This window comes from Neisseria sp. P0021.S006 (assembly GCF_051956895.1).
Genome location: NZ_JBQCWZ010000003.1, coordinates 1 through 55,449, shown reverse-complemented (window position 1 = coordinate 55,449; position 55,449 = coordinate 1). Strand labels below are relative to the sequence as shown.

The following is a 55,449-nucleotide window of genomic DNA, read 5'->3' as shown; positions in this document are numbered from 1 at the left end:
GAATCAGATATGGTTCAATCACATCTTCGATGGTATCGGTTGATTCGCCAATCGCAGCAGCCACGTTTTCCAAACCGACAGGACCGCCGCTGAACTTGTGCAGAATCGCCTCAAGGAATTTCCTGTCCATCACATCCAAACCCTGACCGTCCACATCCAGCATACTCAAGGCAGCATCGGCAATTTCCGCATCAATGACGCCGTTGTTTTTCACATCGGCATAATCGCGTACACGTCGCAAAAGGCGGTTGGCAATACGCGGCGTACCGCGGCTGCGCTTGGCCACTTCCATCGCACCCTCGTCGCCCATATCCAACTGCAACAACTGGGCAGAACGAGCAACAATAGTCGCCAAATCTTTATTCTGATAAAACTCTAATCGGGACACGATACCGAAACGGTCGCGCAAAGGATTGGTCAGCATACCGGCACGGGTCGTCGCGCCTACCAATGTAAACGGCGGCAAATCGATTTTGACCGAACGCGCGGCCGGCCCCTCGCCTATCATGATGTCCAACTGATAATCTTCAAGCGCAGGATAAAGGATTTCTTCAACCACAGGGCTTAAGCGGTGGATTTCATCAATAAACAGCACATCATGCGGCTCGAGGTTGGTCAACAAGGCTGCAAGGTCGCCGGCACGTTCCAAAACCGGGCCGCTGGTTTGGCGCAAATTAACGCCTAACTCTTTGGCGATAATGTGTGCCAAAGTAGTTTTGCCCAAACCCGGAGGACCAAACAGCAAAGTGTGGTCAAGCGCTTCGCCACGTTTTTTCGCTGCCTGAATAAAAATAGCCAACTGCTCTTTTGCTTTATCCTGTCCGATATAGTCGTCTAAAGTTTTCGGACGTAAAGCGCGTTCAAGCAATTCTTCCTGAGCGGAAATATTTTGAGCAGTGATAATGCGCTGAGGTTGTGCAGAAGTAAGATTATCGGTTTGTAACATAATGTTTCTAAATTCTAAGACCATTCCCGACCCGTTATTTCAGATGGCCCGAACAATCAGATAAAGCGGTTAAATTATGATTTTGGCCATTATACCCGATAAGGCCGAGCCACTTTTCCTTCAAATTTAAATCACACAAAAATTTTCGTTTTCAGACGGCCAAAGCAACGTATAATAAACGGTTAATTCAAATACCTATCGCATTCAGGAGAACACATGAGCCTCAAGCAAAAAGTCATCGCCATCGACGGCCCCAGCGCATCCGGCAAAGGGACGGTTGCCTCACGCGTAGCCGAAGCCTTGGGTTTTCTTTACCTCGATTCCGGTGCGCTTTACCGCCTGACCGCGCTTTACGCACAAAAACAAAATGTTGCCTGGACAGATGAAGACGCCGTCAGCACACTGGCAGAAACTTTGCCCGCACAATTTGAAGGCAGCGTCGTGTTATTAAACGGCGAAGATGTATCCGAGCAAATCCGTACCGAAGCCATCGGCATGGGTGCATCTGCCGTCGCGCAGTTGCCTAAAGTGCGTACCGCCCTTTTGCAGCGCCAACGCGATTTCCTGACCGAAAAAGGTTTGGTCGCCGACGGCCGCGATATCGGCTCGGTTATTTTCCCTGATGCCGCATTAAAAATCTTCCTGACTGCAAGTGCCAATGTTCGTGCCCAACGTCGTGCCAAACAACTCGGTATCCCATGCGAAGGCGTGGCATTCGAGCGTATCTTGTCGGACATTGAAGCGCGCGACGAAGCAGACCGCCGCCGCCCTGTTGCCCCATTGAAACAGCTGCCCGACGCCCTGCTTTTAGACACTGACAACCTTTCTATCGAAGAAGCTGTAAAAAAAGTGCTTGATTGGTATCATAAAGTTTAAAATTTGGAGTATAATCGCGAAGTTTTCATTTCAGACGGCCTGTTAACCCTATAACAAGGCCGTCTGAAAACATTTCCCAACCTGCCGCGCCAAGGACGGCAGGTCATTTCAAACCTAACCCGCACCCCTTGGCGGTGTACCGAAAAGAGTATATATGACTATGGAAAATTTTGCCCAGCTGCTGGAAGAAAGCTTTACCCTGCAAGAGATGAACCCAGGTGAAGTGATTACTGCCGAAGTAGTCGGCATCGATCAAAACTTCGTTACCGTTAACGCAGGTCTGAAATCAGAATCTCTGATTGATGTTGCTGAATTCAAAAACGCTCAGGGCGAGATTGAAGTTAAAGTTGGCGATTTCGTTACCGTTACCATCGAATCTGTTGAAAACGGCTTCGGCGAAACCAAACTGTCCCGCGAAAAAGCCAAACGCGCTGCCGACTGGATCGCTTTGGAAGAAGCTATGGAAAACGGCGACATCCTGTCCGGCGTTATCAATGGCAAAGTCAAAGGCGGTCTGACTGTTATGATCAACAGCATCCGCGCATTCCTGCCGGGTTCTTTGGTTGACGTACGTCCCGTAAAAGACACTTCTCACTTCGAAGGCAAAGAAATTGAATTCAAAGTGATCAAACTGGACAAAAAACGCAACAACGTCGTTGTGTCCCGCCGCGCTGTTCTGGAAGCTACTTTGGGCGAAGAACGCAAAGCCTTGCTGGAAAACCTGCAAGAAGGTTCAGTTATCAAAGGTATCGTTAAAAACATCACCGATTACGGTGCATTCGTTGACTTGGGCGGCATCGACGGTCTGTTGCACATCACCGACTTGGCATGGCGCCGTGTGAAACACCCAAGCGAAGTTTTGGAAGTTGGTCAAGAAGTAGAAGCCAAAGTCCTGAAATTCGACCAAGACAAACAACGCGTTTCCCTGGGCATGAAACAACTGGGCGAAGATCCTTGGAGCGGTCTGACCCGTCGTTACCCACAAGGTACCCGCCTGTTCGGTAAAGTATCCAACCTGACCGACTACGGTGCATTCGTTGAAATCGAACAAGGCATCGAAGGTTTGGTACACGTTTCCGAAATGGATTGGACCAACAAAAACGTACACCCAAGCAAAGTTGTTCAACTGGGTGACGAAGTTGAAGTCATGATCCTGGAAATCGACGAAGACCGCCGCCGTATCTCTTTGGGCATGAAACAATGTCAAGCTAACCCTTGGGAAGAGTTTGCCGCCAACCACAACAAAGGCGACAAAATCTCCGGCGCAGTTAAATCTATCACTGACTTCGGCGTATTCGTAGGTCTGCCTGGCGGTATCGACGGTCTGGTTCACTTGTCTGACCTGTCTTGGACTGAAGCCGGCGAAGAAGCTGTACGCAAATACAAAAAAGGCGAAGAAGTTGAAGCCGTTGTATTGGCCATCGACGTTGAAAAAGAACGTATCTCTTTGGGTATCAAACAACTTGAAGGCGATCCGTTCGGTAACTTCATCAGCGTAAACGACAAAGGTTCTTTGGTTAAAGGTTCTGTGAAATCTGTTGACGCCAAAGGTGCCGTAGTCGCTCTGTCTGAAGAAGTTGAAGGCTACCTGCCTGCTTCTGAATTCGCCGCTGACCGCGTTGAAGACCTGACTACCAAACTGAAAGAAGGCGACGAAGTTGAAGCCGTTATCGTTACCGTTGACCGCAAAAACCGCAGCATCCGTCTGTCTGTTAAAGCGAAAGACGCTAAAGAAAACCGCGAAGCGCTGAATTCAGTTAACGCCGCTGCAACTGCCAATGCCGGTACTACCAGCCTGGGCGACTTGCTGAAAGCCAAACTGTCCGGCGACCAAGAATAAGGTTGCAGACATGACGAAGTCTGAATTGATGGTTCGCCTCGCAGAAGTGTTTGCCGAAAAAAATGGCAACCAACTGCTGGCTAAAGATGTCGAATACAGTGTAAAAGTCTTGGTTGATACCATGACCCGCTCACTGGCTCGTGGACAACGTATCGAAATCCGCGGCTTCGGCAGCTTCGACTTGAACCACCGCCCTGCCCGTATCGGGCGCAACCCTAAAACCGGCGAACGTGTGGAAGTGCCTGAAAAACATGTTCCCCACTTCAAACCGGGTAAAGAGTTGCGTGAGCGTGTAGACTTGGCATTGCAAGAAAGTGCTCATTAATACTTAGTAGCAAAACGCCGCAGAAATGCGGCGTTTTTTTGTTTTTTCAAAAAATACTAAAGCCAACCTTTTTGCTTGCACCTTAATCGCACACTTTTCCAACTATATTGACAACAAAGCCTTTGCAAAAAACGCAGGCCGTCTGAAATCATTTATAATAGACCGACTATTCCATAATGAGAACATCATTCCGACTACTGTCCAAATTATTGCGGATGATGTTTCGACTATCGCCAGCAAAACATAATAAAGGTTATACATGAGCAATAGAGACCAACTATTTACGCCACCGCCATTTGAAAACCACAGCCCGTTGACTTGGTATCAGGCCGCCGCCGAACAACCCAACTTCATCCGTGACGAAGCACAAGCACGAGCCATTGAATATTTGGATCGCTTATGGACCGAGCTGATGATGTTCAAACGCAAACGCAACCGTTTTCTCGGCCGCAGCCTGCGTTCCCCTCAAGTACCTAAAGGACTCTATTTTTATGGCGGCGTAGGACGCGGTAAAAGTTTCCTGATGGACGCTTTTTTTGGCTGCCTCCCTTATCGCCGTAAGCGCCGCGTGCATTTCCATGCCTTTATGGCCGAAATTCATCAACGGCTGAAAGCTTTAAAGAGTGAAGCGAATCCTTTAAAAGCCGTTGCAGCAGAAATTGCCAAAGAAACACGCGTATTATGCTTTGATGAATTTCACGTCAGCGACATTGCCGATGCAATGATTTTAGGCCGTTTGTTGGAAAACCTGCTGAGCGAAGGTGTTGTTTTGGTGGCCACTTCCAACTACGCCCCATCCGAACTCTATCCTCAAGGCCAAAACCGCAGCAGCTTTCTGCCAACCATCGCCCTTATCGAATCTAACCTGACCGTTTTAAATGTAGATGGCGGAGAAGATTACCGATTGCGCACATTGCGCCCTGCCGAAATTTTCTTTGTGCCCAATAATGAAGAAAACGAGCAAAAACTGGCTACTTTATTTAAAGAAATGAGCGGAATCTCTGAATTGAATCCAGGAATCAGCATTATTCATGGACGGGAAATTCCTCATAAAGCCCAGTCGGAACGCGCCATCTGGTTTGATTTCCGCGCATTATGTTTTGGCCCGCGTTCACAAGCTGACTATCTGTATTTAGCCGAACATTATGAGATGGTTTTCCTTTCAGGATTAGAACGTCTAACCCCGCAAGAAAAAGCAGAAGCACGCCGTCTGACATGGTTAATTGACGTTTTATATGATTTCCGTGTGAAATTGTGCGCCACCAGTGCAGTTGGCGTAAACGATATTTATGTCGAAGGCGATTTCGCCGAGGAATTTACCCGTACAGCCAGCCGTATGATCGAAATGCAATCCGAAGTCTATTTGGAACAACCACACCTGACTTTAAGCAAATAATGCCTTTCCCAAAAAGGGGCGAAATTTGGTAGAATACACTTCCCTCGCCTCTTGGCTACGGCAACTCACCTATTAATAAAAACAAGGACATAACATGGCCATCGAACGTACGATTTCCATCATCAAACCCGATGCAGTAGAAAAAAACGTCATCGGCAAGATTTACAGCCGCTTTGAAGAAAACGGCTTGCGCATTATTGCGGCGAAAATGAAACATCTGTCTGAGCGCGAAGCAAAAGAGTTTTATGCTGTACACAAAGACCGCCCTTTTTATGAAGACTTGGTTAAATTCATGACTCGCAATCCTGTTATGATTCAAGTATTGGAAGGTGAAAACGCCGTTGCCAAAAATCGCGAATTGATGGGCGCAACCAATCCAGCCGATGCAGCTCCGGGCACAATCCGTGCCGACTTTGCAGAATCTGTCAGTGTTAATGCTGTACACGGTTCTGACAGCGTGGAAAATGCTGCGATTGAAATCGCCTACTTTTTCAGCCAAAGCGAAATCTGCCCACGATAAAAGCAAAAAGCCTGTAGCCGCTTTACGGCCGTCCGATTCCATATCGGACGGCAAAAGTGCTTTGTATGCCCTGCAAATGACAGGCCGTCTGAAACCCTAAAGGCTTTTAAAGCAAAGCTGACCGATAAGCCTCTTTACTTTAAAAGCTTTATTGAGAAACATAAAAATACATGAAAACCAATCTACTGAATTACGATTTAAATGGACTGACGCAACACTTTGCCGAAATGGGTGAGAAACCTTTCCGCGCCAAACAAGTCATGCGTTGGATGCATCAAGCCGGTGCACAAAACTTTGAAGAAATGACTGACTTGGCCAAATCATTGCGTGCCAAGTTGAATGAACAAGCCACAATCGAAGTGCCTAAATTAATGATGGCACAAGAATCTACTGATGGCACACGCAAATGGTTGCTGGATGTCGGCACGGGCAACGGTGTAGAAACCGTCTTTATTCCCGAAGCCGAACGCGGTACTTTGTGCATCTCTTCCCAAGTAGGTTGCGCATTGGAATGCACTTTCTGCTCTACCGGACGACAGGGTTTCAACCGCAACCTGACTGCCGCTGAAATTATCGGTCAGCTTTGGTGGGCCAATAAAGCCATGGGTGTTACCCCTAAAAACGAACGCGTTATCTCCAACGTGGTGATGATGGGTATGGGCGAGCCTATGGCAAACTTTGACAATGTTGTTACTGCCTTGAGTATTATGTTGGATGATCATGGCTACGGCTTGAGCCGCCGTCGCGTGACCGTTTCCACTTCGGGCATGGTTCCACAAATGGACAGACTGCGTGATGCAATGCCTGTTGCTTTGGCTGTATCTTTACACGCATCCAACGATGAAGTGCGCGATCAGATTGTTCCTCTCAACAAAAAATACCCGCTCAAAGAATTGATGGCGGCCTGTCAACGTTATCTGGTCAAAGCCCCCCGTGACTTTATTACCTTTGAATACGTTATGCTCGACGGTATCAATGATAAAGCACAACATGCGCGCGAATTGATTGAATTGGTTAAAGACGTACCATGCAAATTCAATCTGATTCCGTTCAATCCTTTCCCAAATTCCGGCTACGAACGTTCTACCAATGAAAATATCCGTGTCTTCCGCGATATTCTGCAACAAGCCGGCTTTGTCGTTACTGTCCGCAAAACCCGCGGCGACGATATCGATGCCGCTTGCGGACAATTGGCCGGACAAGTACAAGATAAAACACGCCGCCAACAAAAATGGCAACAGATTTTGGTCGAACAATAAGGTTAATTATGAAAATCAAGTTCGGATTCGCTTTACTTACCGCACTGACTCTTTCTGCCTGCGCTTCCTCTTCCGGCCCAAGCCCTAAAGAACGTGCCATTCAAGTTTCTAATATCAAAACCCAACTGGCTGTGGAATATATGCGCGGCCAAAACTACCGCCAAGCTACTGAAAGTATCGAAGAGGCGCTTAAGTCCAATTCCAAAAATGACCTTGCTTGGTTGGTACGCGCCGAGATTTATCAGTATTTGAAAGTCAAAGACAAAGCTCAAGAAAGCTTTCTTAAAGCATTGTCTTTAAAACCTGATAGTGCGGAAGTCAACAACAACTACGGTTGGTTCTTGTGCAATCAAATGAATGCACCGGCCGAATCTTTGGCTTATTTTGACAAAGCACTGGCCGACCCAACCTACCCAAGCCCCTTTATTGCCAATATGAATAAAGGCATTTGCAGCGCAAGGTTAGGTCAATACTCTTTAGCCCAAGCCTATTTGGAAAGGTCTTTAGCAGCAAATCCGCAATTCTTCCCTGCTTTCAAAGAACTTGCCCGAACCAAAATGATGGCAGGCAATCTGAACGATGCCGACTATTATTTCCGCCAATACCAAAGCAAAGTTGATGTCCTGCAGGCTGACGATTTGCTTTTAGGCTGGCGTTTGGCTACCGCCTTGGGTAATAAACACGCCGCATACGAATACGAAGCCCAACTTAGGGCAAACTTCCCTTATTCAGACGAACTACAAACCGTCACAACAGGCCAATAAATGGAAAATAACGATAAAATCAACTACGACACACAAGCCGCCAAAACATTGGGGGATGAATTACGCAAACACAGAACTGATGCCAAAATCGATATTCAAGATGTTGCTTCACGTTTGAAACTGTCTACCGAACAAATTGATGCTTTGGAAAAAGGGGAATATTCCGGCTTTCCCGGTTTAGTCTTTGTTTCAGGTTATCTGCGTTCATATGCACGATTTCTGAAAATCGACGAACAAATCATCGCCAAACATTTGCGCTCCATTACTCCGCAACTTGAAGACCATGTATACGCGGTAACACGCAGCACCAACTCCGGCTTAAGCTTCACAGATACTGAAAAGCAGGGCTTCCCAAAATGGATATTGGGGATAGCCGCATTGGCTTTGGCTGTAGGCGGCGTTTACTTTTGGCAAAGCAAATCCAGTTTTGAAAACGAACAGGCAAATATTCAAAACAGCAAAGATGTTGCTGATACGATGAAAACGCCTGCCTTAAAAACGGATAATGTTGCCGTTAGCGAAATGACGGAAGACGGCAAAAAAGAAATCACCAATAAGCCTGAAGTGGCCAATGATCAAGCAGCCTCAGCAGCTTCCGCCGCCGTACAAGAAGAGAAACCTGCTGTCAAAGTTGAGAAAGACGAACTTTGGATTAAAGTCCAATACCGAAGCAATCTGATTATTGCAGACAAAGATGGAAAAGTTGTATTCAGCCGTATCGTTCCAGCCGGAAGCGAACAACGTCTGAGAGGCGGCGCACCTTACAATGTTTGGATCGGTATTGCAGCCGGCTCGGAAGCCAATTACGGCGGCACACCTATCGAACCTTTGAAATACCGTGTTGCCGGTGAAAAATCCGCCTCTTTTGTTGCAGGAAAAAACTAAAATGACCACACCTAAACGCCGTCAGACACATCAAGTCAAAATTGACCATCTCATCATCGGCTCCGATGCGCCCGTTGTTGTGCAATCTATGACCAATACCGACACCGCAGATGCAGAAGCAACAGCCCGACAGGTCAAAGAGTTGAGCGATGCCGGCTCAGAAATGGTCCGTATCACGGTTAATACTCCTGAAGCGGCTTCCAAAGTAGCCGAAATCCGCAGCCGCTTAGACGATATGGGCTACACCACGCCCCTGATCGGCGACTTCCATTTCAATGGCGAACGCTTATTGGCCGAATTTCCTGAGTGCGGCAAGGCCCTGTCTAAATACCGCATCAACCCAGGCAATGTCGGTAAAGGCGCAAAAGGCGATGAGAAATTTGCCTTTATGATTCGTACAGCGGCAGAAAACAATAAAGCCGTACGCATCGGTGTGAACTGGGGTTCGCTTGATCAAAGCCTTGCCAAACGTATGATGGATGCCAACCTAGCTTCTGCCACACCGAAGCCGCCTGAAGAAATCATGAAAGAGGCTTTGATTGTTTCGGCGCTGGAATCGGCAGAAAAAGCCGTGGCTTTGGGCTTGCCTGAAGACAAAATCATTTTGTCGTGCAAGGTCAGCGCCGTACAAGACTTGATTCAGGTTTACCGCGAATTAGGCAGCCGTTGCCGTTACCCGCTCCATCTCGGCCTGACCGAGGCGGGCATGGGTAGCAAAGGCATTGTGGCTTCCACCGCAGCTTTGTCCGTATTGTTGCAAGAAGGTATCGGCGACACCATTCGAATTTCCCTTACGCCCGAACCTGGCTCCCCACGTACACAAGAAGTCATTGTCGGTCAGGAAATCCTGCAAACCATGGGCTTACGCTCCTTTACGCCAATGGTTACAGCCTGCCCGGGTTGCGGCCGTACCACCAGTACCGTATTCCAAGAATTGGCGCAAGACGTACAAAACTATTTACGTCAAAAAATGACTATTTGGCGCACTGAGTATCCAGGCGTTGAATCATTGAACGTTGCCGTAATGGGTTGCGTAGTCAATGGCCCGGGCGAAAGCAAACTTGCCGATATCGGTATCAGCCTGCCAGGTACAGGCGAAACACCGGTTGCGCCGGTTTATGTAGACGGCGAACGGAAAGTTACCCTCAAAGGCGACAATATCGCTGCCGAGTTTTTACAAATCGTTGAAGATTATGTCAAAACCAACTATTGCGAAGGTGGCGCAAAACGTAAGCAAAACCGCGTTATTCCGATTCAATCTGCCTAAAACATTTTCAAGATAAAGAGGCCGTCTGAAAATATGTTGGGCAAACTGGATACTTGGCTGACTGAACATCCCAAACGCAAGGATTTGCATGGTTGGCGACGCTTTATCGTTGAATTTTGGTTTTTCGGTTTGAAAGAAGCACGAGCCTGCTTATTTGCAGGCTTGTTTTTCATTGCCATGTTCCTCGTTCCGAAAACAGGCTTGTTGGGAATTTCGCGCTACGACCTGCTGCTGATTTTTGCCATCTCCATACAAGCAGCCATGCTGTATTTCAAGCTAGAAACTTGGGATGAAGTGAAATCGATTACGCTGTTTCACTTGGTGGGCTTTGCTTTAGAGTGGTTCAAGACATCAGGCGATATCCAATCATGGAGCTATCCGGATGAGGCTTATACCAAAATCGGCGGCGTACCGCTGTTTGCAGGCTTTATGTATGCCGCAGTCGGCAGCTATATCATTCAAGCATGGCGGCTGTTTGACTTAAAAATCAAAAGCCATCCGCCGTATTGGTTGGGTACTTTGTGCGCACTGGCGATTTATATCAATTTCTTCACCCATCACTATATCGGCGACTATCGCTGGTATCTTGCTGCTTTCGCTCTCGGCCTATATGCCCGGACAACGGTCTTATACACGCCCTATGACACCACTCGCAAAATGCCGCTCCTGCTCGCTTTCGTCCTGATCGGATTTTTTATTTGGCTGGCGGAAAATTTGGGAACCCTATTCGGCGTTTGGCGCTATCCCAACCAAATCGGCGCGTGGGCATCGGTACACATCAGCAAATGGAGTTCATGGGCTTTACTGGTGATGATGACTTTTACCATCGTTGCGAATTTAAAACACATCAAACATACCATCAGCGTATCAAAAGATTAGTTGCTTAATATTTTAAAAGGCCGTCTGAAACTTTCAGACGGCCTCTAATTTTCAACAATCAATTAAACAAACTTAAGGCTTTAACAAACACCATAATGACGCCATAGCCCAAAGGAATGCAGACCAAAGCCCAACGCCACCATACGCCGATACCGCCCGCTGATACTTTCTTGCTGATCAGATAAGCATCGGATACAGCGGTTTCATCATCGGGATTGCCACTATGTGCCGCGACCTTAATGTCTTTCTCGTGATGCTTTTCATGAACAGAACGGACACTCAAATTACACAACAAACCAACAATCAACAAACCTGCCATGATGTACATGGTAATGCTATAAGCTTCAGCAGCCGGAACGCCACTTTCAATTTGGCTTTGGCGGATATAGTTGACCAACACCGGGCCAATAACAGCCGCAGTTGACCATGCCAGCAAAATCCTGCCGTGTATTGCCCCGACTTGATAAGTGCCGAACAAATCCTTCAAATACGCCGGAATGGCTGCAAAACCGCCGCCATACATGGAAATGATGACGCAGAAACCAATGACAAACAAAGCCTTGTTACCGCTCTCGCCAATCGACGGAATGGCAAAATACAACAGCGAGCCGAGCACAAAGAAAATAGTATAAGTATTTTTACGGCCAATTTTGTCGGACACGCTGGACCACAAAAAGCGGCCGCCCATATTAAACAGACTCAACAGACTCACAAAACCTGCCGCCGCACCCGCACCAATTGCCGCTTGTTTTCCTACAGATGCCTCGGAAAAAAGCTCCTGAATCATGACGGAAGCCTGACCTAGAACGCCGATACCCGCTGTCACGTTCAAGCACAACACCCAAAACAAGAGCCAGAATTGCGGCGTTTTCATGGCTTGTGAGACATTGACATGATTACTGCTGACCAATTTGCTTTTGTTTTTCGGCGCAACATAACCTTTAGGTTTCCAGCCATCGGCAGGTACACGGATCGTAAACGCGCCGAACATCATCAACACCAAATAAAACAATCCTAAAACGACAAAAGCCTGCGCTACGCCAACTGAAGTTTCACTGGAGAAAAAATTCATCAGCGACACGGATAAAGGCGAGGCCAGCATCGCGCCACCACCAAAACCCATAATCGCCAAGCCTGTCGCCATACCCGGTTTATCGGGAAACCATTTCATCAAAGTCGATACAGGCCCGATATAGCCCAAGCCCAAACCAACCCCACCAATCACACCGTTACCCAAATAAAGCAAAAACAGATTGTGCGTATGAACGCCAATAGCCGACACAAAAAAGCCCAAACTAAAACAGCAGGCGGCAACAAACATCGCCTTACGCGGCCCAACGCGCTCCATCCATGTACCGAACATGGCCGCAGACGCGCCCAACATCGCCAAGGCAATACTGAAAATCCAACCGACCGTGGTCAGCTTCCAATCTCCTGCAGCCGACTCAGTAATACCGATAAGCTTGGTCAGCGGCGCATTAAACACGGAATAAGCGTATATCTGCCCGATGGCAAGATGCACGGCCAAAGCGGCAGGCGGTACCAGCCAACGATTAAAGCCGGGTTTGGCAATGGTCGCCTCACGGTCTAGAAATTTCATAAAATCCTCTTGTCTATGTGTGTCAAACGCTGATTCCATATCATGCGGAATCAGAAAATTGTTGACAATATTTTAGCATAATCTCCCGTTTATCCTTTTTTCTGCTCCATGATAATTTTGCGCATCAGACAGAAAAAACATTCATCTAAACCATTTCTTCACGCCAATATCGACAAAAAGGCCGAGACCTTTGCAAAAGTCTCAAGTTGACCGTATTGGCGGAAAAAATTCAAACGCGTAGTAAGGGCATTTTCAGGGAGTTGTTGAACAGTATGCATAAAATTCGGCAAATAATCGCAGTTCGGGGAAAGGATATTTGGGTGGCGCACCAAAATTACTACAAAATGACTTGCGTCTATTGGTAGGTGAATGCACTTTTATAAGAAATTTCCCCATCATAATAAATAATCCATGTAGAAATAAAATTTAAAGATTCTGGCTCATGCATAGATGTAATAAGTACTGAATGTTACTTTTTTTCTATCCCATCAGCTATAGATGTAGCCCAGCTATTTTTATATTCTTCAATACCCCAATAGTCTATTGGAATATGTAATTCTTCTACATATTCACCTAAAGAGATTGAAGCCAAAATATGCATCCCATATCCATTATCAAAAGATGTACCTTTATCTTTAAAGAAAATACCAAACATTATTAATCCTTAATTCTTTTTAAATCCTTGTCATAAATAAATAGTTCCAATCTTATTCATATTTTTCATGGCGCTTATATACACATATATAATTATCAAAAGATAAATATTTAGGGTAATCAATCCTAACTAAATTCTCATCAATAGTATAATCCTCACCAAAATTAGAAATAATATCTGTACCAATTTTATAAATCTCTTCATTCCAATAGGTAGAGATATCTCCATCAATAACGATATAAATACTTATACAATTTTCATTGATTCTTACATAAACACCTCTAACCTCTTTGGTAATTTTACCTATCAAGGCATTTTGGGTAACAATTCTTAATCTTATAATGTCATTATTCATAGACTATTATTCCTTTGGTTTAGCCGGAACTACATGATATCCATTTTTACTATAATGAATAATCCCCATAGTTGTTGGGGTTTGATTTCCTGTAACAGGATCGATATAAATACCGATATTTTTATTGAAGTTCACCCTTTCTTTAAAACCAGGAAGCCCAATTTCAGTTTTTCCCACCTGCTGTCCAGTTCCTACATAACCTTTTAAAGAATCTAAACTTACAGTGATAAAGATGCAGTAAAAAGGCATAATGATAGCCCCATTTTTATAATTATTTATTTTAGGGGCAAAAAGATGAATATTTTATTACTAGACGGTAGAAAAGAGTTTGGTCATTCGCATGGTGAGTTGAACCATACGCTTCACAAAAAAGCGAAAGAAGTTTTGACCGCACTTGGACACAATGTACAAGAAACCGTGATTAATGCGGGCTATGATGTTGAAGCAGAAATCGAAAAATTCTTGTGGATGGATGCCGTGATTTGGCAAATGCCAGGCTGGTGGATGCACGAACCTTGGACAGTGAAAAAATACATAGACGAAGTATTAACTGCCGGACACGGCAAGCTTTACCACAGTGATGGCCGCCATCGTGTCAATCCGATAGAAGGCTACGGCACAGGTGGTTTGTTGCAAGGCAAAAAAACATGCTCTCGCTTACTTGGAATGCGCCGATTGAGGCCTTCACCCGAGAAGGCGATTTTTTCGAAGGCAAAGGCGTGGATGCGTTGTATATGCACTTCCACAAACTCAATGAGTTCATCGGTTTGACCCGTCTGCCGACATTCTTATGTAACGATGTGATTAAAAATCCACAAGTGGAACAATACTTAGCAGACTACCAAGCACACTTAGAAAAAGTATTCGGCTAATGGCAAAAAAGGTGGGTAAAATGCCCACTTTTTTATTATTGATGAATGGGTGTGATCATTGTAAATGAGCCACATCGTTAAGCTGCTCAATATGAAAACCGCTTTCACTATCATATTTCACAATACTGATTGAAGTATGCAACAATGACACGGATTTACCCTCATCACGATGGTTTTCCCAAGTCGCTCCGCCTAGTAAGGACAATAAAAGCCGCAGGGTATGACCATGCGATACCACTAAAATATTAGCGCCCGATTGATGTATCGTAAAGGGCGGCCATTGCACGTACTGCTAATTGTTCAAAGGTTTCAGGCCGTCTGAAAAATTTTCAGACGGCCTTTTCACTCATATCGTTTTATGCGGCGAAGCGTTTGGCAACTTCATCCCAGTTAACAATTTCCCAGAAACCTTTCAGGTAGTTAGGACGGCTGTTGCGGTAGTCGATGTAGTAGGCGTGTTCCCATACGTCGCAAGTCAACAGCGGAGTGTTTTCAGTAGTCAGCGGAGTACCTGCATTGGAAGTAGAAACCAGATCCAATTCACCGGCAGGTGTTTTCACCAACCATGCCCAACCGGAGCCGAAAGTACCGGCCGCGCAAGCATTGAACGCTTCTTGAAATTTCTCGAAGCTGCCCCATTTGGCGTCGATGGCTGCAGCCAATTCGCCGGCAGGTTTGCCTTGGCCTTTAGGGGTAAAGCCCAGCCAGTAGAAAGTGTGGTTCCAAGTTTGGGCAGCGTTGTTGAACATACCGCCGGAAGATTTTTTCACGATTTCTTCCAAAGGCATTTCTTCAAACTCAGTGCCTTTGATTTGATTGTTCAAATTGGTGATGTAAGTTTGATGGTGTTTGCCGTAGTGAAACTCCAAAGTTTCTTTGGTCAGATGGGGAGATAACGCATCCAGTTCATAAGGCAATTGTGGCAGCTTGTGTTCCATTTTTATGCTCCTAATTATTGATATTTATATTTTGGTAGTGTACGTCGTCATATTGACAACATAGCTATTTTACCTGCTTTAGCCTAAACAAACCAATTGAACTTACACTGCGTTATAATAGCGGATTACAATTTTCCAGCCAGAGATGCCCGTCATGAGCAATTATTCCGATATGCCGTCTGAAGACCGTGAAATCAGCGCATTATCACTGCCGCCACATTCCACAGAAGCGGAGCAATCCGTATTGGGCGGCCTGATGCTGGAAAATTCTGCTTGGGACCGTATTGCCGATGTCGTTTCCGGCGAGGATTTCTACCGCCACGAACACCGCCTGATTTTTCGTGCCATTGCCAACCTGATTAACGAAAGCCGCCCTGCCGACGTCATTACCGTTCAAGAAAGTTTGGAACGCAATGAAGAATTGGAAGCAGCAGGCGGATTCAACTATCTGATTACACTGGCGCAAAACACGCCATCCGCTGCCAATATCCGCCGCTACGCCGAAATCGTGCGAGAACGTTCCATCATGCGCCAGCTTGCCGAAGTCGGCACGGAAATTGCGCGTAGCGCATACAATCCACAAGGGCGCGATGCAGGTCAGCTTTTGGACGAGGCGGAAAACAAAGTATTCCAAATTGCCGAAAGTACCGCCAAATCCAAACAAGGCTTCCTTGAGATGCCCGACCTTTTGAAAGAAGTGGTCGAGCGCATCGATATGCTTTATTCGCGCGACAATCCTGATGAAGTAACCGGTATATCGACAGGCTTTATCGACCTCGATAAAAAAACATCAGGCCTCCAACCGGGCGATTTGATCATCGTCGCAGGCCGTCCTTCCATGGGTAAAACCGCCTTTTCGATCAACATCGCAGAACACGTTGCCGTAGAGGGCAAGCTGCCTGTTGCCGTATTCTCGATGGAAATGGGCGGTGCGCAGCTGGTTATGCGTATGCTGGGTTCTGTCGGACGTTTGGATCAAAGCGTTTTAAAAACCGGCAGATTACAAGACGAACACTGGGGCCGTCTGAACGAGGCGGTCGTTAAACTCTCCGATGCACCCATGTATATCGATGAAACGCCGGGTTTGACTGCACTCGAACTGCGCGCCCGCGCCCGTCGTCTTGCCCGCCAGTTCAACGGTAAATTGGGCTTGATCGTCATCGACTACCTGCAATTAATGTCAGGCTCCGGCCGTTCTGACAACCGCGCTTCCGAGCTTGGCGAAATTTCCCGCTCACTCAAAGCATTAGCCAAAGAATTGCAAGTTCCCGTCATTGCACTGTCGCAGTTAAGCCGTACCGTTGAGCAGCGTACCGACAAACGCCCGATGATGTCCGACTTGCGTGAATCCGGCGCAATCGAACAAGATGCCGACTTGATTATGTTTATGTATCGTGATGAATACTACAACTCAGAATCACCCGCAAAAGGCTTGGCGGAATGTATTATCGGTAAACACCGTAACGGTCCCGTCGGGAAAGTATTCCTCACTTGGATGGGTCAATTTACCAAATTTGATAATGCCGCCTATGTTCCAGAATCCATGTTGATGGAAGATTGAGACAGATTGTCTGAAAAACTAACCGAATTTCATATTTCATTAGTCACGCATTACAAAATCGTTTAAAATAAATCTAATAAAAGCAAAAGCATTGCCACAGGCAAATGCAAAAGAGAAAACGTCAGTTACCCAACACATTACTACCAAAAATCACTCATGTATCAGACACAAAAAGGCTTCACCCTAATTGAGTTGCTGATCGTCATTACTATTGCAGCAGTAATGGCCGTCATCGCACTTCCCAATATGAATCAATGGATTGCCTCCAGACGTGCAGCATCGCAAGCAGAGCAAATTGCCAATCTGCTGCGCTTCGCGCGAAATGAGGCCGTCCGTCTCAATCTTCCCGTTTACATCTGCCCGGTCAAAATCAAATCCGATGGCTCGCCCAATAATGGTTGCGATTCCAAATATGCCGGTAATGGTATGTTGGCCTACGCCGATAAAAACGAAGACTTACGCTATCAAAACGATACTGTCGATTTATCCATCCGCTCCATTATCCTTAATGGAGATACTGACAAAGTGGAATACAGCTTTAACTATATCCCTATCGGCAATGACCGTTCTGCCCTCTCTGCTTCAGCTCCAAAAGAAGTCTGGTGGAGATTTCTTCCCAATGGTACATTTGGCCATTCAATCGATGGAAAGAATTATCAATTTTCAGACGGCCACATCAAAATCAGCCTGACGGATAAATCCGCCACCGATGCTGAAACCAAGAAAGCCCGTGCTACCGTACTTTTAATCAATGGCAATGGGCATGTCGAAATCTGTGCTAAAAACGATGAGCGCAAAATGTGTGAATACACTTCCAAAGAATAACAACGGTATCTTATGAACATTACTAATCCTACTCATCTCAGATCATTTAAAGGCCGTCTGAAAACGAGCTCATCAAGCTTTACCCCAAAACTTCAATCAGGCATGACCCTGATTGAAGTTTTGATTGCCATGTTTGTCCTTGCTATCGGCGTACTGGCCCTTCTGGCTGTTCAATTACGTACCGTATCCAACGTGCGTGAGTCTGAAAATCAAACCACAGTCGCCCAAATTACGCAAAATTTGATTGAAGGCATGCTCATTAATCCGACGCTCTCTGAAGAAACCGATACTGCAGGCGAAAAAACTACTCGTTATAAAAAATCCTACGATGCCTACCTCAAATCAGACTCTAAACAAACTGCAAAATTTGAAGCCAAAATGACCAAAGCGCAACTTGCGCAGGCGCAAATTGCCCAGTTTAAGGCCGACTTAGCCAAAGCCCTTCCCGAAGCCCAAGTCTTCTCGACCATCTGTAAAGATTCTTCCGGTGCAGAGCCGACTTACGAAAATGGGTTTAACGCAAAATGCGATGGCAAAGGCGACACGACCATCGTGAAAGTTTTATGGTTGCAAGATGTCGAAGAAGAAAATAGCGCAAAAAATCTCAATAAATCGGGGCATCACGTTGTCTATACCTACCAATCACGCGTAAGAGACTAACAATGAACAATAAACGCTTACTCAACCATATTCCCAATAAAACCGCGATGCGCGGTTTCAGCATCCTTGAATTTCTGGTTGCCAGTCTGCTCAGTATGATCGTCTTAATGGCTGTCAGCTCCACCTACTTCACTGCACGCGGATTAAACAAATCTGCCAACTCCCGCATCGGTATCCAGCAAGATTTGCGCAACACCGCCAATATGATCGTCCGCGATGCGCGTATGGCAGGCAATTTCGGTTGCTTCAATATGTCGAATTCTCCCGCCTCTGCAGTAATAGAAGACAAAAGCTCAGATGAATATGCCTTGAAAACAGCCGGTGTTAATAAGCTGTTACCTGTTAAAGAAATCAATAAATTAAGCTATACCGGCTTTGCTCAAACCGGCAAAGCCCTGCTGTTCCAATACGGTATCGACAAAGCAGACTCAACTGAAAAAACTGCCATTGCCAGCAGCTGCTACGGTATTGCCAAACCTCACACAGAAATTAAAGATTTGGCTGCGGCAAAATCGGCTTTAAAAATTACCAACTCTGATCAAGACGGCAGTATCGCCATCATGAAACATGAAATAATTGCCTACGCTGTCGGCAAACTTGGCGAAGAGAGCGGTTTGTTCCGTTTCCAATTATCAAATGATGGCTCATGGAGTAATCCGCAGCTGTTGATTAAAGGCATTACAACCATGGATATCCACTATATCTATGCAGAATGTCCTAATTCTGAAAATGCATCTGCCAGCGGAGTAAATACAGAATCATTTGATTACAAAAACGCATTGGATATCTCAGCTGAGGCTAAGTCTCCGGCTTCTATCCAAATCGTACTGAATAACGGCAGTATTGACCCATCAAAAGAACAAGACAATAAAGTCGATATCTATAATATTAATGCCACTATCCGCGGAGGAAACGTATGCGCCGACCGATCACTCTAATCAAACCTGACCGGCAGCAGGGCTATGCTTTGTTTATCGTTTTAATGATGATGGTCGTCATCGCCCTGCTCGTGGTCACAGCTACCCAGTCCTACAATACTGAACAGCGTATCAGCGCCAACGATGCCGACCGCAAACTGACAACCACTTTGGCCGAAGCGGCATTGCGTGAAGGTGAAAATCAAATTTTTGATATTGAAGGGAAAAAGACTACTTTTACCGCAAAATGTGAAAAAGGTTTATGTTCCACACCAAATGTCAAATCCAATGGCGATTTTACTGAAGAAGGTAGCCCAACCGTAGATGCTTGGAAGCGTAAATGCGACAAAAGCCTGTGTATTGACACCAATGGTACGGAATATCCTTTAGATAAAAAAAGCGGCATCGCAAACAATCCACGCTACATCATCGAATATTTAGGCAAAACTACCGAGGGTCGAATTACCTACCGCGTTACTGCCAAAGCATGGGGTAAGAATGCCAATACCCAAGTCGTCCTTCAGTCTTACGTTGCCAGCGAATAATAAAATGAATACTACCTCTACCCAACAACTAGGCTTTACGCTGGTTGAGATGATGATTGCCGTCGCCATCTTAGCCATTCTGAGCATCATTGCCATTCCCTCTTACAACCGCTACATTGAACGCGGCTACCAATCACAAGCGCATGCCGAGTTAGTTGCCATCAATTCTGCTTTTAAAACCCAGATGGTTAAAAATCCAAAGTGGAAAACTGATGAGATTAAAACCAAGTTGGATGACTTTATTTCCTCATATAAAGGCCATAAAGATTTGGCAGACAAATACCAATACTCTGCCGAAATGATTGATACCAATAAAAGCCGAGCCTATCGTTTGAAAGCCATTCCCACAAAAACTGGCTACACCCTTTCCGTTTGGATGGATAGTTTGGGCAATGCTTACAAATGCACTGATATGGATTCTGCCAAAGATTTCAAAACCACAATGACCAATGGAAAAGGTTGCGAATCGGTTTCCAAAAAGAAATCTTCTTAGTCTGACAACCATAAAAAAGCAGTGTCATTTTATCGACACTGCTTTTTATATTTTACTGTTTCCAATCATCGTCTCGGCGTTGGCGTTTCAACAAGATCCTGACTGCGCCATCATTGCCTTGTCGAGGCTCGACATAAGCCAATACATCAGGATGCTGCATCAACCAGCGACGCGTCATATTTTTCAAAACCGGTTTATAGCCTGCAGAACCCAAGCCGCTGCCGTGGACAATCTCGCCGCAAACACCGCGTTTTTTCGTAAACTCAATAAATTCGTTCAATACCTGCTGCGCTTCTTCCTGCGTATAGCCGTGCAAATCTACATCCGCCACCACGGGATAATGGCCGTTTCGCAAACGCATCAAATCATTTTTACCCTGCCCGTTTTTACTGAACGAAGCCGGCGGTTCTTCCCAGCCGCCGCTGCCTACATAAAAATAATCTTCCTGCTCCAAAGTCGCCATTTCTTTAGGTCGCGGCTTGATAGGTGATTTATCACGAGGCTGTTCATAATAGTTGCCGGCATTTTTCAACGGCGTAACCTTGCCAACCGCCTTGCTGAAATCTACATCCTCTACCAGCTTTTTAGCCTTCGCTTCGGCTTCCCGCTCCGCGGCTTCCTTTTTCACCTGTTTGCCCAAAGCCTTCAGCGTTTCTTGAAAGTTTGCCGTCATGGTTTGTCCTTTCCAAAAAATTGATTGCGCACATTATAGCAAACCCGATTACAAGACCGTCTGAAAGACTCTTATCATCGCTTCTTGTTTAGGGTATAGTATTAACGTATTGCCAGTCTTACAAAAGAGAGAAAATATGTTTAAACGCCCGGAAGAAATCATCGTCTTGGTACTTGCCCTATTATGGGTCGCACTCAGCTACTACTTCGCCGCCATCCTGATTTCAGATGCCTACACCATCCTCCTGATTACCGTATTGACCTTTATTTGGGCGATTGCATGCTTCCTCTTGTGGCAACGCAACCTAAGCCGTCATATTTGGCCGCTGTTCCTCGGCAGCCTGGTTGCCTGCTGGTGGCCGTACTTCACTTGGCTTGCAAGCGACGTTCCCGAAGGCACATGGTATTCAGGCTGGACATTCAAATCCATTATCTCCCTGATTCCCGTTGTAGCCGCTTATGTCTTCAAGTGGAAACGAAGCCGGAAAAACAAAATTTCCGATACCCTCGCCTGATACCTTACGCCGTCTTTTTCAGACGGCGTTTTCCATATCTGACATAGCGCTCAGACTGTCAACAATCCTAATAAAATGCTATACTCTTCACACGATTTAACACCCTAAAACAGGCCGTCTGAAAGACTTATCAAGATGATCAGCAAACAAGAATACCAAGCCCAAGCCGCACAAGGTTACAACCGCATTCCACTCGTTCAAGAGCTGCTTGCCGATTTGGATACACCGCTCTCAATCTATCTCAAACTTGCCAACAAGCCTTTCACCTACCTGCTCGAATCCGTTGTCGGTGGCGAACGCTTTGGCCGCTATTCCTTCATCGGCCTGCCTTGCAGCCACTATCTCAAAACCAGCGGCAAACATGTCGATGTATATCAAAACGGCGAAATCATCGAACAACATGACGGCAATCCCCTGCCCTTTATCGAAGCTTTCCACAACCGCTTCAAAACGCCCGAAATCCCAAGCCTGCCGCGCTTTACCGGCGGCCTGGTCGGCTACTTTGGTTATGAAACCATCTACAATTTCGAACATTTTGCGCACCGCCTGAAACATACGGCCAAAGCCGATCCACTCGGTACGCCCGACATCCTCCTGATGCTCTCGCAAGAGCTTGCCGTAGTGGATAACCTAAGCGGCAAAATCTACCTGATTGTTTATGCCGATCCGTCTCAAGCCAACGGCTACGAACGCGCACGCGAACGTCTTGAAGACATCCGTACCCAGTTACGCCAAAGTTGTGCCATCCCGCTTTCCCTCGGCAGCAAGCAGACGCAAGCAGTCAGCGAATTTGGAGAAGAACCTTTCAAAGCCTGCGTCAATAAAATCAAAGACTACATCTTTGCAGGCGACTGCATGCAGGTTGTCCCCAGCCAACGCATGAGCATGGAATTTACCGACAATCCGCTTGCCCTCTACCGCGCCCTGCGTACGCTGAACCCATCGCCGTATATGTTCTACTACGATTTCGGCGATTTCCATATTGTCGGCTCTTCGCCCGAAATCCTCGTCCGCCGCGAACGCGACGATGTCATCGTCCGTCCTATCGCCGGTACACGCCTGCGCGGCAAAACACCAGCCGAAGACCTCGCCAACGAGCAAGATCTGCTGAGCGATGCCAAAGAGATTGCCGAACACGTCATGTTGATTGACTTAGGACGCAACGACGTCGGCCGCATCAGTAAAACCGGCGAAGTCAAAGTTACCGACAAAATGGTGATTGAAAAATACTCCCATGTGATGCACATCGTCTCCAACGTCGAAGGCCGTCTGAAAGACGGTATGACCAACATGGACATCCTCGCCGCCACCTTCCCCGCAGGCACACTTTCCGGAGCCCCCAAAGTCCGCGCCATGGAAATCATCGAAGAAGTCGAGCCGAGCAAACGCGGCATCTACGGCGGCGCAGTCGGCGTATGGAGTTTCAACAACGACATGGACTTGGCCATTGCCATTCGTACTGCCGTGATTAAAAACAATACACTCTTCGTCCAAAGCGGCGCAGGCGTAGTTGCCGACTCAGACCCAACATCCGAATGGCAGGAAACCCAAAACAAAGCCCGTGCAATAATCCGTGCAGCGCAAATGGTGCAAGAAGGGCTGGATAAATAATTTTCAGACGGCCTGCGCTCTGAAATGACTAAACAACAAGATTATGATACTAAACGAAAAACAACTAAAATCCATCAGCAAATTCCTCAGCTTTATCTTGCGCCATCATCCCGAGCAAATCGGCATTACTTTGGATAAAGACGGCTGGGTGGATATTGATACCTTACTGACGCAGGTAAACCATCCCGAGCGCGGCTTTACGGGCAATCCGCTGACCTACGAAGTATTGTTGGAAGTGGTCGAAAACAACGATAAAAAACGATTTACGATTTCCGAAGACGGCAATCGCATCCGCGCTGCGCAAGGTCATTCGACGGCACAAGTTCAGGTCGAACACAAAGTGGCAACACCTCCTCAGATTTTGTATCACGGTACGGCTGAACGCTCTGTTCCGTCTATTTTGGAGCAAGGCCTGCATTCTGCCTCGCGCCATTTTGTTCATCTATCTGCCGATGCCGCAACAGCCGTTAAAGTCGGCTCCCGCCACGGCAAGCCGGTTGGATTGGCCATCGACACTGTCGCCATGCTTGCGGCAGGGCATCAATTTTATTTGGCGGACAACGGCGTATGGTTAACTGAAAACGTTCCGCCGCAATTTATCGGCAAACTTTAAAACACCAGGCCGTCTAAAGCCGTAAAACCATTTTCAGACGGCCTGCAAACACCCTACACAATTTCTTCATAAAGCGATTATCCATGAACACATCCCCCATCCTCCCTCCTGCTATGCTCGGCATTCTTGGCGGCGGACAATTAGGCAGAATGTTTACTGTTGCTGCCAAAACCATGGGCTACAAAGTAACCGTACTCGATCCCGACCCGAATGCGCCGGCAGCGGAATTTGCCGACCGCCATTTGTGTGCGCCGTTTGATGACCCGACCGCTTTGGAAGAATTGGCAAAATGCGCGGCTGTTACGACCGAGTTTGAAAACGTCAATGCCGACGCGATGCGTTTTCTCGCCAAACACACCAATGTTTCCCCTAGTGGCGACTGCGTTGCCATCGCGCAAAACCGCATTCAGGAAAAGGCATGGATACGCAAAGCAGGCCTGCAAACCGCGCCGTATCAAGCAGTTTGCAAAGCCGAAGACATCACTGAAGAAAGCGTGCAATTTTTGCCCGGCATCCTGAAAACTGCCACTTTGGGCTATGACGGCAAAGGCCAAATCCGCGTAAAAACATTGGATGAACTCAAAGCCGCATTTGCCGAACACGGCGGCGTGGATTGCGTTTTAGAAAAAATGGTGGACTTGCGCGGCGAGATTTCCGTTATCGTATGCCGTCTGAACAATGACAAAGTGCTAACTTTCGACCCTGCCGAAAATATTCACGAAAACGGTATCCTCGCCTACTCTATCGTCCCTGCACGACTGAGTGCCGACGTGCAGCAACAGGCGCGACAAATGGCGCAGCGTTTGGCCGATGAATTGAACTACGTCGGCGTATTGGCAGTAGAAATGTTTGTTGTCGGCGACACGCATGAATTGGTCGTCAACGAAATCGCCCCGCGTCCGCACAATTCCGGCCACCATACCATCGACGCCTGCGCGACAGACCAATTCCAGCAACAGGTCCGCCTGATGTGCAACCTGCCTCCGGCTGACACTAAATTACTGAGTTCTTGCTGTATGGCGAATATTTTGGGTGACGTTTGGAAGGAAGACGGCGGCGAACCCGAATGGCTGCCGCTGCAAAGCAACCCGAACGCACATCTGCATCTTTACGGTAAAAAAGCCGCGCGCAAAGGCCGAAAAATGGGCCACTTTACCGTCTTGGCCAACGATGCGGACAACGCGTTCCAAACTGCACAAACCTTACATCAAAGCCTGTAACCTTACCCACTTTTTTCAGACGGCCTTTGATTGCCAAAGGCCGTCTGAAATCAATTTTTCCGACCATCCGCCATGAGCCTTCTGACCATCCTCCGTCCGGCAACCGAAAAAGACTGCCAAGCCATACACAACGCCCATCTGCATGCCGTTCAATACGCCTGCATCCGCAGTTACGATGAAACCATTATGCACGCATGGGAAAGTCTGCTCGACATCAACAGCTATTTGGAAACCATCTCCGATAAAAACAAAGCATTGTGGGTGGTCGAATACAAAGGGCTGATTCAAGGCTTCTTCCAAGTCGATTTCAAAGAAGCGCAATTGGACGCCTTATACGTCCATCCGCTCTTCCACAATCTCGGCTTGGGTACGGCCCTGCTCAGCCGTGCCGAAGAAATGGCACGAAATGCAGGCCTCAGCTTTCTCAAACTGTATGCCTCGCTCAATTCCGTACCTTTTTATCGACTTAACCGCTACGAATCGCTCGGTACTGCCGTGTTGCAGCTGAACAAAACCGTCCGCGTCGAATGCGAATTGATGCGCAAATACCTGTAATTTTCTCTTCTGCCGTTGCTTTTTTGAAAGAAACCGATGTCCCGAATTGCCGCCCTGCCCGACCATCTCGTCAACCAAATCGCCGCCGGAGAAGTGGTCGAACGCCCTGCCAACGCCTTGAAAGAAATCGTTGAAAACAGTATCGATGCAGGCGCGACAGTGATTGATGTCGAGCTGGCAGGCGGCGGCATCCGCCTGATTCGCGTCAGCGACAACGGCAGCGGTATCCATCCGGACGACATCGAGCTTGCGCTCCACCGCCATGCCACCAGCAAAATCAAAACCTTAAACGATTTGGAACACGTTGCCAGCATGGGCTTTCGCGGCGAAGGCTTGGCAAGCATCGCCTCCGTCAGCCGCCTGACCCTGACCAGCCGCCAAGAAGACAGTTCGCACGCGACCCAAGTCAAAGCAGAAGACGGCAAACTCAGCAGCCCTACGGTAGCCGCCCACCCCGTCGGCACCACCATCGAAGCTGCCGAACTCTTCTTCAATACCCCCGCGCGGCGCAAGTTCCTCAAATCTGAAAACACCGAATACGCCCACTGCGCCACCATGCTCGAACGCCTCGCTCTGGCGCATCCGCACATTGCCTTCTCACTCAAACGCGACAGCAAACAAGTATTCAAACTTCCTGCACAAAGCCTGCATGAACGGATTGCCGCCATTGTCGGCGATGATTTTCAGACGGCCTCATTGGAAATTGACAGCGGCAATGGCGCGCTGCGGCTTTATGGCGCGATTGCCAAGCCGACCTTTGCCAAAGGCAAAACCGACAAACAATACTGCTTCGTCAACCATCGTTTTGTCCGCGACAAAGTCATGCTCCATGCCGTCAAGCAGGCATACCGCGACGTATTGCACAACGCGCTGACGCCTGCTTTCGTCCTCTTCCTCGACCTGCCGCCCGAAGCCGTGGATGTCAACGTCCACCCGACCAAAACAGAGATCCGCTTCCACGACAGCCAGCAGGTGCACCAACTCGTGTTCCACACGCTCAACAAAGCCCTTGCCGATACACGCGCCGACCTGACCGAAAGCGTCAGCAATGCAGGCGAAGTGTTGCATGACATTACCGGCGTTACTCCTGCACCAATGCCGTCTGAAAACAACAGCGAAAATCTGTTTGATAGCGCATCCAACTACCCAACAGGCAACAAACCCGATACACGCAATGCCTTTGGTCCATCAGGCAAAACCGCGCCCATGCCCTACCAAGCCTCGCGTGCGCCGCAACAACGCAGCCTGTCTCTGCGCGAAAGCCGCGCGGCCATGAATACTTACGCCGAGCTCTACAAAAAAACCGACGACATCGACCTTGAGTTGAGCCAATTCGAGCAGGCATGTTTCGGTAATATGCCGTCTGAAACGCCTACTCCCCAAACAGATACGCCGCTTTCAGACGGCCTTCCCTCCCAATCCGAACTGCCGCCACTAGGCTTCGCCATCGCCCAACTCTTAGGCATCTACATCCTTGCCCAAGCCGAAGACAGCCTGTTGCTCATCGATATGCACGCTGCCGCCGAACGCGTCAACTACGAGAAAATGAAACTCCAACGTCAGGAAAACGGCAACCTGCAAAGCCAACGCTTGCTCATCCCCGTTACCTTCGCCGCGTCCCACGAAGAATGCGCCTCCCTTGCCGATCACGCCGAAACGCTGGCAGGCTTTGGCCTGGAATTGTCCGACATGGGCGGCAATACCCTTGCCGTCCGCGCAGTTCCCGCCATGCTCGGCAAAGCCGACGTCGTTTCACTGGCCAAAGATGTATTGGGCGAACTCGCCCAAGTCGGCAGCAGCCAAACCATCGAGGAACACGAAAACCACATCCTCGCCACCATGTCCTGCCACGGCTCAGTCCGCGCCGGCCGCCAACTGACTTTGCCCGAAATGAACGCACTCCTGCGCGATATGGAAAACACACCGCGTAGCAACCAGTGCAATCACGGCCGTCCGACATGGGTCAAACTGACTTTAAAAGAATTGGATGCGTTGTTTTTACGCGGACAGTAATACAGTAATAAAGAGCAGTCAAAAGCTTTAAAGCTCCCTGAAAACATCAATATGTGTTTTTAGATAGCTTATTTGCAAAATCTCGTCTATGAATAAAACCCTATTTTTCATACTGATCACCTTATTGATACAACCTGTTTATGCAGAAAAAATAAGATATGACAAACCTGAATATTGGCAATTAATCCATTCTTATCCCGATAAAAGTAAATCGATCTACGGTAATACTCTTATCCGATCGCTTTCACCCCAAAGTTTATTGATGGAGATACGTCATAAGAAAGCTAAGCCACTGCCTAAAAATAACTCAATAAATAGTCAAAAGAATATGATAGGAAAGGACTATATTAAAGCTCGTTTTAAACTCCAAATTGACTGTGAAAATCAAAAAATGGCATATGAAGACTTTGCATTTTTTGACAGTAAGGATCAATTGAGTGCATATGGAGTCCTATCTTCCGAAGAACTGCAATGGTTTGAAATAAAAAACAATTTAATTGCTGAAAAACTCTATCGCTTTACTTGTGAGTTTTGAATAAATGCAATAAAAAATACAAAAGGCCGTCTGAAAAAATGTTCAGACGGCCTTTTAACTTATTTGCCTTTAACGAATATCCATAGGCGCAAACGATTTCACGGTTTCATCGATTGCTTTAACACGGGTCAGGAAATCTTCCAATTGCGCAAGCGGCAATGCGCTTGGGCCATCACATTTGGCTTGGTCGGGATTGGCATGGGATTCAAGGAACAAACCGGCCAAGTGGGTTGCCATACCGGCAAGCGCCAAGTCCAATACTTGGGTGCGACGGCCGCCTGATGCTGCGGCACCGGATTCGCGTGTTTGCAGGGAATGGGTTACGTCAAAAATAACGGGCAGGTTGTTACACGTTTTTTTCATCACGCCAAAGCCGAGCATATCGACCACCAAATTGTCGTAGCCGAAGTTTGCGCCGCGTTCGCACAAAATGATTTGATCGTTGCCTGCTTCTTGGAATTTCTCCACAATGTTTTTCATTTGAGAAGGGCTGAGGAATTGCGGCTTTTTGATGTTAATGACATTGCCGGTTTTCGCCATTGCCACCACCAAATCGGTTTGGCGTGCCAAGAAGGCAGGCAACTGGATGACATCGCAGACTTCGGCAACCGGCTGGCATTGGTAAGGCTCGTGAACATCGGTAATCACGGGAACGTTAAACTCGCGCTTCACCGCTTGAAAAATCTTCATGCCTTCGTCCAGACCTACACCGCGGAAAGAGTGGATGGAAGAGCGGTTTGCCTTGTCGAAAGAGGCTTTAAAAACGTAAGGGATGCCGAGTTTATCGGTTACTTTAACGTATTGCTCACAGGCTTTCAGCGTAGAGTCGAGGTCTTCAAGGACATTGATGCCGCCGAAAAGGGTAAAGGGCGCATCGTTGCTGACAGTGATGTTGTTGATTTGGATATTCACGGCGAAGCCTTTCAGATAAGTTGAATTTGGGAAACAGGCCGTCTGAAACGTTTCAGACGGCCTTTGTTTGAATATTACAACACGGTGTGCGGCGGCTCATAAGAAATCACGTCGCGGATTTTATTGTTCTCATCGACGAGGACGACTTTCGGCTCATGCGCTGCAATTTCGGGTTCGGACAACATGACGTAAGACATGATAATTACGATGTCGCCTTTTTGAACCAAACGCGCGGCCGCGCCATTCAAGCAAACGACGCCGCTACCGCGTTCGCCGGGAATGGTGTAGGTTTCAAGACGTTCGCCGTTGTTATTGTTGACGATGGCGACTTTTTCGTTCACGCAAATACCTGCCGCATCCAGCAGGTCTTGGTCAACGGTAATGCTGCCGACGTAGTTGAGGTCGGCTTCGGTAACGGTGGCACGGTGGATTTTGCCGCCGAGCATGGTACGGAACATGGGTTTCCTTTTTGATTGTGGGTTGATTTGCGGTTTTAACTTCAGAGAAGTTAAAACCGCTGTTTGTGTGATTGAGGATTAGTTATTGGGAAAGTCTGATTCGTCGAACTCAGGTTCCGGGTCGCTTTGAAGAACTTTTCCGTTTAATTTCAACTCGCTGTTTTGCAGAGTCAGATGGGTTTTGACATTATCGTCTTCTAAGGTCAAATATTTTTCTCTTGCCATACTTTTGATGGTGCTGTCTACCATCAGGCGCAAGGTCTCGTTGATATCATCGATGCTGGCGCGGCCTGCGGCTTCATCTTCGGCATTGACGCTAAACAGGCTGCTTGCTTGGTTGACGGCGAGCTGCTCCAACAATTTTTGCGGTACGCTCATGTTGAAGTCGGCTTCGGTTTTCTTCAGCATATCGCCCAAATTGTTGAGGTCTTTAGCTGCCAAACCTTTAAACGCGAGTTTGCCGCTGACATCGACATCACCATGAGGCATGGTGAATTTGAAGGTTTTGACGTTTAAAACTGGATTGTTGGTAAACAGGCCCGAAGCCTCGTTTTTGGCCGTCTGAATCAAGGAAGCCTGAATTTCTTCTTCGCTCATTTTCTTCACGGACACTTCGGCAATTTTGTTTTTCAATGCCAAAAGTGATGCCGCATCCAAATGCTCGGCAGCGACATTGATGTCCAGAGGGCCGTATTTGTCTTCGCCATAAGTCAGACTTTCAAATTGGAAGCGGCCTTCACTGTTGATGAATTTATCGACTTCGCCGGTCTGCGTATCGAAACGCAGTTTGCTGACTTCGATTTTAGACGGAGCAATCGTGCCGGTCGGATTGATGAATGCACCGATTTGCAGGTTGGTCACAAGGTTGACCAACTCATTCAACTTAACGTTGTAATCGATGTTTTCTTTCCATTGCAGCAGGAATTTATCCAGCGTAATGCTGCTCTTGCCCAAAGCAAGCTTGGTCAGGCCGTCTTCCGTTTCGGATTGGAAGCGCAGGTTTTCCAAAGATACATCGCCTTTGTCGGCCAATTTGACTTGTAAAGACGGCGCGAGGTAATCGTGGCGATAGCTTTTGAAGCCTTGGCTGTAATCGGTATTGCCGCCAAAGCCTTTCCAGTTGAGCTTGATACCGGAGAGCTCTTCATAGTCGAAGGCGGGGATATTGAGGCTGAGTTTGCCGTCGCCGGAAAGATAAACCGTATTGGTCATGGTCAACGGCGTTTGCTGGCCGAAGAAGCGATCCAAAACTTTTTTGGTTTCCGGATGGTATTGGAACTCGGTTTCCACGTGCGCACGCGTACCGAAGCCGCCGGCAAACGGGCCGTGGGTCACGTGGTTGATGACCGTAATCGGCTCTTGCAGGACGGTTTTCAAATTGTCCGGCAGATATTTTTGCGTATTTTGAAGCAGGGTCGGCTTGAGGCGGATGACGGTCGTCTCGGTTGAACTGAACCAGCCGCGATCGTATTGGTGGGACTCAACGGTCAGGAAACCGGATTCCTGCAACAGCTTTTGCTGCTCGGTCAGGCTTTCTTCCGCTTTGACACCAAGATAATAAGGCGTGCCGAGCGCAGCGGCGACAACAACGGCGGCAGTCGGGATAAGATACTTTTTCATCACTTCAAACAGATTAGGTTCAAAGCGTAAAGCATAGCATTTTTTAGCTGTTTTGTCTTATCCGCCGTTTCAGACGGCCTTTAGGTAAAGATTGTGATATTATGCAAACATAAACGGTTTTTACACTTTTGGCAGGCCTTACCCTGTCTGCCAAGATGTCATTAAAGGTTTGCAAATGCTTTTATTTATCGACAATTACGACAGCTTCACCTACAACATCGTCCAATACTTTGCCGAATTGGGGCAGGAAGTTTTGGTTCGCTGCAACGATGAAATCACCATCGAAGAAATCGAAGCCGTGAAACCTCAATATCTGGTCATCGGCCCCGGCCCTTGTTCCCCGAAAGAAGCAGGCATTTCTGTTGCGGCCATGCAGCACTTTGCCGGCAGGCTGCCCGTCATGGGCGTGTGCCTCGGCCATCAAACCATGGGCGAAGCGTTCGGCGGCAATGTCGTGCGCGCGCAAACAATGATGCACGGCAAAGTCTCCCCTGTTTTCCATCACGGCACAGGCATGTTTAAAGACCTGCCCAATCCGGTCAACTGCACGCGCTACCACAGCCTCGCCATCGACCGCGCCACCCTGCCCGACTGCCTCGAAATTACCGCATGGACGGAAGACGGCGAAATCATGGGCGTACGCCATAAAGAATATGCCGTCGAAGGCGTACAGTTCCACCCCGAAGCCCTGCTGACCGAACACGGCCACGATATGCTGAAAAACTTCTTGGAAGAATTCAAAAACTATCGCCCGCAAAAATCTTAATGAAAGGCCGTCTGAAAGGTGTTTGACAGTGTTCAAACCGCATTTTCAGACGGCCTGAATCACACCGGACACGAACAAAGGAAAATCATGATTACCCCTCAACAAGCGATTGAACGCCTCATCAGCAACAACGAACTTTTCTACGATGAAATGACCGACCTCATGCGCCAAATCATGAGCGGCCAAGTTCCGCCCGAGCAAATCGCCGCTATCCTGACCGGCCTGCGGATTAAAGTTGAAACCGTTTCCGAGATTACCGCTGCAGCCAGCGTGATGCGCGAATTTGCCACCAAAGTGCCGCTAGAAAACGCCGATGACTTGGTCGATATTGTCGGCACAGGCGGCGACGGTGCCAAAACCTTCAATATTTCCACGACTTCCATGTTTGTCGCGGCTGCGGCAGGCGCGAAAGTCGCCAAACACGGCGGCCGCTCCGTTTCTTCATCCAGCGGCGCTGCCGATGTCATGGAACAAATGGGCGCCAACCTCAACCTCAACCCCGAACAGGTTGCCCAAAGCATTCAGCAAACCGGCATCGGCTTTATGTTCGCGCCCAACCACCACAGCGCTATGCGCTATGTTGCCCCAGTCCGCCGTTCGCTCGGCTTCCGCAGCATCTTCAATATCTTGGGCCCGCTGACCAATCCTGCCGGCGCGGCAAACCAACTCTTGGGCGTGTTCCACATCGACTTGTGCGGCATTCTTTCCCGCGTATTGCAACAGCTTGGTTCCAAGCATGTTTTGGTTGTGTGCGGCGAAGGCGGTTTGGATGAAATCACGCTGACCGGCAAAACCCGCGTTGCCGAACTGAAAGACGGCAAAATCACCGAATACGATATCAGCCCGGCCGATTTCGGCATGGAAATCCGCCGCAATTTGGACGAAATCAAAGTCGAAAACGCGCAAGAATCCCTGCAAAAAATGAACGAAGTGCTGGATGGCAAAGTCGGTGCCGCACGCGACATCGTCGTCCTCAATGCAGCCGCCGCGCTCTACGCAGGAAATGTGGTCGCATCGCTGGCGGACGGTGTCAAAGCCGCGCAAGAAGCCATCGACTCCGGCAAAGCCAAAGCCAAAAAAGACGAGTTTATCGAATTTGGCAAACAGTTTGCCTAAACTTTAAAACCATAAACAAAGGCCGTCTGAAAAATCTTTCAGACGGCCTTTTATTCTTTAAATATTAAAATTTGCTTTTAATATCATTAATCAAGCCTTCAGCTTTTTCTTTGGCTTCTTCAGCCAAGTGTGCTACTTTCTCTTTGGCTTCACCGGCTAAATGAGCTGCTTTTTCTTTAGCTTCACCTGCAAAGTTTTCTACTTTTTCTTTAGCCTCGCCTGCGAAGTGCGCCGCTTTTTCTTTGGCTTCACCTGCAAAGTTTTCTGCTTTTTCTTTAGCATCCGCAGCAACTTCTTTTGTCTTACCGACGCCTTGTTGAACTACGCCTTCAGCTTTGAGTTTGGAATCGTCAAGAACTTCGCCGGCTTTCTCTTTTACTTCACCGCTGATTTGATCTAATTTGCCAGTCATCATTTATTCCTTCTTAGTTTCATGTTGATAAGAGTAATCACTATACCCCAATAGATATTGGGTTGCAACTTAAAGTCTGTCTCAATATTAAAAACATAATAAAAATGGATTACGTCAAGTTAGCACAACTGTTTCAATATCGCTTCGGCTACTGCCTCGCCTATCATCTTGCTGCCGAACTCATTGAAATGAAGTCCATCGCACAGCATCACATCGGTCAAATCCTGCTCAAACATCAGACTGTATAAATCATTGACGGTAAAACCATATTGCCTTGCCAAATCCTCCGCCACACGGTTATAGGCCTTCAAGTCGGCCAGATAGCGGCGCGAGGGTTTGACGATATTGTGTACGCTTTCCAAAAACGGCGTACTGCTCGCCCAAATAATTTTTGCCCCTGTCTGTTTCAGATAATCGAAAATTTGAATCAGGTTGCTGCGATAGGTTTTTATATCGGCCACCGGCTCATTACAGCCTTGATTATGGCGGATGTCGTGCAAACCGCAATTGATGTGGATAATGTCTCCCACAGTCGCACCCTCTGTCCATTGCCTGATATGCTCTAACACATCATGCGACGAACGGCAGTTTTCCGATGGAGAAACAATATCCACCTCAGGCAAAGCGGCGCGCGTGTAAGGCTCCGAAGCAAGCCGAACGGAGTCGCCGATTAAGTAAACGGTCATTTTTGTTCTCCTCCCTTTATTTGAATCAACAGCAAGGCCGTCTGAAATATCACTTATATTATTATAAGAGTGCTATTTCAGACGGCCTTAACTTCAGTCAAGTTCTATCGTTAAATCATCAATTAGAGCTGACTGTTTTTATAAAAATCAATTAATTGCTTGGCCTGCAACATGGGCAGCCCAAAACGGTCGCTCACGGCTTTCAAATCCTTCCATTCCTGACCAGTCAGATTCTGCCCAACCCATTTGAGGTTTTCCGGATTGCTTTTGATTTTCTCAAAATACGCCTGCTTGCGTTTCCAGTTGCGCGACCACACCAGCAACATGGTAAAAATACATAAAACAATCAATACAATATTGGTAAACAACATCATGTCCATACAACATACTCCCGCTTGGGCCTCAAAATCAGAAAATATGGATTAAAGGCCGTCTGAAAAAACAGTCTTCAAACGGCCTCGGCGTGACGCTCAACGTTGCATTTCCATCATTAACGCCTGACAAGCAGCTTCGTTTTCCAAAGCACAAGATTCGCTCAGTTGGTTTAAACGGCTGTCGCGGTCTGATGTAGTGCCTTGCGCCATCTCCGTTTTAGTTTCTTCAAGATTGGTACAGGCATTTTCATAACCGCCTTTACAAGCCCGTTCGTAGAGCTTGACCGCTGCGGCATAATCCATGCCCAAACCGCTGGACGGATTAAGATACAGATTACCCAAAACATTGCAGCCGCGCATATTACCGCCATCGCAGGCTTTTTTCAGAAACGGATACGCATGAGCAGGCGCTTCAAGATAATCGCGCATCCAAATGGCCGCAGTGACGCAACTCTCCAGATTGTTCCGATTGCATTCCCGTATCAGCTTATCGTGCTGCTTCTCGCTGTAATCCTCAGCCTGCACGCTAAATGCAGTGGCAACCAATGCTAAACCAAACAATAAACGAAGTGTTTTCATCTGATTATTTCTCCAAAAATATTTGATGACAGGCCGTCTGAAAAAACAATCTTCAGACGGCCTTTATATTATCACTCAATGTTCACCCGTTTCAGGCGCAAGGCATTGCTCAACACGGAAACCGAGCTTGCCGCCATTGCCGCGCCTGCGATAACGGGGTTTAAAAAGCCGAGCGCGGCGAGCGGAATGCCCAAAATATTGTAGAAGAAGGCGAAAAACAGGTTTTGCTTGATGTTTTTCAAAGTTGCCTGCGACACCAGCAGGGCATCGGCGAGCTGGTTGACCGAATGCTGCATCAGTGTGGCGGATGCGGTGTGTTCGGCAACGTCCGCACCGCCTTTCATGGCGAAGCTGACGTTGGCGGCGGCGAGCGCGGGTGCGTCGTTGATGCCGTCGCCGACCATCGCCACGGTTTTGCCGGCGGCTTTGAGTTTCTGCACTTCGGCGGCTTTATCGCGCGGACTCATATTACCAAAGGCGTGTGCGATGCCCAGTTGTTTGGCGACATATTCGACCGTGCCTTGGTTGTCGCCGCTCATAATATAGACATCGATATTGTGTTTTTTCAGACGGCCTATGGCTTCGGCGGTATCGGCTTTCAACGCGTCTGCAAGTGCGAATGCGCCGATGGGTTTGTTATCGACCGAGACTGCAACAATGCTTGCAATGTCCCAAACGCCGTCTGAAAACTTCGGCAAGGTCAGTTCGGCAAATTCTGCTTTGCCTGCTTTCACCAAACCCACGCCTTCCACTTCGGCGGTAATGCCTGCGCCAACAACGGTTTGGGCGTTTTGTGCTGCGGGGATTTCCAAACCGCGCGCTTGGGCGGCGGAAACGATGGCTCGGGCGAGCGGATGAGCGGCGTTTTGTTCGACGGTGGCGGCGATTCGGTACAAAGCATCTTCGTCAAAGCCGCTGTCGGGAACGCAATAAACGGCGGCAACCTGCGGCCTGCCTTCGGTCAGCGTGCCGGTTTTGTCCAACACGACAGCATCGACGTGAGCAGCTTCTTCCATCGCCGCCGCGTCTTTGAACCAAATACCGTGTTTCACCGCCTTGCCCATGCCGACCATAATCGCGGCGGGCGTCGCCAGACCGAGCGCGCACGGGCAGGCAATCACCAAAACGGCAACGGCGTGCATCAGCGCCACCGTCCAATCGCCTTTCACCAGCCAAGTGGCGATAAAAGTCAGAAGCGCGATGCCCACGACGGCAGGCACGAACACCGCCGCCGCCTTGTCTGCCACGCGTGCAATCGGTGCCTTGCTGCCTTGCGCTTCGGACAGCGCGTTCATCATGTCGCCGAGCAGGGTTTGGCTGCCGAGCTGCGTAGCGCGGTATACCACGCTGCCTTCGGTCATCAGCGCACCTGCCAACACTTTGCCGCCCACCTTTTTCTCTTCGGGGTTGGATTCGCCGGTAAGATGGCTCTCGTCCGCCCAACCGCTGCCGCTCTCGATGATGCCGTCGGCGGCAATGCGTTCGCCGTGGTTGGCGCGGATAAGGTCGCCGATTTGCACTTGGTCGATGGGCAGTTGTTTCCATTCGCCATCGCGTTGCACGTTGACTTGGGTCGGCGTGAGTTTGAGCAGCAAGCCCAAGCTGTTGAGGCTAGATTTTTTGGTGCGGTGTTCCAAAAATTTGCCCAGCGACACAAAACCGATCACCATCACGCCTACTTCAAAATACACGTGTGCCATGCCGTGCGCCGCGTGCGGGCTGAAAAACAGCATATAAACGGAATACAGGTAAATCGATACCGTGCCGATGGTAACCAGCACGTCCATATTCGCCAACCCGCCCTTAATGCTTGCCCACGCGCTTTTGTAAAACGGCACCGCCAGCCAAAGCTGCACCACGCTTGCCAGCACAAATTGCCATACAGGCGGAATCATCCAATCGTGCCGCCCGATCATCATCCCTGCCATGCCGATAAGGAACGGAATATTGATGGCCAACAAAAGCCACAGCCTCCAGCTTACATGCGCTGCTTCTTCGGGCTGCGGCAGCGCGTCTTCCGTTTTTTCCTTTGCGCCGTAACCGGTTTTCTCAATGATTTTGGCGATGTCGGCTGCGGAGGTTTTGCTGTCGTCAAACGTAACCTGCGCTTCCTCGCTGGCAAAGTTCACCCCTGCCGATTCGACAAAATCTTTTTTGTTCAACACTTTTTCAATACGCGAAGCGCAGGCCTGACAGGTCATGCCTTCGATTTGAAAACGGACTTTTTGTTGCATGGTTTCTTCCTTCTGAATGTGGTTGGGCTACCTGAAAAAAGCGGAGCAGGGTTTTCAGGTAGCCTTTGGGGTGTTGCAGTCGATTTGTTGCGATTCGATTTACAAAGCCGCATCAAAGCCGCCGTCTTCCACCGCTTCTATCAGCGCGGCGGGGTTGGTTTGGGCGGGGTCGAATTCCACGACGGCATTCTTGTTTTCCAGGCTCACTTCGGCCTTGTCCACGCCGTTTACGCCTTCGAGGATGCTGGTAACGCTTTTCACGCAGCCGCCGCAGGTCATGCCTTCGATGTTTAATGTGATGGTTTGCATAGGGTTTCCTTTCTGTTGGAATGAGGCTGAGGTTTTAAAGCCCGTTGCAGCCAAAGCTTTCAGGTAACCTGAAATGATGGGTCTGCTCTTGCTTTCCCGCTAAGTGCCGCCACTATAAAGCTTTACCCGAAGTAAAGGTCAAGCATCATGATGAACATCAGCCAGGCCGCGGCCGAGAGCGGCCTTTCCGCCAAACAAATCCGCGACTACGAAAAGCACGGCCTAATCGCCCCGGCCGCGCGCAGCGAAGCGGGCTACCGCCGCTACGGACAGGCCGACCTTGTCCGGCTGTGCTTTATCCGCCATGCGCGGGAAGTGGGCTTTTCGCTGCCGCAGATCGGGCAGCTTTTGAGCCTGCAACACAACCCGCAGCGTACCAGCCGCGAAGTGAAAACGCTCACCGCGCGGCACATCGCCGAGCTGGAAGCCAAAATCGAACACTTGCAGGGCATGGTGGCCGAGCTGCAACGTTGGCACGATGCCTGCGCGGGAGACGACTGCCCGGATTGTGCGATTTTGGCCGGGCTGGAGGAGCGTTAGGCGGCTTGGGCAGAATAGAAACAGTCTACCTGAAAAGTTTCAGGTAGCCTTAGTCGGCCGCTAACGGTTTGGTACAGGCCTCGTTGTAATACGGCAGCCACTTGCCGCCGCTTTGCTTCAGATATGCGCGAAAACTTTTGTTTACCCGTGTGGCGGTGTAATCCAAATAATGGCAAAAAGTAAGTTATCAAGAGACAAAGGCCGTCTGAAGCGTTTCAGACGGCCTTTTCAAAATACGCTTATCGGTTACAAAGCCACATCGTAGCCGCCGTCTTCTACGGCATCAATCAGCGCGTCGGTATCTGTCTTGCTTTCATCAAAAGTAATCACTGCATTTTTGTTTTCCAAGCTGACTTCTGCTTTTTCCACGCCTTCTACGCCTTCCAAAAGACGGGTTACGCTTTTAACACAGCCGCCACAGGTCATGCCATCGATGTTGAGGGTAACAGTTTGCATTTGTATTTCCTTTCATTCACACAAATCAAATATGGTTGCCGAACACTTTACTCCTTACACAAACAGCTTGCAAATTCTTCATTAAGGCCGTCTGAAAAAATGCAGATAGGTGTACAATAACGCCTTTTGCTTCATCAAACGGACATAATAATGACTTCAACATTCAAACAATGGGTTAGTGTATGCGCGCTGGCGGTGGGAGCGTTTATTTTCAATACCACCGAATTCATTCCGATTGCGCTTTTGAGCGACATCGGTCAAAGCTTTGGCAAACCGGCAACGGAAGTGGGCATGATGATCACGGTGTATGCGTGGATTGTTGCGCTCCTATCGCTACCGCTGATGCTGATGACGAAAAACATCGAACGGCGCAAATTATTGCTGATGCTGTTTGCACTGTTCGCGCTGTTTCACGCGCTGTCGTTCTTTTCTTGGAACTTCACCATCCTCTTGGTCAGCCGTGTCGGGATTGCGCTGACACACGCGATCTTTTGGTCGATTACGGCTTCTTTGGCGGTACGGCTTGCCCCCGCCGGCAAAACCAATCAGGCTCTGGGCTTGCTCAGTACGGGTTCGGTTTTGGCGATGGTTTTGGGTATTCCGCTGGGGCGCGTGGTCGGGCAATACTTCGGCTGGCAGCTCAGCTTCCTGCTGATCGGGGTCTGCGCTGCCGGCGTAATGCTGGTGTTGGCCAAAAATCTGCCTGCTTTACCCAGCCAAAATACCGGCTCTTTAAGCAGCCTGCCGAGTTTGTTCAAACGCCGCAACCTGATGCTACTCTATGCAATGACGGTGTTGATTATTACAGCCCATTTCACGGCATACAGCTATATCGAGCCTTTTGTGTTGCAAGTTGGCGGATTTAAGGCAGAACAAGTTACCATCGTTTTGAGCCTGTACGGTTTGGCAGGATTTGCCGCATCTTATCTGTTCGGCAAATGGTTTGCCAAAGCGCAACGTTTGTTTATGCTCGGCGCAGTGGCGGTCATCCTGCTCTCCGCCCTGCTGCTTCTGCCGCTTGCCTCTTTCCCGTATGCGGTATATGCGCTGGTGTTTATTTGGGGCGTGGCCATCGTCATCGTCAGCTTGGGCATGGTCTCCAAAGTATTGACGTTTGCTTCCGATGCGACAGATGTAGCCAACTCGATTTATTCAGGTTTGTACAATGTCGGTATCGGCGGCGGTGCGCTTTTGGGGCATTACGTGACCACTTGGTTCGGTCTTTCCAATATCGGCATTGCAGGCGCGCTCTTAGCTGCGACAGGTTTTGCCGTTTGCGGTTTGTTGTTTAAGGAACAAGACAATCTGACGCAAAACGTTTAAATCCATATAAATCAGGATGGTATTACTGACCCGGCCGTAATTTTGGCAGTTTTACCGATTTGTCCTGATGCTTATTAACCCACGATGGGTCTTCATTCCGCCGGATAAGCAGTTTTCTTGCTGCTTATCCGGTTTTCATTTCATTTTTAAAAAATAATTTACAATTTGTTTACACTACATCAAATTACAAATATACTGTCGCCTATTAGGCCGTCTGAACGTTCGGCTGAAAAGAAAAACCAATCATGTTTCAGAGGAATACATCATGGACTTAAACGCCAAGGATAAGACTCAGCATCCTGAGAACGTCGAGCTTCTCAGTGCGCAGAAGCCGATTACCGACTTTAAAGGACTGCTGACGACCATTATCTCTGCTGTTGTCTGCTTCGGCATTTATTACATCCTTCCCTACAGCCCCGATGCCAACAAAGGTATCGCGCTGTTGATTTTTGTTGCGGCACTTTGGTTTACCGAAGCCGTACACATTACCGTTACCGCGTTGATGATCCCTATCCTTGCCGTTGTACTCGGCTTCCCGGATATGGACATCAAAAAAGCGATGGCCGGTTTCTCCGACCCGACGATTTACATCTTCTTCGGCGGCTTCGCGCTTGCAACCGCCCTGCACATGCAGCGTCTCGACCGTAAAATCGCCGTCAGCCTGTTGCGCCTGTCCCGCGGCAATATGAAAGTTGCCGTGTTGATGCTGTTTGCCGTTACCGCCTTCCTGTCTATGTGGATCAGTAACACTGCGACTGCCGCGATGATGCTGCCTTTGGCAATGGGTATGATGAGCCACCTCGACCAAGAAAAAGAACGCAAAACCTATGTTTTCGTCCTGCTCGGTATCGCCTACTGCGCCAGTATCGGCGGCTTGGGTACCGTGGTCGGTTCTCCGCCGAACATGATTGCCGCCAAAGCGCTGAACTTGGACTTCGTCGGCTGGATGAAACTCGGCCTGCCGATGATGCTGTTGATTCTGCCGCTGATGCTGTTCTCCATGTACGTCATCCTCAAACCTAATTTGAATGAGCGCGTGGAAGTTAAAGCTGAATCTATCCCTTGGACTTTGCACCGCGTTATCGCGCTGTTGATTTTCTTGGCCGCAGCCATCGCTTGGGTATTCAGCTCCAAAATCAAAGCCGCATTCGGTATTTCCAACCCTGATACCGTTATTGCCCTGATTGCCGCCGTTGCCGTCGTCGTATTCGGCGTGGCGCAATGGAAAGAAGTTGCCCGCAATACCGACTGGGGTGTATTGATGCTCTTCGGTGGCGGTATCAGCTTGAGCGCGTTGCTGCAATCTTCCGGCGCATCTGAAGCATTGGGTCAGCAAGTTGCTTCCACGTTCTCCCACTCTCCTGCATTGCTGGTGATTTTCGTGGTTGCCACTTTCATCATCTTCCTTACCGAGTTCACCAGTAACACGGCTTCCGCCGCCCTGCTTGTGCCTATTTTCGCCAGCATTGCCGCGCAAATGGGTCTGCCGGAACAAGTCTTGGTATTCGTCATCGGTGTCGGCGCATCTTGTGCCTTCATGTTGCCGGTTGCCACACCGCCTAACGCGATTGTGTTCGGTACAGGCTTAATCAAACAACGCGAAATGATGAATGTCGGCTTATTGCTGAACATCCTCTGCGTGGTATTGGTTGCTCTGTGGGCTTATGCTGTACTGATGTAAACCATCGACCTAAACAACAAGGCCGTCTGAAAGAATATTTTTCAGACGGCCTTGAAGTTTGTCATTCAGACACAATTTAACGAATGATTAAAACCGGATTCTAACGAAAGGAAACCCATGATTATCCTGCACACCAACAAAGGCGACATCAAAATCGAACTCGATTTCGACAAAGCCCCCGTTACTGCTAAAAACTTCGAGCAATACGTTAAAGATGGCTTCTACGACGGCGTAATCTTCCACCGCGTCATCAAAGGCTTTATGATTCAAGGCGGCGGCATGGATGAAAACATGAACGAAAAAGAAACCCGCGATCCGATTCAAAACGAAGCGTCCAACGGTTTACCTAACGAAAAATACACCATCGCCATGGCGCGTACTTCCGATCCGCACTCTGCCAGCGCGCAATTCTTCATCAACACTGCCGACAACGCTTTCCTGAACTTCCGTTCTAAAGAGTTGTACGGCAAAACTGTCGTCCAAGACTGGGGCTATGCCGTATTCGGTAAAGTCGTTGACGGTTTTGACGTTGTCGATGCCATCGAAGGCGTTTCTACCAAACGTCACGGCTACCACGACGACGTACCGAGCGAACCTGTCATCATCACTAAAGCCGAAGTGGTTTAATCGATTTGATTTCCCATAAAAACAGCCTGTCCGAATTGCAAACGGACAGGCTGTTTTTCAATAATGACACATACCGTCACACATCATAAGTACCGACCACGCATGCCGAATCCAAAACATGGCCTTGCATGGCAAAATGCAGCTCATTAAAGCGGAAACCGCGCGGCAAATCCAAAACGGTATCCAGCGCGTACACAATCAGTTCATAACGATGACGGTTGTTCGGTGGTGCCATACCGCCGTAAAATGAGGCCTCTTCGATTTCAAATTTACCCAACGCGCTCGCCCAAGTGTTCGCGCCCTGTGTGAAATCTGTTGCAGAAATACTTTCATTTTCTGCCACGGAAGTGCGTTTCAAATCCGAAATCAACCAATGCGTCCATACGAAACCCGATGCTGAAATGGCATCTTTGTCTTCCAACACCACAGCAAACGATTTTGTTCCTTCAGGTGCATCTTTGATCTCAAAAGGAATCGAATAAGAAGGCATACCGCTCGGGCTGAACTGGCTGCCGCGCTTGCCGTATTTGTCTTCAAATTCGCCGTTAACAATAGCTTTACTGCTGACTTTCATCTTACATCTCCCAATAGTAGGTTGGCTCATTCTAACAAACACCAAGGCCATCTGAAAGATACTGCCGTTTTCACTTTCCCGATGTCGCATTTTCAGACGGCCTCAAGCAATATTCACAATTCGATCAAACACATTTGACATTCCATAGTATAATCCGCCGCATGAAAACTACACAGGATTCGCATTATGGATTGGAAAGGTCGTGAACAAAGCCAAAACGTCGAAGATCGCCGCGGAAGCAGTGGCGGCGGTGGCGGCAAAACACCGGGCATACTCGGCATTATCGTGGTTTTGGTCGGCGCATATTACGGCGTGGATTTGAGCGGTTTGGTTGGCGGCTCATCTTCGATGGGCATTCCTACCCAGCAAGCTTCCCGACTCGACAGCCAACAAGAAGCCGAGTTGAACGAACTGTCCCGCGTCGTCCTTGCCGATACGGAAAAAGCATGGAGCAAATATTTCCAACAACACGGCCAACGCTATACACCGGCAACCATGGTGTTGTATGAAGGCGGCACGTCCACCGCCTGCGGTACGGGCCAATCTGCCATGGGTCCGTTTTACTGCCCGGGCGACCAAAAAGTTTATTTGGATTTGAGTTTCTACGAAGACATGCGCACCAAACTCAAATCTGCCAGCGATGCTGCGTTTGCCTACGTTATTGCCCATGAAGTCGGCCATCACGTTCAAAACCTGCTCGGCATTCTGCCTAAAGTCCACAAAATGCAACAGCAAGTCGGCAAGAAAGAGGCCAATGCCCTTTCCGTCAAACTCGAATTGCAGGCCGACTGTTTCGCCGGTATTTGGGGACACTACGCCGTCAACAACAACATCTTCAAAGCCGAAGACATTCAAAAAGCCATGCTTGCTGCCGAATCCGTCGGTGATGACCGCTTGCAGAAACAGGCTCAGGGCTATGTCGTTCCCGACAGCTTTACTCATGGCTCGTCCGAAGAACGCATGACTTGGCTCAAGCGCGGTTTGGAAAGCGGCGACATCAACCAGTGCAACACTTTCAACAATTGATTCGTCCAAGCAACACTGTTCTTTGATGTAACGACAAAAGGCCGTCTGAATTCTTCAGACGGCCTTTTAGCCGTGTTAGAATAACGCCTATTATTTTCCCTTAAATTCAAAGGAAATCCACATGGCAAATATCGCCCGCGACATTTTCAAAGCCTACGACATCCGGGGCATCGTCGGTAAAACTCTGACTGACGAAGCTGCCTACTTAATCGGCAAAGCCATTGCCACCAAAGCCTCCGAAAAAGGCATTACCCGCATCGCACTCGGCCGCGACGGACGCTTGAGCGGCCCCGGCCTGATGGCGCAGATTCAACGCGGTTTCACAGACAGCGGCATCGACGTCCTCAATGTCGGCATGGTTGCCACCCCTATGCTCTACTTCGCGGCCATCAACGAATGTGGCGGCAGCGGTGTGATGATTACCGGCAGCCACAATCCGCCTGATTACAACGGTTTCAAAATGATGCTCGGCGGCGACACGCTCGCAGGCGAAGCCATTCAAGAACTTTTAGCCATTGTTGAAAAAGACGGTTTTGTTGCCGCCGACAAACAAGGCAGCGTAACCGAAAAAGACATCTCTGGCGAATACCACAACAACATCGTCGGCCACATCAAGCTCAAACGCCCGATGAAAATCGCCATCGACGCGGGCAACGGTGTCGGGGGCGCATTCGCGGGCAAACTCTACAAAGGCTTGGGCAACGAAGTAACCGAACTTTTCTGCGAAGTGGACGGCAACTTCCCTAATCACCACCCCGACCCTTCCAAACCGAAAAACCTGCAAGACCTCATCGTCGAGCTCAAAAACGGCGATGCCGAAATCGGCTTGGCATTTGACGGCGATGCCGACCGCTTGGGCGTGGTGACCAAAGACGGCAACATCATCTATCCAGACCGCCAACTGATGCTTTTCGCGCAAGACGTGTTGAGCCGCAATCCTAAAGCCAAAGTGATTTTCGACGTCAAATCCACCCGCCTGCTCGCACCTTGGATTAAAGAACACGGCGGTGATCCTGTGATGGAAAAAACCGGCCACAGCTTCATCAAGTCCACCATGAAAAAAACCGGCGCACTGGTTGCCGGCGAAATGAGCGGACACATCTTCTTTAAAGAACGCTGGTACGGCTTCGACGACGGTATGTATGCCGGCGCACGCCTCTTAGAAATCCTGTCTGCCTTCGACAATCCGTCCGAAGTGTTGAACAAGCTGCCGCAAAGCATTTCCACTCCGGAACTCAACATTGACCTGCCGGAAGGCAGCAACGGCCACAAAGTGATTGAAGAACTGGCTGCCAATGCCAAGTTTGAAGGTGCGACCGAAATCATTACCATCGACGGCTTGCGCGTTGAATTCCCTGACGGCTTCGGCCTAATGCGTGCTTCCAATACCACGCCGATTTTGGTATTGCGTTTTGAAGCGGATACGCAAGAAGCGATTGAACGTATCCAAAACCAATTCAAAGCAGTCATTGAAAGCAATCCTGCATTGAAATGGCCGCTGTAAGGGTTTAGGCTAAAGCAAAAGGCCGTCTGAAAATCATTTCAGACGGCCTTTAATATTCAATATTGTTATTCCAAAGTTTGAAAAACCAAGAATATCCCGGCTTAGTTATCCGACTTGCGCCAACTGTTGACGCATTTCATCGATAACGGCTTTGTAATCCGGTTTGCCAAAAATCGCCGAACCGGCCACAAACGTATCCGCACCTGCAGCCGCAATTTCAGCAATATTGTCTGTCTTCACGCCGCCATCGACTTCCAATGCGATATGGCGGCCGCTTTGCCGTTCATACTCGTCCAACATCTCGCGCACTTTGCGGATTTTCACCAGCGTATTCGGGATAAAGCTTTGCCCGCCAAAGCCCGGGTTGACCGACATCAGCAACACCATATCCAGTTTGTCCAAAACGTTTTCCAGAATATTAACCGGCGTAGCAGGATTCAATACCAAGCCTGCCTGACAGCCGTATTCTTTAATCAAACCCAAGCTGCGGTCGACATGGCGGCTGGCTTCGGGATGAAAGGTAATGATATTGGCACCGGATTTGGCAAACGCATGAATCAAATCGTCCACCGGCTCAACCATCAAATGCACATCGACCGGCACGGTTGCATACGGTTTCAAAGCCGCACAAACCATAGGGCCGAAAGTCAGATTCGGCACATAATGATTGTCCATCACGTCAAAATGAATCAAATCCGCACCCGCGCGGATAACTTCGGCAACCTCTTCGCCCAAACGGGCAAAATCGGCAGACAAAATACTGGGGGCAATACGGTAGTCGGTCATGTTTATTCTCCTAAAGTGTGTTCCTTTGTCATTATCGCATTTTTAACCCTATGTTGTATGCCGCCGACAACGTCTCTGCCGTCATTTTTGTGAATTTACATTTCATATACATTAATGAAACTTATAATCACATAGTAAGGCTTTGAAAATAAATTATTAGATTACATACACATTCAAAAAAATCTAACATCATTAACAAAAGTTAACTGCATTGATACTGCCTTTCACACGCTTATCGGTTATATTTCCAAACCTGATGAAACATTAGGAAAACACCGTGTCTGTTGCACTTTCCCGCTATCCGACTTTTATTTTCTTAGCACTTGCCCTACTCTGTTCCAGTCTGCCTGCACATGCCGGTCCGTTTCTGGCCACTTTGGACGACTTTCACCCGAATTGCGACATCCGACAGCTCAATTTATCCGCCGACCAACACGCCGCCCTGCGCCGCCTGCGTACCGATTTCAAACAAATCAACGATAAAGCCTACCGTAAAACTGTACGCTCCGACCGCAACCGCCGTCAAACCATCATCAAAATCCTCTCCGGCGACTCATTCGACTCAAACGCCGCCCGCGATTATGTTGAAAACCGCTACCTCTCCAGCATGGACTATGCGGTAGATGAAATGGAAATCCAATACCGCCTCTACCATCTGCTCAATCCGCGCCAACGCCAGCAATGGTTGTCTTCATGCTTGCGCTGATGGATAAATAAAAATACAAAAAGGCCGTCTGAAACCATATTCAGACGGCCTTTGCTTTTTTCGCCTTAATCCAGCACTCTTTCTTCCGGCAACCGACCTGCCCAGTCGCAGGCAAACTGCCATGCCGAACGGCCTGAACGGCTGCCGCGCATTTGCGCCCATTGCAACGCGGCTTGGCGTGCCGTGTCATCAAAAGGAACATTGAAATCTTCCAACCAGTTGGCTACGGCGGTCAAATAATCGTTTTGATCGAAAGGATAAAAACTCAGCCACAAACCGAAGCGGTCGGAAAGGGAGATTTTCTCCTCGACGGCCTCTTTCTGATGAATTTCGCCGCGAGTGCCCGTAGTACCGCCGTTTTCATCCATGTATTCAGGAATTAAATGACGGCGGTTGGAAGTGGCATAAACCAAAACATTGGTGCAACGTTGCGACAGTCCGCCGTCTAAAGCAGTTTTCAAGGCTTTATAGGTCTCATCACCGGTTTCAAACGACAAATCATCGCAGAAAACGATAAATTTCTCGGGACGCTCAGACAACAGCGTCAACAAAGCCGGTAAGCTGATCAAATCGCTTTTATCCACCTCAATCAGTCGCAGGCCGCGCTCGGCGTATTCGTGTAACAACGCTTTAACCAAGGAAGATTTGCCCGTACCGCGTGCGCCGGTCATCAAGACATTATTTGCCGGACGGCCTGCCAAAAATTGCTCGGTATTGCGTTTCAGCCTGTCGGTTTGCGAACCGACTGCCGCCAATCTGCTCAAAGGAAACGTATGCGGACGTGGCAGGCTTTCCAAAATGCCTTTTTTGCCCACGCTGTGCCAACGGTAGGCCAAAGCGCGCCAGTCGGTTTTACCGGCTTCGTCAGGCAGGATTAAATCCAGACGGTTTAAAACGGAATTCGCTTTTTTCAAAAAATTGGATAATTTCATTTCGGCTTTCTTTTTTTCAGACGGCCTTTTGCGCCAATACTCGCATCACGGTATCGACAACGGCTTGGGTTTGCGGATCGATTTCAATATTAATGAGGTCGCCTTCTTTGCGGCTGCCAAACAGGGTGCGCTCCAAAGTCTCCGGAATCAGGTGTACGCAAAATTCGCTGTCGCTGATTTCACCTATGGTCAGGCTGCAACCGTCCAAACCGACAAAGCCTTTGGTCAGGATGTAGGGCTTGAGGTTTTCCGGCAGCTCAAACCAAACTGTACGGTTGAACTCGCTTGATTCAATTCGGGAAATTCGGGTAACCGCCATCACATGGCCGCTCATTACATGGCCGCCGATTTCATCGCCAAACCGCGCCGCGCGTTCCAAATTGACACTGTCGCCGACTTTCAAGCTGCCGAGATTGGTTTTACGTAAGGTCTCGTCCATCAAATCAAAGCTGACTTTGTTGCCGTCGATTCGGGTAATGGTCAGGCAGCAACCATTGTTGGCGACAGAGGCGCCGGTTTGCAGATTGTCGGCGATTTCGGGGGGCAGCTCAACTGTGTGGGTACGAAAGTCGGGCGAAGGTTGGGCGATGTCTGTAATTTTGCCCATACCTTGTACGATGCCTGTAAACATGATGTCTTCTTTCCGATGGTACGATAAGGCGGATATTGTAGCATTTTCCAGGCACAAAGGCCGTCTGAAAGCGGTGATGGCGATGGTTTGGGGTATAATCGAATTTTTATTTCCGCAGCCCGATCATGCTCAGCTACCGCCACGCCTTCCATGCCGGCAACCATGCCGATATGCTCAAGCACTTTACCCTCTTCCTCGTCCTCGAATATTTCAACCGCAAAGACAAGCCCTATTGGTATATCGATACGCACAGCGGTGCCGGTTTGTATGATTTGAGCGGCGATGAAGCGCAAAAAGTCGGCGAATACAAACAAGGCTTTGTGCTCTTGGAACAAGCTGACAAGCTGCCTGCCGAATTGGCCGAATTTGTGGGCCGTCTGAAACAAATACTGCCGCAAGACAACCTTTACTGCGGCTCGCCTTGGCTAGCACAGGCGCTCACGCGCGACAGCGACAAAATGCGCCTCTTTGAGCTGCACCCTGCCGATTTTGTCCATTTACAAAACAATATGCGCGAAGTTCGCCCTGCGCGTAAAGTGCAGGTCAGCCAAGCGGACGGTTATCAAGGTTTGATTTCACTTCTGCCTCCTCCGCCGCGCCGCGCCGCCGTCTTGATTGATCCGCCCTACGAAGAAAAACAAGACTACCGCCGTGTCGTCCAAGTCTTGAAAGATGCTTTAAAACGCTTTGAAACCGGCTGCTACATGGTTTGGTATCCCTGCTTGAGCCGCGAAGAAAGCCGCAAACTTCCGGACGAACTCAAAAAAATCGCTCCCGACAATTATCTGCACGCCGAGCTTCATGTCCATACGCCGCGCAGCGACGGCTTCGGTATGCACGGCAGCGGCATGTTCGTCATCAACCCGCCCTATATGCTTGCCGAACAGTTGCAAAACAATCTGCCCGAACTTGCCAAAATTTTGGCGCAAGATGTCGGCGCGCATTATGTATTGGAAAGCAAAACGAAATAAACACTGCCGTCTGAACGTATACCCAAACGCTTTGATTTTGCCGCCATACCTGTTCAGACGGCCTTAACCCTTTATACTTAAGCCTTTTTCCACTACAATTCACAACATAACAATTAACGGCCGTCCACTCATGAATATACGCACACCCCTAGCCTGCACACTCCTGCTCTGCGCGTGCAGCGAATCAGCAAAAAACGAATTTAAAGAAGAATTTACCCAAAGTTTCCGCACCGAATTTGTCCGCTCGGCAACCGAAGCCTGCGTAGAAAAAGCCTCCGGAAAAAGCCCGTTTGATTCCGCGACCACTGAAAAAATCTGCCGCTGCATCGGCGAAAAAACAGTCGACCAAATCAATCCTGAAGAAGCGACATCGCTTTTGGGCGGCAGCGACTCCATCAGCGACGAGCTGAAAAAACGCATCAAAGACACCAGCATCGCCTGCACTAAAGAAGTTTTAGGCATGGCCGAGAGCAAAACCAAATGAACACGCCGTTTTCAGACGGCCTGAAATTGAAAAATATTCGATTCAAACTTAGGAAAAGAGTGAAACCATGAAGACACTGAACCAATTCTTAGCCCAACACCTGCCCGAACACAAACTGCCGCAAGAGCTGGCCAGCGTACTGGAATCCGTAGCCGCCGCCTGTTTGGACATCAACGCCAAAGTCCGCCTCGGCGCGCTTTCCGGCGTTTTGGGCATGGCAGGTACCGGCAACATCCAAGGCGAAGACCAAAAGAAACTTGACGTCATTGCCAACAACATCATGATTGATGTTTTAAAAGCCAATGCCAACATCGCAGGCCTTGCCAGCGAAGAAGAAGACACCTATGTCGCCACACACGAAAACGGCGGCTATTTGGTATTGTTTGACCCGTTGGACGGCTCTTCCAATATCGACGTCAACATCTCCGTCGGCACCATCTTCTCCATCTTGGCGAAACCAGAAGGCGCATTAACTACCGAGTCCTTCCTGCAAAAAGGCCGCGACCAAGTGGCCGCAGGTTATGTTTTATACGGTCCGCAAACACAACTGGTACTGACTGTCGGTCACGGCGTGTTCGTCTTCACTCTGGACGATGCCAACCAATTCCTGCTGACCAAAGAAAATCCGCGCGTTCCCGAGTCTACTAAAGAATTCGCCATCAATATGTCCAACCAAAGACATTGGTTCGCCCCTGTTCAACAATACATTGACGAATTGCTGGCAGGCGAAACCGGCGTACGCGGCAAAAACTACAATATGCGCTGGGTAGCCAGCATGGTTGCCGAAATCCACCGCATCCTGATGCGCGGCGGCGTATTCATGTATCCGCAAGACAAACGCGACCCATCCAAACCGGGCAAACTGCGCCTGATGTACGAAGCCAACCCGATGAGCCTGCTTATGGAACAAGCCGGCGGCGCATCAAACAACGCCATCGAAGCCATGCTCGACATCCAACCTACCGGCCTGCACCAACGTGTTGCCGTATTCATGGGCAGCCGCGAAGAAGTCGAATACGTTTACAATCTGCATCAAAAATAATCGGATATATTGAAACCAAAAAAGGCCGTCTGAAATATAATTTTCAGACGGCCTTTCGTTAAGAAATCAAAGAAATGAAAAATCAAAAGGCAGACTCAAATCTGCCCTTTACTACTTTCCATCTAAGCTTTATTGGATTACGCCGAACGAGCCAGCTCTTCCGCTGCTTTTTGCACCATATCCGGCGTCAGCTTGTTCAAACAATCCGTATGCCCTAACGGACATTCGCGTTTAAAACATGGCGAACAATCCAAATTCAAGCTGACGATTTTTGCCTTTTGGCTTAGAGGCGGCGTATGGTCAGGGCTGGATGAGCCGTAAACCGCAACCAATTTCCGATCAAGCGCGGCCGCAAGATGCATCAGACCGCTGTCGTTGCACACGACCGTATCGGCGCAAGACAACAGATCAATGGCTTCAGGAAGATTGGTTTTGCCGCAAAGATTGGTACACAGGCCGTCTGAAAGTCGGTTGATTTCATCTGCAATATCGAAATCTTTTTGCGAACCAAACAGCCAAACCTGCCAACCTTCAGCCAAATAGCGGCGGCCAAGTTCGGCAAAATGACGCTCAGGCCAACGCTTGGCCGGGCCATATTCCGCACTGGGACAAAATGCCAAAATCGGTTTATCCGTCGCCAAACCATGTTTTGACAAAGCGGCTTGACGGCTTTCAGGATCAATCGTGAAACACGGATTATCGGAATGCCCGTTAAAATCCGCTTGGGTCGGATGCGCCAGCGCAGTATAGCGGTCAACCATCAGAGGCAACGCGGCCTTATCCAACTTACGGATATCGTTCAACAAAAAATAGCGTGATTCGCCGACGTAGCCCGTACGCTGTTTAATACCCGTAGCCAAGGCAATGATGGCGGATTTGAGCGAACCGGGCAAAACAATCACTTGATCATAGCCTTCTTTTCCCAATTCACGCCCGATACGCCAGCGTTTTTTCAATTCCAACGCACCATGTCCAAACGGATTTTCCATCACACGGTTGATTTCAGGCATACGCTCAAATACGGCCATCGACCATTTGGGGGCAAAAGCATCAATGGTGCAGCCAGGATACAGCTCATGCAAACGACGATAAAGCGGTTGGGTCATGACGCAGTCGCCAATCCAGCTTGGGGTAATAATCAGGATTTTTTTGGACATAATGGAATGTGTTTTTAATTTTGGCTTATTGTAATACGATTTTTAAAAGGCCGTCTGAAACTTGGTTTAATCGCCCTGATCAGAACGTACTAGTTGATACATGTCATTTCAGCACATGAAGCGTTCGTCTTCCCAATTATTCGGTAAATTCTGCAAATACCCAACCTGAAACACGAGGCCAAACGGCGGCAAGCAATATTCTCTTCATTTTTAAAACCTTATAAAAACAGAAAGGCCGTCTGAAATATTTTCAGACGACCTTTTTATAGTGATTTAACGATGGTAGTTAGGCGCTTCTTTAGTGATTTGTACGTCGTGAACGTGGGATTCGCTCATGCCGGCAGAAGTGATTTCCACAAATTCTGCTTTCTCGTGCATTTCAGCAATATTGGCGCAACCCAAGTAACCCATGCTGGAGCGCAGACCGCCGGTCAGTTGGTGGATGATGTTCACAATCGGGCCTTTGTAAGGTACACGACCTTCAATGCCTTCAGGAACATATTTGTCTGTGCTGTCGGTTTTGTCTTGGAAGTAGCGGTCGGCAGAGCCTTGGCTCATCGCACCCAATGAACCCATGCCGCGGTAAGACTTGTAAGAGCGGCCTTGGTAAAGTTCGATTTCGCCCGGTGCTTCTTCCGTACCGGCAAACATACCGCCGAGCATGACGCTGTATGCACCTGCTGCCAGAGCTTTGGCAATATCGCCGGAGAAGCGGATACCGCCGTCGGCAATCAGGGGAACGCCTGTACCTTTCAAGGCTTCGGAAACATTGTGAATCGCAGTCAGCTGAGGCACGCCCACGCCGGCCACGATACGGGTCGTACAAATCGAGCCCGGGCCGATACCGACTTTAACGGCATCCGCACCGGCGGCCACCAAATCCAAAGCGGCTTGGGCAGTCGCGATGTTGCCGCCGATGACTTGAATGTGCGGATAAGTTTCTTTGACCCAGCGCACGCGATCGATAACGCCTTGGCTATGGCCGTGGGCAGTATCGACCACAATCACGTCCACGCCTGCTTCCACCAATGCTTTGACACGCTCTTCGGTATCGCCGCCGGTACCCACCGCGGCACCGACGCGCAGACGGCCTTCGGCATCTTTGTTGGCATTAGGGAACTCGGTTGTTTTCAGAATATCTTTAACTGTAATCAGACCTTTGAGTTCGTCTTGGTCATTCAACACCAAAACGCGCTCCACCTTGTGCGCATGCATGATTTCGCGGGCTTCATCGATGCTGGTACCTTCAGGAACGGTAACCAAACGGTCGCGGGGGGTCATGATAGCAGAAACCGGCAGATCGACACGGTTTTCAAAACGCAGGTCGCGGTTGGTTACAATACCGACCACTTTGCCGTTTTCAACAACAGGCAGACCGGACATTTTGCGTTTGCGTTGTGCACGCATTTCCAAAACTTCGCGGATCAATGCGGTCGGTGCAACGGTAACGGGATCTTTCACCACGCCGCTCTCATGGCGCTTCACTTTGGAAACGGCACGCGCTTGCAACTCCGGCGTCATGTTTTTATGGATAATGCCGATGCCGCCTTCTTGAGCCATAGAGATGGCCAGACGCGCTTCGGTAACGGTATCCATTGCAGCAGAAAGTAGAGGGAGGTTGAGCGTGATATCGCGGGTGAGTTTGGTTTGAAGTTTGACATCTCGAGGCAGCACGTTTGAGTGCGCTGGAACCAACAAAACGTCGTCGAAAGTATAGGCTTTTTCTACAATACGCATGATGCTCGGTCTTTCAGTTTGTGCAAGATGCACGGCATTATATCACACCGGCTTGATGCTAACATTGGCAATACACGTTTTAACGTTATTTTTTTACATGATTTGATTTGGCGTACAAAAATATGCCAACGCATTGCAGTTTCAAGTAAAATAAGCCGCATGAGAACATCATTTACATAAGGGAAACCCATGAAATCTTCCGTACTCAAAACCTGTCTGATAGCAGCCCTTCTCTCTTCCGCCGCTCTGACCGGTGCGGCCGAGGTGTACACTTGGAAAGGCACATCGGGCAACAACTATTCCGATACGCCAAACCGCCTGCAACCGAAGCGTTCCGGCGTGGTCAACATCCGTACGCACAATGTCAAACCTGCCGTTGCACCTGCTGCGGCGGCATCTGAGCCGGTTGCCGAGCAGCCCAACGAACAGGTTGCGGAACAAAACAAACAAATCGAAGAGCGCAACAAAAAAATCGAAGAGCAAAACCGCCAAAACAAGCTGGAAAACTGCAAAATCGCCAAAATCAACCGCCAAGTCGCCGAAAGCGCACGCTTGGCCAATCGCGACAGCCTGATTAAACAATACCAAAACGACGTCAATAAATACTGCAATTAAGCTCTCGAATAACAATATCAAAAAGGCCGTCTGAAATTTAATTTCAGACGGCCTTCATTTTTCAGCCTATCAATAATACAGTTGAACCAACAACAAACCGAAAGCCAGACTAAATGCCATGCTCAACAGGCCCGGAATCATGAAGCTGTGGTTGAAGATAAATTTGCCGATTTTGGTCGAGCCGGTTGTATCAAAGTCGATAGCGGCAATAATCGGACCGTAGTTCGGAATGAAGAAATAGCCGTTTACCGCAACAAATGTGCCGATAATGATGGGCGCAGGAATACCCAGTTTGATGGCGATTGGAAATAGCGTTGCCACTGTCGCGCCTTGACTATTGACCAATACCGACAAGACAAACAGGGCAAAGGCAAAGGTCCATGGTGCAGATTCAACCAAATGGCTGACGGTCGATTCCACTTCTGTTAAGTGGCCGTTCATCAAGGTATCGCCCAACCAAGCCACGCCAAATACTGCAATCACGGCACGCATACCGGCATGGAATACCGAACCTCGGGTAATCGCATCGCCATTGGGTTTACACGCCAAGATAATCAGTGCAGAAGCAGACAACATCACGATTTCAATCGTATGCGCCATGCCCATAGGCTTGATCGCGCCATCGTGTTCAAAAGCCGGACGCAGCTCTGGCAGCGCACCCATCACGACCACCAGCAATGCCGCAGTCAAGAAAATACCGACCGACAATTTGGCTTTCGGCGAAATGGCGACATCGGTTTGTTGTTCCTCCACATCGATGTATTCTTTCACATAGTTCGGGTCTTTCAGTAAAGCCTGATAATACGGATCGTCTTTCAATTCTTTGCCCAGTTTGTTTACGAACACGCAAGCCAAACCGATACCCAAAATCGTGGATGGAACGGTAACTTTCAACACATCCGCCATCGTGATGTGTTGCGGCTCAAGCATGGTGACGCAGGCAACAACGGCTGCGGCAATCGGGCTGGCGACAATCGCAAATTGGGAAGCGATAACCGCCATCGTCAGCGGACGGGAAGGACGGATGCCATTGCGACGGCTGACTTCGGCAATCACGGGCAAGACCGAGTAAGCCACAT

At 48.7% G+C, this 55,449-nt stretch carries 61 protein-coding genes and 1 pseudogene (1 of these 62 only partly in view); 37 read left to right on the top strand and 25 right to left on the bottom strand.

Annotated features, from left to right (window positions below; all coding sequences use genetic code 11):
• Window positions 1-946, bottom strand: the 5' portion of a protein-coding gene (ruvB, locus tag ACTHUM_RS01415) for a Holliday junction branch migration DNA helicase RuvB (protein ID WP_039862144.1). It extends 86 nt beyond the left edge of the window; only the first 946 of its 1,032 coding nucleotides appear in the window; the start codon lies at window positions 944-946; its stop codon lies beyond the left edge, outside the window.
• A 216-nt stretch (window positions 947-1,162) separates the two neighbouring features.
• Here ruvB and cmk point away from each other — a divergent pair, with 216 nt between their 5' ends.
• The 10 genes from cmk to ACTHUM_RS01365 all read left to right on the top strand — a co-directional run bounded on the left by cmk (window position 1,163) and on the right by ACTHUM_RS01365 (window position 10,957).
• A complete protein-coding gene (gene cmk / locus ACTHUM_RS01410; RefSeq protein WP_036490635.1) occupies window positions 1,163-1,822 on the top strand; it encodes a (d)CMP kinase in 660 nt (219 codons plus the stop codon).
• A gap of 154 nt (window positions 1,823-1,976) precedes the next feature.
• Complete coding sequence (gene rpsA / locus ACTHUM_RS01405; RefSeq protein ID WP_003678994.1) at window positions 1,977-3,662, top strand: 30S ribosomal protein S1; 1,686 nt, start codon at window positions 1,977-1,979, stop codon at window positions 3,660-3,662.
• A gap of 10 nt (window positions 3,663-3,672) precedes the next feature.
• The gene (locus ACTHUM_RS01400) at window positions 3,673-3,987 is read left to right on the top strand and encodes an integration host factor subunit beta (protein ID WP_003678992.1); all 315 of its coding nucleotides are present in this window, start codon (window positions 3,673-3,675) and stop codon (window positions 3,985-3,987) included.
• 259 nt (window positions 3,988-4,246) lie between these two features.
• Complete coding sequence (zapE, locus tag ACTHUM_RS01395; protein ID WP_049336592.1) at window positions 4,247-5,383, top strand: cell division protein ZapE; 1,137 nt, start codon at window positions 4,247-4,249, stop codon at window positions 5,381-5,383.
• Between the two features lie 94 nt (window positions 5,384-5,477).
• Window positions 5,478-5,903, top strand: coding sequence for a nucleoside-diphosphate kinase (gene ndk / locus ACTHUM_RS01390; protein WP_004519785.1), 426 nt, complete (start codon window positions 5,478-5,480; stop codon window positions 5,901-5,903).
• Window positions 5,904-6,073: 170 nt separating this feature from the next.
• Window positions 6,074-7,162, top strand: a complete 1,089-nt coding sequence (rlmN, locus tag ACTHUM_RS01385) for a 23S rRNA (adenine(2503)-C(2))-methyltransferase RlmN (RefSeq protein ID WP_003683577.1) — start codon at window positions 6,074-6,076, stop codon at window positions 7,160-7,162.
• An 8-nt stretch (window positions 7,163-7,170) separates the two neighbouring features.
• The gene (pilW, locus tag ACTHUM_RS01380) at window positions 7,171-7,926 is read left to right on the top strand and encodes a type IV pilus biogenesis/stability protein PilW (RefSeq protein WP_004519786.1); all 756 of its coding nucleotides are present in this window, start codon (window positions 7,171-7,173) and stop codon (window positions 7,924-7,926) included.
• Complete coding sequence (locus tag ACTHUM_RS01375; RefSeq protein WP_049336589.1) at window positions 7,927-8,811, top strand: helix-turn-helix domain-containing protein; 885 nt, start codon at window positions 7,927-7,929, stop codon at window positions 8,809-8,811. It begins immediately after the preceding gene.
• Window position 8,812: 1 nt separating this feature from the next.
• Window positions 8,813-10,078, top strand: a complete 1,266-nt coding sequence (gene ispG, locus ACTHUM_RS01370; protein WP_039862169.1) for a flavodoxin-dependent (E)-4-hydroxy-3-methylbut-2-enyl-diphosphate synthase — start codon at window positions 8,813-8,815, stop codon at window positions 10,076-10,078.
• Window positions 10,079-10,111: 33 nt separating this feature from the next.
• Window positions 10,112-10,957, top strand: coding sequence for a DUF817 domain-containing protein (locus ACTHUM_RS01365; RefSeq protein WP_004519788.1), 846 nt, complete (start codon window positions 10,112-10,114; stop codon window positions 10,955-10,957).
• Window positions 10,958-11,015: 58 nt separating this feature from the next.
• Here the strand turns inward: ACTHUM_RS01365 and ACTHUM_RS01360 are convergent, their stop codons facing one another.
• From ACTHUM_RS01360 to ACTHUM_RS01345, 4 genes are all read right to left on the bottom strand, one after another.
• Window positions 11,016-12,557 (bottom strand): L-lactate MFS transporter, encoded by a 1,542-nt coding sequence (locus tag ACTHUM_RS01360; RefSeq protein WP_039862148.1) that lies wholly within the window; start codon window positions 12,555-12,557, stop codon window positions 11,016-11,018.
• A gap of 469 nt (window positions 12,558-13,026) precedes the next feature.
• A complete protein-coding gene (locus ACTHUM_RS01355; protein ID WP_049336588.1) occupies window positions 13,027-13,212 on the bottom strand; it encodes a hypothetical protein in 186 nt (61 codons plus the stop codon).
• A gap of 52 nt (window positions 13,213-13,264) precedes the next feature.
• Complete coding sequence (locus ACTHUM_RS01350; protein ID WP_004519792.1) at window positions 13,265-13,567, bottom strand: hypothetical protein; 303 nt, start codon at window positions 13,565-13,567, stop codon at window positions 13,265-13,267.
• Between the two features lie 6 nt (window positions 13,568-13,573).
• Window positions 13,574-13,816 (bottom strand): polymorphic toxin type 50 domain-containing protein, encoded by a 243-nt coding sequence (locus tag ACTHUM_RS01345; protein WP_079453701.1) that lies wholly within the window; start codon window positions 13,814-13,816, stop codon window positions 13,574-13,576.
• 45 nt (window positions 13,817-13,861) lie between these two features.
• On the opposite strand from ACTHUM_RS01345, the pseudogene ACTHUM_RS01340 reads away from it, so the two are divergent.
• Window positions 13,862-14,439: pseudogene (locus ACTHUM_RS01340) on the top strand (NAD(P)H-dependent oxidoreductase).
• Between the two features lie 55 nt (window positions 14,440-14,494).
• Here ACTHUM_RS01340 and ACTHUM_RS01335 read toward each other — a convergent pair.
• A complete protein-coding gene (locus ACTHUM_RS01335) occupies window positions 14,495-14,677 on the bottom strand; it encodes a histidine phosphatase family protein (protein ID WP_004519796.1) in 183 nt (60 codons plus the stop codon).
• A gap of 118 nt (window positions 14,678-14,795) precedes the next feature.
• Entirely contained in the window at window positions 14,796-15,377 is a 582-nt protein-coding gene (locus tag ACTHUM_RS01330; RefSeq protein WP_003683473.1) for a superoxide dismutase, read from the bottom strand.
• 154 nt (window positions 15,378-15,531) lie between these two features.
• On the opposite strand from ACTHUM_RS01330, the gene dnaB reads away from it, so the two are divergent.
• From dnaB to ACTHUM_RS01300, 6 genes are all read left to right on the top strand, one after another.
• The gene (gene dnaB, locus ACTHUM_RS01325) at window positions 15,532-16,938 is read left to right on the top strand and encodes a replicative DNA helicase (protein WP_036490624.1); all 1,407 of its coding nucleotides are present in this window, start codon (window positions 15,532-15,534) and stop codon (window positions 16,936-16,938) included.
• 156 nt (window positions 16,939-17,094) lie between these two features.
• Complete coding sequence (locus tag ACTHUM_RS01320) at window positions 17,095-17,763, top strand: pilus assembly FimT family protein (protein ID WP_070695561.1); 669 nt, start codon at window positions 17,095-17,097, stop codon at window positions 17,761-17,763.
• Between the two features lie 12 nt (window positions 17,764-17,775).
• Window positions 17,776-18,423, top strand: coding sequence for a type IV pilus modification protein PilV (gene pilV, locus ACTHUM_RS01315; RefSeq protein WP_191620578.1), 648 nt, complete (start codon window positions 17,776-17,778; stop codon window positions 18,421-18,423).
• Between the two features lie 2 nt (window positions 18,424-18,425).
• Window positions 18,426-19,361 carry a PilW family protein gene (locus ACTHUM_RS01310; RefSeq protein ID WP_070695559.1) on the top strand — a complete coding sequence of 312 codons (936 nt, stop codon included), beginning with the start codon at window positions 18,426-18,428 and terminating at the stop codon, window positions 19,359-19,361.
• The gene (locus tag ACTHUM_RS01305) at window positions 19,340-19,885 is read left to right on the top strand and encodes a pilus assembly PilX family protein (RefSeq protein WP_440361174.1); all 546 of its coding nucleotides are present in this window, start codon (window positions 19,340-19,342) and stop codon (window positions 19,883-19,885) included. Before ACTHUM_RS01310 ends, ACTHUM_RS01305 begins: the two co-directional genes overlap by 22 nt.
• 4 nt (window positions 19,886-19,889) lie before the next feature.
• On the top strand, window positions 19,890-20,378 hold the full coding sequence (locus ACTHUM_RS01300; protein WP_070460866.1) for a PilX family type IV pilin: 489 nt from the start codon (window positions 19,890-19,892) through the stop codon (window positions 20,376-20,378).
• Between the two features lie 52 nt (window positions 20,379-20,430).
• Here the strand turns inward: ACTHUM_RS01300 and ACTHUM_RS01295 are convergent, their stop codons facing one another.
• Window positions 20,431-21,051 carry a Smr/MutS family protein gene (locus ACTHUM_RS01295; RefSeq protein WP_070460868.1) on the bottom strand — a complete coding sequence of 207 codons (621 nt, stop codon included), beginning with the start codon at window positions 21,049-21,051 and terminating at the stop codon, window positions 20,431-20,433.
• Between the two features lie 136 nt (window positions 21,052-21,187).
• Here ACTHUM_RS01295 and ACTHUM_RS01290 point away from each other — a divergent pair, with 136 nt between their 5' ends.
• The 7 genes from ACTHUM_RS01290 (at window position 21,188) to ACTHUM_RS01260 (ending at window position 28,112) form a co-directional block, all read left to right on the top strand.
• Window positions 21,188-21,565 (top strand): hypothetical protein, encoded by a 378-nt coding sequence (locus ACTHUM_RS01290; RefSeq protein WP_070695557.1) that lies wholly within the window; start codon window positions 21,188-21,190, stop codon window positions 21,563-21,565.
• Window positions 21,566-21,700: 135 nt separating this feature from the next.
• Complete coding sequence (trpE, locus tag ACTHUM_RS01285; protein WP_070695555.1) at window positions 21,701-23,176, top strand: anthranilate synthase component I; 1,476 nt, start codon at window positions 21,701-21,703, stop codon at window positions 23,174-23,176.
• A gap of 43 nt (window positions 23,177-23,219) precedes the next feature.
• On the top strand, window positions 23,220-23,789 hold the full coding sequence (locus ACTHUM_RS01280; RefSeq protein ID WP_070695553.1) for an RNA 2'-phosphotransferase: 570 nt from the start codon (window positions 23,220-23,222) through the stop codon (window positions 23,787-23,789).
• An 83-nt stretch (window positions 23,790-23,872) separates the two neighbouring features.
• The gene (locus ACTHUM_RS01275) at window positions 23,873-25,009 is read left to right on the top strand and encodes a 5-(carboxyamino)imidazole ribonucleotide synthase (RefSeq protein ID WP_070695551.1); all 1,137 of its coding nucleotides are present in this window, start codon (window positions 23,873-23,875) and stop codon (window positions 25,007-25,009) included.
• Window positions 25,010-25,081: 72 nt separating this feature from the next.
• Window positions 25,082-25,564 carry a GNAT family N-acetyltransferase gene (locus tag ACTHUM_RS01270; protein WP_003747064.1) on the top strand — a complete coding sequence of 161 codons (483 nt, stop codon included), beginning with the start codon at window positions 25,082-25,084 and terminating at the stop codon, window positions 25,562-25,564.
• Between the two features lie 36 nt (window positions 25,565-25,600).
• Complete coding sequence (gene mutL / locus ACTHUM_RS01265) at window positions 25,601-27,577, top strand: DNA mismatch repair endonuclease MutL (protein ID WP_070695549.1); 1,977 nt, start codon at window positions 25,601-25,603, stop codon at window positions 27,575-27,577.
• 88 nt (window positions 27,578-27,665) lie between these two features.
• Window positions 27,666-28,112 carry a hypothetical protein gene (locus ACTHUM_RS01260; RefSeq protein WP_004519812.1) on the top strand — a complete coding sequence of 149 codons (447 nt, stop codon included), beginning with the start codon at window positions 27,666-27,668 and terminating at the stop codon, window positions 28,110-28,112.
• 69 nt (window positions 28,113-28,181) lie between these two features.
• Here ACTHUM_RS01260 and kdsA read toward each other — a convergent pair whose 3' ends face one another.
• The 3 genes from kdsA to ACTHUM_RS01245 all read right to left on the bottom strand — a co-directional run bounded on the left by kdsA (window position 28,182) and on the right by ACTHUM_RS01245 (window position 31,102).
• Window positions 28,182-29,024 (bottom strand): 3-deoxy-8-phosphooctulonate synthase, encoded by an 843-nt coding sequence (gene kdsA, locus ACTHUM_RS01255; protein ID WP_004519813.1) that lies wholly within the window; start codon window positions 29,022-29,024, stop codon window positions 28,182-28,184.
• Between the two features lie 74 nt (window positions 29,025-29,098).
• Window positions 29,099-29,482: an aspartate 1-decarboxylase gene (gene panD, locus ACTHUM_RS01250; protein WP_003678944.1), complete on the bottom strand. Its 384-nt coding sequence runs from the start codon at window positions 29,480-29,482 to the stop codon at window positions 29,099-29,101.
• Between the two features lie 78 nt (window positions 29,483-29,560).
• Window positions 29,561-31,102 (bottom strand): YdgA family protein, encoded by a 1,542-nt coding sequence (locus ACTHUM_RS01245; RefSeq protein WP_440361175.1) that lies wholly within the window; start codon window positions 31,100-31,102, stop codon window positions 29,561-29,563.
• A gap of 175 nt (window positions 31,103-31,277) precedes the next feature.
• Here ACTHUM_RS01245 and ACTHUM_RS01240 point away from each other — a divergent pair, with 175 nt between their 5' ends.
• Both ACTHUM_RS01240 and trpD read left to right on the top strand, forming a co-directional pair.
• The gene (locus ACTHUM_RS01240) at window positions 31,278-31,868 is read left to right on the top strand and encodes an aminodeoxychorismate/anthranilate synthase component II (RefSeq protein ID WP_188211616.1); all 591 of its coding nucleotides are present in this window, start codon (window positions 31,278-31,280) and stop codon (window positions 31,866-31,868) included.
• Between the two features lie 87 nt (window positions 31,869-31,955).
• A complete protein-coding gene (gene trpD / locus ACTHUM_RS01235; RefSeq protein ID WP_003747072.1) occupies window positions 31,956-32,984 on the top strand; it encodes an anthranilate phosphoribosyltransferase in 1,029 nt (342 codons plus the stop codon).
• 64 nt (window positions 32,985-33,048) lie between these two features.
• On the opposite strand, the gene ACTHUM_RS01230 is transcribed toward trpD, so the two are convergent.
• From ACTHUM_RS01230 to ACTHUM_RS01205, 6 genes are all read right to left on the bottom strand, one after another.
• Complete coding sequence (locus ACTHUM_RS01230) at window positions 33,049-33,396, bottom strand: CsbD family protein (RefSeq protein ID WP_036490595.1); 348 nt, start codon at window positions 33,394-33,396, stop codon at window positions 33,049-33,051.
• A gap of 119 nt (window positions 33,397-33,515) precedes the next feature.
• Window positions 33,516-34,082, bottom strand: coding sequence for an SGNH/GDSL hydrolase family protein (locus ACTHUM_RS01225; RefSeq protein ID WP_070460885.1), 567 nt, complete (start codon window positions 34,080-34,082; stop codon window positions 33,516-33,518).
• A 122-nt stretch (window positions 34,083-34,204) separates the two neighbouring features.
• Window positions 34,205-34,462, bottom strand: a complete 258-nt coding sequence (locus ACTHUM_RS01220; protein WP_049333330.1) for a hypothetical protein — start codon at window positions 34,460-34,462, stop codon at window positions 34,205-34,207.
• Between the two features lie 90 nt (window positions 34,463-34,552).
• Window positions 34,553-35,035 (bottom strand): sel1 repeat family protein, encoded by a 483-nt coding sequence (locus ACTHUM_RS01215; protein WP_150540449.1) that lies wholly within the window; start codon window positions 35,033-35,035, stop codon window positions 34,553-34,555.
• A 71-nt stretch (window positions 35,036-35,106) separates the two neighbouring features.
• Window positions 35,107-37,269, bottom strand: coding sequence for a heavy metal translocating P-type ATPase (locus ACTHUM_RS01210; RefSeq protein ID WP_440361176.1), 2,163 nt, complete (start codon window positions 37,267-37,269; stop codon window positions 35,107-35,109).
• Between the two features lie 99 nt (window positions 37,270-37,368).
• Window positions 37,369-37,578, bottom strand: a complete 210-nt coding sequence (locus ACTHUM_RS01205; protein WP_003674677.1) for a heavy-metal-associated domain-containing protein — start codon at window positions 37,576-37,578, stop codon at window positions 37,369-37,371.
• Between the two features lie 147 nt (window positions 37,579-37,725).
• Between ACTHUM_RS01205 and cueR the strand changes: the two genes are divergently transcribed.
• On the top strand, window positions 37,726-38,118 hold the full coding sequence (gene cueR, locus ACTHUM_RS01200) for a Cu(I)-responsive transcriptional regulator (RefSeq protein WP_440361177.1): 393 nt from the start codon (window positions 37,726-37,728) through the stop codon (window positions 38,116-38,118).
• Between the two features lie 246 nt (window positions 38,119-38,364).
• Here cueR and ACTHUM_RS01195 read toward each other — a convergent pair whose 3' ends face one another.
• Window positions 38,365-38,574, bottom strand: coding sequence for a heavy-metal-associated domain-containing protein (locus ACTHUM_RS01195; protein WP_004519826.1), 210 nt, complete (start codon window positions 38,572-38,574; stop codon window positions 38,365-38,367).
• Between the two features lie 150 nt (window positions 38,575-38,724).
• Here ACTHUM_RS01195 and ACTHUM_RS01190 point away from each other — a divergent pair, with 150 nt between their 5' ends.
• The 3 genes from ACTHUM_RS01190 to ACTHUM_RS01180 all read left to right on the top strand — a co-directional run bounded on the left by ACTHUM_RS01190 (window position 38,725) and on the right by ACTHUM_RS01180 (window position 42,205).
• Window positions 38,725-39,897, top strand: coding sequence for a sugar transporter (locus ACTHUM_RS01190; RefSeq protein ID WP_440361178.1), 1,173 nt, complete (start codon window positions 38,725-38,727; stop codon window positions 39,895-39,897).
• A gap of 265 nt (window positions 39,898-40,162) precedes the next feature.
• Window positions 40,163-41,578, top strand: coding sequence for an SLC13 family permease (locus ACTHUM_RS01185; protein ID WP_049336559.1), 1,416 nt, complete (start codon window positions 40,163-40,165; stop codon window positions 41,576-41,578).
• Window positions 41,579-41,695: 117 nt separating this feature from the next.
• Window positions 41,696-42,205 (top strand): peptidylprolyl isomerase, encoded by a 510-nt coding sequence (locus ACTHUM_RS01180; protein ID WP_004519830.1) that lies wholly within the window; start codon window positions 41,696-41,698, stop codon window positions 42,203-42,205.
• A gap of 76 nt (window positions 42,206-42,281) precedes the next feature.
• On the opposite strand, the gene ACTHUM_RS01175 is transcribed toward ACTHUM_RS01180, so the two are convergent.
• The gene (locus tag ACTHUM_RS01175; protein WP_039862157.1) at window positions 42,282-42,779 is read right to left on the bottom strand and encodes a YbhB/YbcL family Raf kinase inhibitor-like protein; all 498 of its coding nucleotides are present in this window, start codon (window positions 42,777-42,779) and stop codon (window positions 42,282-42,284) included.
• Window positions 42,780-42,965: 186 nt separating this feature from the next.
• Between ACTHUM_RS01175 and ypfJ the strand changes: the two genes are divergently transcribed.
• Window positions 42,966-43,805, top strand: coding sequence for a KPN_02809 family neutral zinc metallopeptidase (gene ypfJ, locus ACTHUM_RS01170; protein WP_004519832.1), 840 nt, complete (start codon window positions 42,966-42,968; stop codon window positions 43,803-43,805).
• A gap of 121 nt (window positions 43,806-43,926) precedes the next feature.
• Entirely contained in the window at window positions 43,927-45,309 is a 1,383-nt protein-coding gene (locus ACTHUM_RS01165; RefSeq protein ID WP_440361179.1) for a phosphomannomutase/phosphoglucomutase, read from the top strand.
• Window positions 45,310-45,414: 105 nt separating this feature from the next.
• On the opposite strand, the gene rpe is transcribed toward ACTHUM_RS01165, so the two are convergent.
• The gene (rpe, locus tag ACTHUM_RS01160) at window positions 45,415-46,095 is read right to left on the bottom strand and encodes a ribulose-phosphate 3-epimerase (RefSeq protein WP_070625401.1); all 681 of its coding nucleotides are present in this window, start codon (window positions 46,093-46,095) and stop codon (window positions 45,415-45,417) included.
• A 277-nt stretch (window positions 46,096-46,372) separates the two neighbouring features.
• Here rpe and ACTHUM_RS01155 point away from each other — a divergent pair, with 277 nt between their 5' ends.
• Window positions 46,373-46,801 (top strand): Spy/CpxP family protein refolding chaperone, encoded by a 429-nt coding sequence (locus ACTHUM_RS01155; RefSeq protein WP_049336552.1) that lies wholly within the window; start codon window positions 46,373-46,375, stop codon window positions 46,799-46,801.
• Window positions 46,802-46,866: 65 nt separating this feature from the next.
• Here the strand turns inward: ACTHUM_RS01155 and ACTHUM_RS01150 are convergent, their stop codons facing one another.
• Window positions 46,867-47,733 carry an ATP-binding protein gene (locus ACTHUM_RS01150; protein WP_049336551.1) on the bottom strand — a complete coding sequence of 289 codons (867 nt, stop codon included), beginning with the start codon at window positions 47,731-47,733 and terminating at the stop codon, window positions 46,867-46,869.
• Between the two features lie 16 nt (window positions 47,734-47,749).
• Entirely contained in the window at window positions 47,750-48,364 is a 615-nt protein-coding gene (locus tag ACTHUM_RS01145) for a riboflavin synthase subunit alpha (protein WP_049344692.1), read from the bottom strand.
• A gap of 125 nt (window positions 48,365-48,489) precedes the next feature.
• Between ACTHUM_RS01145 and ACTHUM_RS01140 the strand changes: the two genes are divergently transcribed.
• From ACTHUM_RS01140 to ACTHUM_RS01130, 3 genes are all read left to right on the top strand, one after another.
• Entirely contained in the window at window positions 48,490-49,335 is an 846-nt protein-coding gene (locus tag ACTHUM_RS01140; RefSeq protein WP_049344693.1) for a 23S rRNA (adenine(2030)-N(6))-methyltransferase RlmJ, read from the top strand.
• 130 nt (window positions 49,336-49,465) lie between these two features.
• Window positions 49,466-49,819: a hypothetical protein gene (locus tag ACTHUM_RS01135; protein WP_049344694.1), complete on the top strand. Its 354-nt coding sequence runs from the start codon at window positions 49,466-49,468 to the stop codon at window positions 49,817-49,819.
• A 67-nt stretch (window positions 49,820-49,886) separates the two neighbouring features.
• Complete coding sequence (locus tag ACTHUM_RS01130; protein WP_049344695.1) at window positions 49,887-50,861, top strand: class 1 fructose-bisphosphatase; 975 nt, start codon at window positions 49,887-49,889, stop codon at window positions 50,859-50,861.
• A gap of 137 nt (window positions 50,862-50,998) precedes the next feature.
• Here ACTHUM_RS01130 and waaF read toward each other — a convergent pair whose 3' ends face one another.
• Together waaF and guaB are read right to left on the bottom strand one after the other, a co-directional pair.
• Window positions 50,999-52,018 carry a lipopolysaccharide heptosyltransferase II gene (gene waaF / locus ACTHUM_RS01125; RefSeq protein WP_440361180.1) on the bottom strand — a complete coding sequence of 340 codons (1,020 nt, stop codon included), beginning with the start codon at window positions 52,016-52,018 and terminating at the stop codon, window positions 50,999-51,001.
• Window positions 52,019-52,291: 273 nt separating this feature from the next.
• Window positions 52,292-53,755, bottom strand: a complete 1,464-nt coding sequence (gene guaB / locus ACTHUM_RS01120) for an IMP dehydrogenase (RefSeq protein ID WP_049344697.1) — start codon at window positions 53,753-53,755, stop codon at window positions 52,292-52,294.
• 189 nt (window positions 53,756-53,944) lie between these two features.
• On the opposite strand from guaB, the gene ACTHUM_RS01115 reads away from it, so the two are divergent.
• Entirely contained in the window at window positions 53,945-54,370 is a 426-nt protein-coding gene (locus ACTHUM_RS01115) for a DUF4124 domain-containing protein (protein WP_440361181.1), read from the top strand.
• A gap of 69 nt (window positions 54,371-54,439) precedes the next feature.
• Here ACTHUM_RS01115 and ACTHUM_RS01110 read toward each other — a convergent pair.
• Window positions 54,440-55,449, bottom strand: a 1,010-nt coding sequence (locus ACTHUM_RS01110) for an anaerobic C4-dicarboxylate transporter family protein (RefSeq protein ID WP_440402789.1), incomplete at its 5' end; no start/stop codon positions are given.

Excerpts from the sequence above, each read along its gene's own strand:
- ACTHUM_RS01360 (WP_039862148.1), bottom strand. The coding sequence starts at position 12,557 with ATGAAATTTCTAGACCGTGAGGCGACCATTGCCAAACCCGGCTTTAAT.
- rpsA (WP_003678994.1), top strand. The coding sequence starts at position 1,977 with ATGACTATGGAAAATTTTGCCCAGCTGCTGGAAGAAAGCTTTACCCTG.
- ACTHUM_RS01365 (WP_004519788.1), top strand. The coding sequence starts at position 10,112 with ATGTTGGGCAAACTGGATACTTGGCTGACTGAACATCCCAAACGCAAG.
- waaF (WP_440361180.1), bottom strand. The coding sequence starts at position 52,018 with ATGTCCAAAAAAATCCTGATTATTACCCCAAGCTGGATTGGCGACTGC.
- ACTHUM_RS01195 (WP_004519826.1), bottom strand. The coding sequence starts at position 38,574 with ATGCAAACTGTTACCCTCAACATCGATGGCATGACCTGTGGCGGCTGT.
- ACTHUM_RS01245 (WP_440361175.1), bottom strand. The coding sequence starts at position 31,102 with ATGAAAAAGTATCTTATCCCGACTGCCGCCGTTGTTGTCGCCGCTGCG.
- zapE (WP_049336592.1), top strand. The coding sequence starts at position 4,247 with ATGAGCAATAGAGACCAACTATTTACGCCACCGCCATTTGAAAACCAC.
- ACTHUM_RS01150 (WP_049336551.1), bottom strand. The coding sequence starts at position 47,733 with ATGAAATTATCCAATTTTTTGAAAAAAGCGAATTCCGTTTTAAACCGT.
- ACTHUM_RS01330 (WP_003683473.1), bottom strand. The coding sequence starts at position 15,377 with ATGGAACACAAGCTGCCACAATTGCCTTATGAACTGGATGCGTTATCT.
- ACTHUM_RS01210 (WP_440361176.1), bottom strand. The coding sequence starts at position 37,269 with ATGCAACAAAAAGTCCGTTTTCAAATCGAAGGCATGACCTGTCAGGCC.
- ACTHUM_RS01130 (WP_049344695.1), top strand. The coding sequence starts at position 49,887 with ATGAAGACACTGAACCAATTCTTAGCCCAACACCTGCCCGAACACAAA.
- ACTHUM_RS01400 (WP_003678992.1), top strand. The coding sequence starts at position 3,673 with ATGACGAAGTCTGAATTGATGGTTCGCCTCGCAGAAGTGTTTGCCGAA.
- pilW (WP_004519786.1), top strand. The coding sequence starts at position 7,171 with ATGAAAATCAAGTTCGGATTCGCTTTACTTACCGCACTGACTCTTTCT.
- ACTHUM_RS01165 (WP_440361179.1), top strand. The coding sequence starts at position 43,927 with ATGGCAAATATCGCCCGCGACATTTTCAAAGCCTACGACATCCGGGGC.
- ACTHUM_RS01240 (WP_188211616.1), top strand. The coding sequence starts at position 31,278 with ATGCTTTTATTTATCGACAATTACGACAGCTTCACCTACAACATCGTC.
- ACTHUM_RS01115 (WP_440361181.1), top strand. The coding sequence starts at position 53,945 with ATGAAATCTTCCGTACTCAAAACCTGTCTGATAGCAGCCCTTCTCTCT.
- cueR (WP_440361177.1), top strand. The coding sequence starts at position 37,726 with ATGATGAACATCAGCCAGGCCGCGGCCGAGAGCGGCCTTTCCGCCAAA.
- ACTHUM_RS01225 (WP_070460885.1), bottom strand. The coding sequence starts at position 34,082 with ATGACCGTTTACTTAATCGGCGACTCCGTTCGGCTTGCTTCGGAGCCT.
- ACTHUM_RS01355 (WP_049336588.1), bottom strand. The coding sequence starts at position 13,212 with ATGTTTGGTATTTTCTTTAAAGATAAAGGTACATCTTTTGATAATGGA.
- ACTHUM_RS01295 (WP_070460868.1), bottom strand. The coding sequence starts at position 21,051 with ATGACGGCAAACTTTCAAGAAACGCTGAAGGCTTTGGGCAAACAGGTG.
- ACTHUM_RS01290 (WP_070695557.1), top strand. The coding sequence starts at position 21,188 with ATGTTTAAACGCCCGGAAGAAATCATCGTCTTGGTACTTGCCCTATTA.
- rlmN (WP_003683577.1), top strand. The coding sequence starts at position 6,074 with ATGAAAACCAATCTACTGAATTACGATTTAAATGGACTGACGCAACAC.
- ACTHUM_RS01260 (WP_004519812.1), top strand. The coding sequence starts at position 27,666 with ATGAATAAAACCCTATTTTTCATACTGATCACCTTATTGATACAACCT.
- ACTHUM_RS01180 (WP_004519830.1), top strand. The coding sequence starts at position 41,696 with ATGATTATCCTGCACACCAACAAAGGCGACATCAAAATCGAACTCGAT.
- rpe (WP_070625401.1), bottom strand. The coding sequence starts at position 46,095 with ATGACCGACTACCGTATTGCCCCCAGTATTTTGTCTGCCGATTTTGCC.
- guaB (WP_049344697.1), bottom strand. The coding sequence starts at position 53,755 with ATGCGTATTGTAGAAAAAGCCTATACTTTCGACGACGTTTTGTTGGTT.
- ispG (WP_039862169.1), top strand. The coding sequence starts at position 8,813 with ATGACCACACCTAAACGCCGTCAGACACATCAAGTCAAAATTGACCAT.
- ACTHUM_RS01375 (WP_049336589.1), top strand. The coding sequence starts at position 7,927 with ATGGAAAATAACGATAAAATCAACTACGACACACAAGCCGCCAAAACA.
- ACTHUM_RS01135 (WP_049344694.1), top strand. The coding sequence starts at position 49,466 with ATGAATATACGCACACCCCTAGCCTGCACACTCCTGCTCTGCGCGTGC.
- panD (WP_003678944.1), bottom strand. The coding sequence starts at position 29,482 with ATGTTCCGTACCATGCTCGGCGGCAAAATCCACCGTGCCACCGTTACC.
- ACTHUM_RS01140 (WP_049344693.1), top strand. The coding sequence starts at position 48,490 with ATGCTCAGCTACCGCCACGCCTTCCATGCCGGCAACCATGCCGATATG.
- ACTHUM_RS01345 (WP_079453701.1), bottom strand. The coding sequence starts at position 13,816 with ATGCCTTTTTACTGCATCTTTATCACTGTAAGTTTAGATTCTTTAAAA.
- ACTHUM_RS01280 (WP_070695553.1), top strand. The coding sequence starts at position 23,220 with ATGATACTAAACGAAAAACAACTAAAATCCATCAGCAAATTCCTCAGC.
- ACTHUM_RS01175 (WP_039862157.1), bottom strand. The coding sequence starts at position 42,779 with ATGAAAGTCAGCAGTAAAGCTATTGTTAACGGCGAATTTGAAGACAAA.
- trpD (WP_003747072.1), top strand. The coding sequence starts at position 31,956 with ATGATTACCCCTCAACAAGCGATTGAACGCCTCATCAGCAACAACGAA.
- ACTHUM_RS01305 (WP_440361174.1), top strand. The coding sequence starts at position 19,340 with ATGCGCCGACCGATCACTCTAATCAAACCTGACCGGCAGCAGGGCTAT.
- cmk (WP_036490635.1), top strand. The coding sequence starts at position 1,163 with ATGAGCCTCAAGCAAAAAGTCATCGCCATCGACGGCCCCAGCGCATCC.
- ACTHUM_RS01230 (WP_036490595.1), bottom strand. The coding sequence starts at position 33,396 with ATGACTGGCAAATTAGATCAAATCAGCGGTGAAGTAAAAGAGAAAGCC.
- ACTHUM_RS01320 (WP_070695561.1), top strand. The coding sequence starts at position 17,095 with ATGTATCAGACACAAAAAGGCTTCACCCTAATTGAGTTGCTGATCGTC.
- ACTHUM_RS01205 (WP_003674677.1), bottom strand. The coding sequence starts at position 37,578 with ATGCAAACCATCACATTAAACATCGAAGGCATGACCTGCGGCGGCTGC.
- mutL (WP_070695549.1), top strand. The coding sequence starts at position 25,601 with ATGTCCCGAATTGCCGCCCTGCCCGACCATCTCGTCAACCAAATCGCC.
- ACTHUM_RS01270 (WP_003747064.1), top strand. The coding sequence starts at position 25,082 with ATGAGCCTTCTGACCATCCTCCGTCCGGCAACCGAAAAAGACTGCCAA.
- ypfJ (WP_004519832.1), top strand. The coding sequence starts at position 42,966 with ATGGATTGGAAAGGTCGTGAACAAAGCCAAAACGTCGAAGATCGCCGC.
- pilV (WP_191620578.1), top strand. The coding sequence starts at position 17,776 with ATGAACATTACTAATCCTACTCATCTCAGATCATTTAAAGGCCGTCTG.
- ACTHUM_RS01300 (WP_070460866.1), top strand. The coding sequence starts at position 19,890 with ATGAATACTACCTCTACCCAACAACTAGGCTTTACGCTGGTTGAGATG.
- ACTHUM_RS01190 (WP_440361178.1), top strand. The coding sequence starts at position 38,725 with ATGACTTCAACATTCAAACAATGGGTTAGTGTATGCGCGCTGGCGGTG.
- ACTHUM_RS01220 (WP_049333330.1), bottom strand. The coding sequence starts at position 34,462 with ATGGACATGATGTTGTTTACCAATATTGTATTGATTGTTTTATGTATT.
- ACTHUM_RS01275 (WP_070695551.1), top strand. The coding sequence starts at position 23,873 with ATGAACACATCCCCCATCCTCCCTCCTGCTATGCTCGGCATTCTTGGC.
- dnaB (WP_036490624.1), top strand. The coding sequence starts at position 15,532 with ATGAGCAATTATTCCGATATGCCGTCTGAAGACCGTGAAATCAGCGCA.
- ndk (WP_004519785.1), top strand. The coding sequence starts at position 5,478 with ATGGCCATCGAACGTACGATTTCCATCATCAAACCCGATGCAGTAGAA.
- ACTHUM_RS01145 (WP_049344692.1), bottom strand. The coding sequence starts at position 48,364 with ATGTTTACAGGCATCGTACAAGGTATGGGCAAAATTACAGACATCGCC.
- ACTHUM_RS01185 (WP_049336559.1), top strand. The coding sequence starts at position 40,163 with ATGGACTTAAACGCCAAGGATAAGACTCAGCATCCTGAGAACGTCGAG.
- ACTHUM_RS01215 (WP_150540449.1), bottom strand. The coding sequence starts at position 35,035 with ATGAAAACACTTCGTTTATTGTTTGGTTTAGCATTGGTTGCCACTGCA.
- ACTHUM_RS01350 (WP_004519792.1), bottom strand. The coding sequence starts at position 13,567 with ATGAATAATGACATTATAAGATTAAGAATTGTTACCCAAAATGCCTTG.
- trpE (WP_070695555.1), top strand. The coding sequence starts at position 21,701 with ATGATCAGCAAACAAGAATACCAAGCCCAAGCCGCACAAGGTTACAAC.
- ACTHUM_RS01310 (WP_070695559.1), top strand. The coding sequence starts at position 18,426 with ATGAACAATAAACGCTTACTCAACCATATTCCCAATAAAACCGCGATG.